Source organism: Leifsonia sp. 10L418, from assembly GCF_056395445.1.
Map to the genome: position 1 here is coordinate 1 of NZ_JBFTJN010000009.1, position 57,671 is coordinate 57,671.

The window sequence follows — 57,671 nt, forward strand, 5'->3', positions numbered from 1 at the left end:
ACGCGTTCGGCGGGGTGGACAAGTCGACAGCAAGACACGTTCCAAAGAACGGTCAGAGATCCGGCGAGTCACACCCCACCGTGCGCATGAGAACCAACCTGCCAGCTGATAGCCAGACCAGCTAGTGACCATTACAGAGATCCGGTGAGACGACCTACAGAGGCGACCCGGCTTCACGAATTGCTCGCGCGGTCTCGACAAGCTCGACCACCGGTCACGCACGGCGCACATCCCTCCCGGTGATCGAGCCTGTCGAGATCCGGTGAGATGACCTACAGACGCGACCCGGCTTCACGACTTGCTCGCGCGGTCTCGACAAGCTCGACCAACGGTTACGTGCGCCGCGGACCCATCTCATCGACGATGAGCAGATCGGTGCGCAAGTGCTGCGTGTCGTAGGCCGCGCGGGCGACCAGATGGGCCGACATCGGCGCGGTCAACGCCTGGAATCCGACAATGGCGACCACGAGAGTGACGGTGCCGACCGAGAAATTGTTGATCGCGACATCCGCCGTGATTGCCATCAAACCGAAGATCTGCGGCTTGGTGGCCGCGTGCAACCGGCTGAGCACGTCGGGAAACCGGAGCAGGCCGATCCCGGCGGCGAAGCACATCAGGGCGCCGACCAGCACCAGGATGGCGGTCGCCACGTCGCGGATCGTTTCGGCGTTCATGCGCTGTCCTGCCGCGGGAGGAACCGGGCGACCGAGATCGACCCGAGCACGCCGAAGAGGGCGAGAACGAGCAGCACCGGGAGTGTGTCGGTGTGGTTGTTGAACGCCATGTCGGCACCGAGCGCGCACATCACCGTCGCCATCAGCACGTCGGCGGCGATCACGCGGTCGAGCACCGACGGCCCGCGCACAATCCGGTAGAGAGAGCAGAGCCCGGAAGCACCGAGCAATACCCCGACGATGATGGCAACGATGGTCATGAGGATCCTCCTCGTGGTTCTCCGGGATTCCAGGTCGCGCCGTGCTGCGGCGCTTGGCGCAACCGTTTCACGTCTTCGCGCGAACCGATGGCCAGCACGATACGCCGCTCGGTCGCGAGCACGGAACGGCGAAACTTCTCGGTCTCGTCGGCGTCGTGCATGTTCAGAACATGCAGATAGAGCGTGGAGCTGACCCGGTCGATGTCGATCACGATGGAGCCGGGAACGATGGATGTCGACACCGCGGTCCAGGTCAGGATGAGGTCACTGCGGGTGCTCAGTTCGATCGCGAGAATCGCGTTGCTGGCCCGGTAGCGCGGCGACAGCGCGAGCGCGGCGACCTCGATCGAGGCCAGCACGATGTCGAACAGCAATCGACCGAAGTAGATCAGCAGCCGCCAGGGATTCAATCGCCCGCTCTGCTGCACGGCCGGCAGGTAGAACGCGGCGGAGACAACCGCGGCGAAAATCGCGCCGGTAAGCAGGTTGAGCCAGGAGAAGTTGCCCCAGAGCAGCATCCAGAGCAGCACCAGTCCGGCGAAAAGCGGCAGTTGGTTCAGCGCGCCGGCGAGGCGATCTTTGCGAGTCGTCATGGCGCACCATCCGGGAACACAGCGTCGATGTAGGTGGCCGGATGCTCGATGTCGACGGCCGCGCGGGAGGCCAGGTCGAACAGGGGGCCCGCGAAGATCGTCAGCGCGATGGTCAGCGCGAGCATCGCGGTCGTCGCGCCGGTCATCAGCGGCGACACCGTCTTGGTCAGCACGGTGCCCTCATCGTGTGGGTCTTCCCGCATCGAGTCGGGTGAGGAGCGCACCTCGGCTTCGGCGCTCGACCGCCAGAACGCCATATTCCAGGCCCGGGCCAGGGCGTAGAGGGTGAGCAGGCTGGTTGCCGCGCCGGCGGCGATGAGCAGGTAGTTGAGCCAGCCGCCGGCCTCGACGCCCGCTTGGAACAGGGCGAACTTGCCGAGAAAGCCGGAGAACGGCGGGATTCCGCCGAGGTTCATCGCTCCGATGAAGAAAAGGATGGCCACGAAGGGTGCGGCTTTCAGCATCCCGCCCAGGCGTGACAGCGACGTCGTGCCGCCGACCCGTTCGACCAAGCCGGCCACCAAGAACAGGCTGGTCTGCACCGTGATGTGGTGCACCACGTAGTAGATCGTGGCGGCCATGCCGAGCTGCGTGCCGAGGGCGATACCGAAGATCATGTAACCGATATGGCTGACCAGGGTGAACGAGAGCAGCCGCTTGATATCGGCTTGGGCGAGCGCGCCGAGAATGCCGACGAGCATCGTCAGGAAGGCGGCGACCATCAGCGGAACGGTCAGTGCGCTGTCGGGGAAGAGCAGCGTCTGGGTGCGGATGATCGCGTAGATGCCGACCTTGGTCAGCAAACCGGCGAACACCGCGGTGACCGGGGCCGGCGCCGTCGGATAGGAGTCAGGCAGCCAGAACGAGAGCGGGAACACCGCGGCCTTGACGCAGAACGCGAGCAGGAGCATCACGTTGAGGATGAGTTGCACATCGGCGGGGAGGGCGGGGATCCGCTCGGCCAGCAGCGCGATCGTGACGGTTCCGGTCGCGCCGTAGAGCAGGGCGATCGCGGCGAGGAACAGCAGCGACGAGACCAGGCTCACCACGATGTAGGTGATGCCCACCCGGATGCGCGCACCCGTGCCGCCGAGTGTCAGCAGCACGTAGCTGGCCGAGAGCAGCATCTCGAACCCGACATACATGTTGAACAGGTCGCCGGCCACGAACGCGTCGAACAGTCCGGCCGCCAGCACCAAGTAGGTGGGGTGGAAGATCGAGACCGGGGTCTCCCGGTCTCCGTCGATGATGCCCTGGCCGACGGCGAAGATCAGCACGCCGAGCAGCATCAGTGCCGAGATCAGCAGCATGATCGCCGAGAGCCGGTCGACGACGAGCACGATCCCCCACGGCGGCGCCCACCCGCCGACCTGCACGACGGCAGTGCCGTCCCGGTCGACGAGCACGAGCAGGATGGCGCTGATCACCGCGACACTGGTCAGCGCGATCATGCTGACCGCGATCTGCTGGCGGCGTTGACGGCCGAGCGCGAGCGTGATGCCGGCGCCGATCAGCGGGATCGCGACGACCAGGGGAACGAGCACGTTCACGTTCATCGGGACTCCCCTGCCTCATGCGCGTTCGCCGCGGACTCGGGGGTTTCGATCTCGCTCTCACTCGCGTCGAGCACCGCCTGGATGGCGGCCTCATCGTCGGCCGAGGAGCGCAGTGCTTCTTCGGTCGTTTCGGTCGTCTCATCGGCGTGCTCGTCGGTGACGTTGTCCCCCTCGTCGCCGAGGCGGGCCAGCCACCACGAGCGGTAGATCAAGGCGAGCAGCAACGCGGTGATCCCGAAGTTGATCACGATCGCCGTGAGGATCAGCACCTGCGGCATCGGGTCGGCCATGGCGTCGTCGAGTGCGGTGCCCGTGACGATCGGTGAGCTGCCCGGGCGCCCGCTCATGATGAAGATGAGGAGGTTGGTGGCGTTGCCGACGAGCAGGAATCCGATCAGCACCCGGGTCAGGCTGCGCTCGAGCATCACGTAGACGCCTGCCGCGTACATAACTGCCATGACGATGACCAGGGTCAGCGATGCGCTCATCGGGTCACCTCCCCGGTCTCGCGCCCGAAGACGCCAGCGGCGCGGCACATGAACACCAGAACTGCCATGACGATGACCAGGGTCAACGATGCACTCATCGGGTCACCTCCCAGGTCTCGCGCCCGGCACCGGATGCCGTGTGCTCGCCAGGCGTGGCCGTCACGTTTTCGACGCCAGCGGCGTCCGCTCGCGCCTCTGACGCTGCGGCGCTGCCGGCGTCTGTGCCTCCGTCGTCGTCGTTGTCCTGAGCGACCTCGCTCTGTCGGTCGATTTCGCTGCCGAGACTGCGCAGGATGTCGAGCACCAGGCCGATGACCACGAGGTAGACGCCGATATCGAAAATGGTCGAGGTGCCGAACGAGAGGTGTCCGAGCACCGGAACGTCGGCGGTGAAGTAGGCGGATTCGAGTGGCACGCCACCGAAGAACAGCGAGGCGATCGCCATGCCGACGGCGAGGAAGATGCCGAGGCCGAGGATCTTGCCTGGATCGATCGGGGCGGCCTCACCGAGCTCGTACCGGCCGCCGGCGAGGTATCGCGCCACGAGGGCGAGTCCGGCGAGCAGACCGCCGGCGAACCCGCCGCCGGGGGCGTTGTGACCGGCGAAGAGCAGGTAGATCGACACGATGATCGCGGGGTGGAACAGCAACCGCACGAGCACCTCGATCAAGATCGAGCGGTTGCCCGGCGCGAGGGTGCCGCCGGCCACGAGCCAGGACTGACGGGTCACATCTTTGCCCGCGTTCGACGCCGTCGGGTCGGGCACCACGCGACGGCGGTTCACCCGCGAGCGCAGGGTACGGGAGCCCTGCACCCTGGGCACGTCGGCGGTGCGTCCCGAGACGAAGAGCAGGCTGGCGACACCGGTCGCCACCACGATGAGCACCGAGATCTCCCCCATGGTGTCCCAGGCACGGATGTCGACGAGCATCACGTTGACGATGTTGTTGCCGTGCCCCTGCTCAACCGAGAGTCGGGGCAGCTCGGCCGAGATGCTCGGGGCCTGACGGGCGCCGAGCGCGATCATGCCGATGGTGCCCATCACGACGCCGACCAGGGTGCCGATCAACGCCCGGCGCTTGCGGTGCATCGGCCGGTTGTGTTCGGCGATTTTCGGCGGCAGCCGGCGCAGCACGAGCACGAACACGACGAGGGTCATAGTCTCGACGAGCGCCTGGGTGAGGGCGAGGTCGGGGGCTCCGTGCAGGGCGAAGAGGGCCACGAGGCCGTAACCGGTCACGCCGGCGAGCAGCACCGCGGTCATCCGCTGTCCGACGCGTGCCGCCATCACCGCGGCGATCCCCATGATCAGGGCGATGACCACTTGGCCGGGGTAATCCCAGAGCACGATCGCATCAGGCCAGGTGCGGTTGACCAGCGAGGCGAATCCTTGGCCGAGCACGAAGACCACGAGGATCGTCGAGAGGTACTGCGGCAGGCCGCCGCGCTGCACGAAATGGGTGACCCGGGCCGCGGTCCGGTCGATGGCGCGCATCAGCACGCCGTAGCCGTGGCCGGCGTCGACGTAGGGCGGCACCGCATCCTGCAGCACCGACACCCGCTTTCTGAACCAGAACAGCACGGCTCCGGCCAGCAGCACGAGTGCGCTGACCCCGAGGGCCGGTTCGAGACCGTGCCAGAGCGCGAGGTGATAGTCGCCGCCGCCCGGCATCGTGTCGGCGTATGGCGCAAGAAACTGGTCGAGCCAGCCCGAGGCCGGGCCGAGAATGAGGGTCGCCGCGGCGAGCAGGCCAGGGGCGAGTTGGATGTCCCAGCGGCTGGCGTGCAGCGCGGTGTCCTTCTGCCCGGCACGGGTGGCGAACGCACCCCAGAAGAATCGGGCGCTGTAGGCGACGGTGAGTGCCGAGCCGATGCCGGTGCCGATGAGGGCGATCCAGCCCCAGCCGTCGCCGCTCTGACCGGCTTCGATGACGGCGGTGAACACTGCTTCTTTCGCGACGAAGCCGAAGAGCGGCGGAATGCCGGCCATCGACGCCACGACGATCAGGGTGATGATCGCCAGCACGGGTTCGCGGCGGCCGATGCCGGAGAGGTGCCGCCAGTCCCGAGTGCCGGCCCGGTGGTCGATGATTCCGACGATCAAGAAGAGCGCTGCCTTGTAGAGCGCATGGGCGAGCAAGAGGGCGAGGCCGGCCAGGGCCGCGTCGCGCGTGCCGAACCCGACGACGATCATCATGAAGCCGAGCTGACTGACGGTTCCGTAGGCGAGAACGAGCTTGAGATCGTATTGCCGCAGTGACCGCCAGGCTCCGACGAGCATGGTCCAGATGCCGAGGGTGACCAGCACGGGCATCCAGCCCGGTGTGTCGGCGAAACCTGGAGCGAACCGGGCGACCAGATAGATGCCGGCCTTGACCATGGCGGCGGCGTGCAGGTAGGCGCTCACCGGGGTCGGGGCGGCCATCGCGGCGGGAAGCCAGAAGTGGAAGGGGATCAGCGCCGACTTCGACAGAGCGCCGACCAGAATGAGCAGAATCGCCCAGTTCGCCACGGTGCCCTCGGCCGGATGGGCCACGATCGCCGCCAGCGAGGTGGTGTGCGATTCGAACGAGATCATCACAACACCGATCAGCATGACCAGGCCGCCGAAGGTGGTCACGAGCAGCGCCTGCAGCGCCGCACCGCGACTCTCCCGCTTGGTTGTGTAGTGCCCGATGAGCAGATAAGAGAGGATGCTCGTGACTTCCCAGAGCATGAACATCACGACGATGTCGTCGGCGGTGACGAGGCCGTACATGGTGCCGGCGAAGGCGAGGAGGCAGGCGGCGAAGCGGCCGAGCCCCGGCTCGCTCGACGAGAAGTAGCGCGCGCAATAGATCAGCACCAGCGCGCCGACGCCGGTGACGACGAGCGCGAGTAGCCAGGCGAGCGTGTCAACGCGGAACGACAGCGAAATGCCGAGCTGCGGGATCCATGGCGTGCTCTCAGTCACGGCCCCGCCGGCCGTGACGGTGGCCGTTTGGGTGAGCGTGTAGACGAACGCGGCCGCCGGAAGCAGCGCGATCAGGTAGAAGACGCGAGTGCCCATCCACCGCGTGAGAAGCGGCGTGAGAAGCGAAAGGAGCAGGAAAGCGAGGAGGAATGTCGCCATGCGGCCTCCCGGCTGTCTGCAGTCAGAGTGTCACGAGCAGTCTACCGGCAGGCCACGGGGCCGCAGTCCCCCGATCGCCGCCAACCCCTGCGTCAGGACGACGACGGGTCGAAGCTGACCTCCACCACCAGACCGCCGGCCGGGCGGGCGGTGAGCTCCAGAACCGCGCTGTGGCGTGCCACGATCGCAGCCACAATCGACAACCCGAGGCCGCGCCCGCGGTCGGCCGCCGCGCTCGTGCGCCCACGCCCGCGGAAGAACGGATCGACCAGCCGGGCAACGGCATCCGCCGCAATCAGGTCGCCATCGTTGGCCACCGTGATGCGCACGACCCCGTCGTCACTCGTGCTCGTGTCGAGGATGACCGTGCCGCCCCGGTCGTTGTGCCTGATCGCATTCTGCAGAAGGTTCGCGACGAGCTGTCGCAACAGCACCGGGTCCCCCTCGACCACGGCCGGCGCGAGTTGGGGCAGCAACAGCACCCCGGCGCGTTCGGCCTCGGCCTGCGTCTCGGCGATCACCGACGCGGCGAGGTGGGCGAGGTCGACGGTCTCGACGTGCGACGCCACCGATTCGATCTCGGTGAGGTCGAGCAGCGACTCGACGGTGTCGATGCTGCGCTCGTTCGTTTCGCGCAGACGTCCGAGGAGCGCCCGCTGCTCGGAGCTCAGCGGGTTGCTCGGACTCAGCGCGACGTCGAGCATCGCCCGCGTCGTCGCCAGCGGAGTGCGCAACTCGTGCGAGGCGTTGGCGGAGAACCGCCGATGCGAATCGACGGAACGCTCGATCTCGGTGAGCATCTCGTCGAAGTTGTCGGCAAGCTCCGAGATCTCGTCTCGTGGTCCGGCGAATGCGATCCGGTGGTCGAGTTGGCCGCGGCTCGCCTGACGAGCCGCCGCGTTCACGAATTGCAGCGGGCGCAGCATCCGTCCCGCGACGAACCAGCCGGCCCAGGCTCCCCCGGCGGCGAGGAGCACGAGGGCGCCGGCCGAGACCCACAACAAAAGATGCAGGATGTCACCGCGCGAGCTGACGGTGACGACCGCGCTGAGGGTGTCAGTGGTGCTCAACAGGCCGGGGTCGTAGAGCATTTCTGCGGGGCCGCCGACACTGGCCTCCGGCACCGCGATGCCGAGGGGAGAGGCCGGTGCGGCGATGCCGCCGGGCGCGATCGCGGTGGTGGCGAATTCATAGGAGGGAATCACGCCGATGAAGATCGACACGATCGTGAGCAGCACCACGCCGGCCACGGTGACCAGTCCGGCGTAGGTGAGCGCGAGTCGCGCACGCACCGTGAGGCGGTGCTTGACCGGGGCGACCGGTGCGCCGATCGCCGCTCCGGAGCTCCTAGCCGGCTGTGTTGTCGATGGCATAGCCGACCCCCGCCTCGGTACGGATCAGCCAGGGTTCCCCCAGCTTGCGGCGAAGCGTGCTCATGGTGGCCTTCACCGAGTTGGTGAAGGGGTTGGCGTTCTCGTCCCACGCTTTCTCCAGCAGGGTCTCGGCGCTGACCACTCCGCCGCGAGCGCGCAGCAGCACCTCGAGCACGGCGAATTCTTTGCGTCCGAGTCGCACAAAACGCCCGTCCCGAAACACTTCATGACGAAACGGGTCGAGGGTCACCCCTCCGGCCGTCAACTGCGGCGGATGCGCTGTGAAGATGCGCCTGCCCAGCGCACGGATGCGTGCCGTCAGCTCCGGAAAGTCGAACGGCTTGGTGAGGTAGTCATCGGCTCCGAGCTCCAACCCGCCGACCTTGTCGCGCATCCGTCCGGCAGCGGTCAGCATGAGGATCGCCGGCCGCTCGGGCCGGGCCGACAGGATGCGACAGACCTCGTCGCCGTGAGTACCGGGGATGTCCCGGTCGAGAACAATCACGTCGTAGGAGTTCACATCGATCGCGGCCAGCGCTGCATCGCCGTCGCCGACGACATCGGCCGCAATCGCCGCCAGAACAAGACCGGCGCGCACCGCCTCAGCCAGATACGGCTCGTCTTCGACCACCAATACACGCACGCCGATCACCATCCTTTCCTCCAGTAGAACAGAGCAGAGGTCAAAGAAAGGTCAAGGCTGCGCTTGACCCTCTCGCGACGACGCTCGCGGTGTGCTGGTTTCGCCCCTCAGCCGAGGAGGCGACAGAGAGGACACACCATGCCCATCATCGAAACCCGAGGTTCCCGCCTGCGCGGCGGCCGCAGCGGTCTCGCCCTGCTCGCGGCGATCGGTCTCGTCGCTGCGCTCTGCGCGTGCACGGCCGGCGCCGGCAGCGGCGGGCCGGCCGACGCCGGGAAGCTGAAGACCGGAAACGAACAAACCGCCTTCGACGACTGGCAGCGCGACTTCACGAGCTGCATGAAAGACGAGGGCGTCGAGATGGGGAGCTTCGCCGTCACGTCCGTCGACGGCGCTTCCGGCGGTCTCGAAAGCTCAGAGTCATCCGGCTCAGAGTCATCCGGCTCGACGATGACCACGCAGGAGGGGGACATCGATATGAAGCAATACGAGGCCGCCTCCAAGGTCTGCACGAAGAAGCTCGGAGAGATGCCGATTCCGCCGGGCATGCCGAGCCCGGAAGAGATGCAGGAGAGCATGCTCAAATTCGCGAAATGCATGCGCGAGGCCGGCTACGACTACCCGGACCCGCAGGTGAGCAAGGGCGGCGGAATCTCCATCCAGGCGATGCCGGCCGACGAGTACGACCCCGCCGTCATGGACTCGTGCAGCGAGGAATCCGGTTCCCCGATGATGACGATGAAGGCGGAGGTGGGCGGCGAATGACCATCACCATGCGACGCCGCCGCGCACCGTGGCTGATCGGCGGGGCCGCTGTCGCCGTCGCCGCTGTGGTCGCCGCGCTGATCCTGATTCCCCGACCCAGTGCATCCGCTGATGCCTCACACGAGGTCGTCGACGTGGAAACCGTCGATGTCTCGCGGGGTGACCTCATTGAGCGCGTGCGCGTCAAGGGCACGCTCGCCTTTGCCGGCACTCACGAACTGGGCACGACCCTCGGCGGCACGGTCACCGCGGTGACGGATGCCGGTGCGACAGTCGGTCAGGGCGGCGAACTGTTCCGGATCGACGACCAGCCCGTTCTGCTGTTTCTCGGCAGCTTGCCGATGTGGCGCGCGCTGTCGCTCGGCGTCGAAGACGGACGCGACGTGTTGCAGCTCGAGCAGAACCTCGCCGCCCTCGGATTCTTCGAGCGTGAACCTGACGAGGAGTTTGCCGAGAGCACGGCGACTGCCATCGAGAAATGGCAGAAGTCACTGGGCCTTGCGAAGACCGGCGCCGTGGAACCCGGCCGCATCGTCTTCGGCGCGGCACCGGTCAGGATCGCCGAACGCAAGGCGTCGATCGGCGATGCGGCGGGCCCCGCCATCGTCTCGGTGTCTGACACCGAGAAACGCGTGAGCGGCTTCATCGCGCCGAACCTCAAAGAGGTCGCGGCGGTCGGCAGCGCGGTCAGCGTCATGCTGCCCGATGGCACTGCGGTACCGGGAACCATCACGACAGTCGGCTCCCCGGTCGAGAAGGACGACGGCATGGGCGGCAAATCGCTCAAGCTGCCGATCACCATCAGCCTCGACGATCCGGCCCAGGCCGACGCGTTCAGCGATGTGAGTGTGAGCCTCACGCTCGCGCTCACCAAGAGCGCCGACGCGCTGCTCGTGCCGGTGCTGGCCCTCTTGGCCCAGCCGGGTGGCGGCTTCGCCGTGGAAACGCTCACGGGCACAAACAGCACAATCGTTCCGGTCGAACTGGGAGCTTTTGCCGACGGAATGGTGGAGATCGTGTCGGGCAAACTCATCGAGGGCGTGGCCGTGGTGGTCGGGCAATGAGCGCGACCGTGCTCGCTTCGCCGCCGATCGTGAGACTCGCCGGAGTGTCCCGCTCCTACGGTTCTCCACCCACCGTCGCGCTCTCCGAGGTCGACCTTCTGATCGAACGCGCGGAGATGGTCGCGGTCGTGGGGCCGAGCGGTTCAGGAAAATCAACCCTGCTCAACCTCGTCGGGACTCTTGATCTGGCCAGCACTGGCGAGGTGCACATTGCCGGTCACGACGTCGGCACGATGACCGATGCCGAGCTGTCAGCCCTCCGCGCCCACACCATCGGCTTTGTCTTTCAGCAATACCATCTCGCCGACGGAGTACCGGCGCTCGACAATGTGGCAGAAGGGTTGCTTTATACCGGCATGCCGCCGAAGGAACGCCGGGCCCGTGCCGAACATGCGCTCGAACGCGTGGGACTCAGCGCCCGGATGCGACACCGCCCCCGTGAGCTGTCGGGCGGCGAGCGCCAGCGCGTGGCAATTGCGCGCGCGGTGGTCGGCGAGCCGGCACTCATCCTGGCCGACGAGCCGACGGGCGCCCTCGATACCAAATCCGGGGAGGGAGTGATCGAGATCTTGCAGGAGTTGAACGCCGCCGGCACGACCGTCGTCGTGATCACCCACGACCTTGGTGTCGCCGATCTGATGCCGCGCCGGGTGTCACTGCGCGACGGCAGGGTCGTCGACGATGCGCGAGACGCGGGCATGCGCCGTGCTCGCAGCGTGGATGCGCCGACAACGTTGAAGCTCGCCGGGGTGCCCTCATGAACGCGCCGCTGCGTTCCCGGCTGCGCCCGCAGGATCTCGTCGGGCTGGGCTTCCACGGCCTGCGCGCGCATCCGCTGCGTGCCATGCTCTCGGCTCTCGGGATTGCGATCGGGATCGCGGCGATGATCGCGGTGATCGGGATCTCAACCTCCAGCGAGGCGCTCGTGCGCGAGAAACTCTCGGCGCTCGGCACCAACCTGCTCACCGCATCCGCGGGCGAGGATTTCTTCGGCAAGGGATCGACGCTTCCGGTCGATGCGGTTGAGCGAGTGCGCCGCATCGATGGGGTCGAGCAGGCCAGCTGGACGGCCGCTCTGAGCGAGATGCACGTCTACCGCAACACCTATATCGACACCGGATCGACCGCGGGTCTGACGGTGCATGCCGCCGATGCGCACCTACTCGAAGCCACCGGCAGCGAACTACTCGCGGGCTCCTGGTTGAATGCCGCCACCGAGCGCTACCCCGCGGTCGTGCTCGGTTCGACCGCGGCCGAGCGGCTCGGCATCCGCAGTGTGGGCACGCAGGTCTGGCTCGGCCAAACACAGTTCTCGGTCGTCGGCATCCTGAAGCCCTCACCGCTTGCCCCGGAACTCGACAGCGCGGCTCTGGTCGGGGCGGCGTTCGCCGCAGAAGCGTTCGGATTCGACGGCTCGCCGACGGTGATCTACGAGCGTTCCGCCGAAGAGTCGGTCGAGGCCGTTCGTGCCCTGCTGCCCGCGACCATCAACCCAGAATCACCCAACGAAGTGGGGGTGAGCCGGCCGTCCGACGCCCTCGCCGCCAAGAACACCATCGACCAGGCGTTCACCGGGCTGCTCGTCGGCGTCGGCTCGATCGCGCTGCTCGTCGGCGGCATCGGGGTGGCGAACACCATGGTCATCTCGGTGTTGGAGCGACGTCGCGAGATCGGGTTGCGCCGCTCCTTGGGAGCCACCCGGGGGCACATCCGTTCGCAGTTTCTCGTCGAGGCGATGCTCCTGGCCGCGTACGGCGGAGTGGTGGGAACACTCCTCGGCTGGGGAATCACCGCGCTCGTCGCGCACGGCAACGGATGGTTGGTGTCGATCCCTCCGGCGGTGCTGGTCGCCGGCGTCGGCGTGACCGTGCTGGTGGGAGCGGTCGCCGGTGTCTTGCCGGCGATGCGGGCGGCGCGCACCTCCCCGACGGCGGCGCTCGGCGCGTAGGCCCGGCCTTCGCGGGGTACCAAAATCAGGAGTGGAGTGCGTGTCGCGGTGGGGGTGCCCCGGAATCCCACGGGCACACCCTCGCCGACACACCTCCGCTCCTGAATTCGGTACCCCTGCGTGGGGCCCGGATGCTGCGGCGCGGGCTACTTGACGCTGCCGGCCGTCAAGCCGCCGACCAAGCGCTTCTCAATCAGCAGGAACAAGAGCACCACCGGCAGGATGGCCACGATCGAGACGCCGAACACGTAGTGCCAGCTCGTCTCGTACTGCCCGACGAACTTCGTCAGCGCGACCGACAACGGCTGGTTTCCGTCGGTGGACAGGATGACCAGGCTGGCCGCGAACTCGTTCCAGCAGGAGACGAAGGTGAAGACGATCGCCGTGACGATGCCCGGCCAGACCAGTGGCAGGTTGATCTTGAACAGCACGGCCAGGCGTCCGGCGCCATCGATCTGTGCCGCCTCGTCGACCTCTTTGGGCACGCCGGCGAAGAAGCTGTGCATGATCCAGGTCGCGAACGCCAGGTTGAAGGCGGCGTTGATGATGATCATCGCGACCCAGGTGTCGGTGAGCCCGAAGAAGCTGAACTGGCGGAAGAGGCCCGAGGTCAGCACGGCCGGCTGCAGCATCTGCGTGACGATGACGAGGAAGAGGAACGCCAACCGGCCGGGAAATTTGAACCGGGCGGTGTAGTACGCGGCGGGAAGTGAGACGGCCAGCACCAGAATCGTCGCAAAGACGGCGATGACGATGGTGGAGATGAGGTTCTGCACGAGGGGCGTCTCTGGCGCCGACCACATGGTGATGTAGTTGTCGAAGTTCCAGGTCGTCGGCAGATAGGTCGGGTTGACCGAGCGAATCTCACTCTTCGTCTTGACCGAACCGAAGAACATGATCAGGTACGGCAACACGAAGATGATCAGCACGATGGCGCCGACGATCATCCGCAACACCACGGAACCGAGCGAAACCTGATCCGTCGTGAACCGGCGCTTGCGCGGCTTGCTCGGAATGCGCGGGGCGGATGCCGTCTGGGCGGGTGCCGCGTCGAGGCTCTGGTCGATCGGGGCGTTGATCGCCGTGTCGAGTTCGGTCATGATCAGACCTCCTTCATGGGCTTGACGATCTTCACGTAAGCCGCGACGATCACGATCACGATCAGGAACGCGACCACGCTGAGGGCGCTGGCGACGTCGATCTTGTGCTCGTTCTGGATGTATTTGAAGATCATCGTGATGATCGTGTCGGCGTCGTAGCCCGGGATCGACCCGGTCATCACCTTCAGGATCGGCAGCGAGTTGAAGACGTTGATGATGTTGATCAGTACGGCGACAGCGAGAGCGCCGCGCAGCTGCGGGAGAATCACGCGGAAGTAGGTGCGCACCGGGCCGGCGCCATCCATCTTCGCCGCCTCGAGCACGTCGCCGGGCACGCTCTGCAGCCCGGCGAGAATCGTGTACGTCGTGAACGGCAGCGACACGAACACGGCGATGCCGATCGACCAGTTGAACGCACTGACGGCGTTCTTCGTCCAGCCGTAGGGCTCGTCGATCAGGTGAATGTCCACCAAGAATTTGTTGATGATGCCGATGTACCCCTCGAGGCCGTAGTAGATGACGAGGGTGGTCATCACCACGCTCGCGGCCCAGGGAACGATCACGGCCATGCGCACCAGGCGCCGACCGGGGAATGCCTTGTTCAGCAGTTGGGCGAGGGCGAGGGAGAGCACGACGGTGATGCCGACTACCGCGACGACCCAGATCAGGGTGCGCAGCATGATGCCGCCGAGCGGCTCGAAGGCGAGGAGGGTCGCATAGTTCGCGAAGCCGACCGGTCCCTTATCGATCCCGCTGATGCTGATGTCGCGCGTCGAGTTGTAGAACATGACGATCGCCGGAAACAGCACGACGCCGAAGATCAGGATGAGCGCCGGGCCGATCCAGGGCAGCGCGGCGAGAAGATCGGACCAGCGGGAGCCGACCGCGGCCGGGCGGCGACTCTTCGTCGCTCGCGCCTCGGGCGGGGCGTCATTCAAAGTTCGTGTCATGAGGGTCAATCACCGATGCGTGTCGAGAACTGCGGGTCAAAATATGTCATTAAGCAGGGAGCGGTGGTCGTGTTCTCGCCGGAACACCGGCCGGAAACACGACCACCGCAACTGGGGTGAACGCCTAGCCGGCGTCGACCTTTGCCTGGATCTCAGTCAGAACTGCCTGCGGGTCCTTGCCCTGGGCGACCTGGCCGATGAGCGCCTTGAAGGCGGCGTCGGTGGCCGACCACTTCGGGTTGGTGCTCGGGTAGAACTTGGCGTTCGGCAGAGCGGCGAGGAACGGAGCGAGGTCCTTGTCGCCGTTCATCTGCTCGGCGCCCGACTTGGTGGTCGGCAGGAACTTCTCGGTGGTGACCCAGTTCACGTACTGGTCAGCCGAGAACGTGAAGTCGAGGAACTTGGTGATGGCTTCCTTCTTCTTGGCGTCTTCGTCGTTCTTGAACGCCATCAGGTGGTCAGCCACACCGAGCGTGAACGGCGCGCCGTCAACGGTCGGGATCGGGTTGATCGAGTACTTGAGCGCCGCGTTGTTCTCGGCGATCTGGCCGACGGTCGGCGGGAGGCCGATGATCATGCCGATCTTGCCCTGCACGAAGACGTCCATCAGCGGGCTGCGGTCGGTGGCACCGGCGTCGGGCTGGGTGGCGCCTTCGTCGACCATCTTCGCCATGAACTGCGCAGCGGTGAGGTTCGTCGGGGTGTCGACGGTGATCTCCTTGGCGTCGCCGAAAGTTCCGCCGCCTCCGTAGAACCAGATCGCGCTTTCAGCCTGCGCCTCTTCGGAACCGAGCGGCATGCCGTAGCCGGCCACTCCGCCGCCGATCGCAGCGATCTTCTTCGACGCGGCGAGCAGTTCGTCCCAGGTCTTCGGCACCTCGGCGACACCGGCCTGCGCGAGCAGGTCAGTGTTGACGAACAGTGCACGAGCGGATGCGATCAGCGGGGCGCCGTACTGCACGCCGTCAACCGAGGCGCCTTCGACGAACGACGGCTGGAAGTCGGCGAGGGTGTCAGCGGAGACGACATCCTTGATCGGGTAGAGCAGGTCGTCGGCGGCGAAGCCGGCGAACGGGCCGCCGTTCATGATGTCGGGAGCCTTGTTGCTGGAGACCTTGGTCGTGATCACGCTGTCGAGGTTGTCCCACGACTGCACCTCAAGCTTGACCTTGATGTCGGAGTTTTCCGCTTCAAAGTCCTTGATGACGCCTTCCCAGAGGCCCTTGGTGGCGTCGGAGTAGCTGGGAACGAGCAAGCTGATGGTCGTTGCCGATCCGTCGGATCCGGAGTCGGCAGCATCGCCGCTGCTGAAGCCACAGGATGCGAGCGACATGGTGGCCAGCGCCGCAGTCGCGACGATGCCTCCGATTCGCAAAGACTTTTTCATAGTGGTGCATTCCTCACTGTTGGGTGCAGAGCCGCCGCAAAAAGAGCCTCTCGCGACGTTGCGTGTGGTTCAGGTCGCCCTCGGATCTCACAATCACGATGACTACTGATGACTACTTGAGCGCCCAACCAATCAAAATTGTTCAGCCGCCGGACACATCCTGTAAGCATTTTTCGCCCAAGTCAAGGGTTTGGACCGAAATTGTTATGATCCTTTACAATCAAGAAACATTCATGAAATGATTGCGGAACTACTGTTACGATCATCTTCGATCACTTTGGCGGGTGTAAACCCGCTCGAACACCCCACACCTACTCACAGAACCTCGAGGAGCACCGCCATGACCCCCACCCCCGAACACATGGCCGTCGAGCTCGCTTCGCAGCCTGAGACCTGGGCTCGTGCTGCCGGGATGCATGCGGAGCACGCGATCCTTCCCGTCTCCGGCGCGAAGGTGGCCATTGTCGGCTGTGGCACGTCCTGGTTCATGGCGCAGGCCTACGCGGCGCTGCGGGAGAGCGGCGGTCACGGCGTCACCGACGCGTTCGCGGCATCCGAGGCCTTCGTCGACCGCGACTACGACGCGATCATCGCCCTCACCCGGTCGGGAACGACGAGCGAGGTGCGCGAACTCGTCGGCGCCCAGCGCGGCCGCACTCGCATCATCGGCATCGTCGGCGACACCGCCTCCCCCTTCGTCGACGAGGTCGACGACCTGATCGCCCTGCCGTTCGCCGACGAGCAGTCGGTCGTGCAGACCCGGTTCGCCACCACTGCTCTCGCCTTCTTGCGCGCCTCGCTCGGCGAAGACCTGACTGCGGCGATTGACGACGCCCGGATCGCCGTTGCCGACGAGCTCGATGACGACCTCGTCGCGGCGGAACAGGTCACCTTCTTGGGTCGCGGCTGGACCGTCGGCCTGGCGCACGAGGCCGCGCTGAAGATGCGTGAGGCGTCGCAGTCCTGGACCGAGTCCTACCCCGCGATGGAGTACCGCCACGGCCCGATCAGCATTGCCGCACCTGGCCGTGTCACCTGGATGTTCGGCGCCGCTCCCGAGGGCATCGACCAGGATGTCGCAGCCACCGGCGCCCGGTTCATCTCGAGCGAGCTCGATCCGCTGGCCGACCTCATCCGGGCGCAGAAGCTGTCGCTGCTGCGCGCCAGGGCGAAGGGGCTGAACCCCGACGAACCGCGCAACCTCACCCGTTCTGTCATTCTGGCTTCGTGAGACCCAGCAGAGCGGCCCCGACCGCAGTGACGACAGAAGCACTCCCCCTCGGCGACGGCGATGCCGTCATCGCGATCGATGTGGGCGGCACCGACACCAAAGCCGCCCTCTTCGACGGCTCCGGGCGCATGCTCGGGCTCAGCCGTACTCCGACTCCGCTCGATGGCGCGCGCACGGCGCCCGCGGTGATCACGCGCGTGCACGAGCTCACACTGCAGTTCGCTGCCGACTTCCCGGGTGTCAGCCCGCGCGCCGTGGGACTGCTTGCGCCGGGCCTCGTCGACGATGACGCGGGAATCGGCATCCTGTCGACGAACCTTCACTGGTCGAATGTGGAGTTCAAGCAGCTGACCGAGCAGCTCGTGCACCTGCCGACCACGTTCTCGCATGATGTGCGGGCCGCCGGTGAGGCAGAGTTTCGGCTGGGCGCCGGGCGGCCGTATCGTGACCTCGTCGTGATGGTCATCGGCACCGGCATCGCGGCCTCCCTGTTCGTCGATGGCCACGCGCACACCGGCGGAGGATACGCGGGCGAGATCGGTCATTGCATCGTCGATCCGAACGGCCCGGTCTGTGCCTGCGGTTCGCGCGGCTGCCTCGAGACGATCGCCTCGGCCGGAGCCATCGCACGTCGGTACGAGGAGCGCACCGGAGTGCGCCCGACCGGCGCCCGCGACGTGTTGGCTCGGGCCGCGGCCGGCGACGAGACGGCAGACCAGATCTGGGGCGAGGCTCTCGACGCACTCGCGCTCAGCATCGCCCAGCTCGCTGCCGTGTTCGCCCCCGAAGCCGTGGTCATCGGCGGCGGTTTGGCCCAGGCCGGCGACACTTTGTTCATTCCTCTGCGTCAGCGCGTCGACGCGCTGCTCAGCTTCCACCGTCGCCCGGCGCTCGTGCCGGCCCTGATCGGCGAGAACGCCGGCCTGCTCGGGGCGGCGCTGCGCGCACGCGACCTGGTGCGCGATTCGGCTCACGATCCGGCCCTGACCACCGTCGGCACGTCTGCATGATCGTCACCGTCACGCCGAACCCGGCACTCGATCTGACCTACCCGGTGGATGTCGTGCGCCTCGGCGACACGAACCGCGTCGCGGCCGCCTTCGTGCGCGCCGGCGGCAAGGGTCTCAACGTCGCCCGCGTGGTGCACCAGCAGGGCCACCGGGTGCTGGCCATCGCCCCGGTCGGCGGAGCGTCGGGCGACGAGTTCGCCGCGGAACTCGCCGCCAGCACGGTGACTCACCAGCTGGTTCGGGTGCAGGCGCCCACGCGACGCACGATCGCGTTCGTCGAACACGACACCGACCAGACGACGATGTTCACCGAGAACGGTGAGAACCACACGCCCGCCGAGTGGCAGTCAGTGACGGATGCCGTCGCATCCGCTCTGCCGGCGGCCCGCTGCCTCGTCGGCTCGGGAAGCCTGCCGGCCGGTGCACCCGTCGATTTCTATCCGCGCCTCGTCGCACTCGCCGCGGCCCGCGGGGTGCCGAGCATCATCGACACCTCGGGCGCCGGGCTCCTCGCCGCTGCCGCGGCCGGCGCGACGGTACTGAAACCCAACCGCCAGGAACTCGCCGATGCGACGGGGCTCGGCGATCCGCTCGCCGGCGCCCGGCATCTGCTCGGCCTCGGTGCGGGCCTGGTGCTGCTCTCGCTCGGTGAAGCGGGAATGGTCGCTCTCTCCGCCACCGATCCAGAGCACCCCCGCTCCGCCCGCCTCCCCCGGGTTCTGCGCGGCAATCCCACCGGTGCCGGCGACGCGGCCGTCGCCGCAGCCGCCGTCGCCTACGCGACGGGGCAACACCAGATCGACCAGGTGCTGAGGGCCGCCACCGCGTGGTCGGCCGCGGCGGTGCTGATGCCGCTCGCCGGCGACATCTCGCCCGAACACCAGGCTCTCGCCGGCGAGTTGCTCTTCGACACGCTGGCCGACGACGAGCTGAGTTTCGATGAGCCGGCCGCCAACACCCAGACCTCTGGCCCCCAGAGCCGAGGCTCCCAGATTTATGTCCCGACCGATCGAGAGAACCAATGACGCTCACTCCCACTCGCGCGCTCATGCAGGGCGCCGCCACGGCCGGCACCGGCATCGGCGCGTTCAACGTGATCCACCTCGAGACGGCCGAGGCGCTCGTCACCGGCGCCGAACGCGCCGGCCTGCCCGTGATTCTTCAGATCTCCCAGAACTGCGCCACGTACCACGGAGGCCTCTCGCCCATCGCGCTGGCCAGCCTCGCGATCGCGGGGGCGGCATCCGTGCCGGTGGCCGTGCATCTCGACCACGCCGAAGACGAGCGCCTGGCGCTCGAGGCGGTCGATCTCGGCTTCGGCTCGGTGATGTACGACGGCGCGCACCTGCCCTACGCCGAGAACGTGGCGGCCACCGCCCGGGTGCGGGCGTACGCGCACACGGCCGGAGTCTTCGTCGAGGCCGAGCTCGGCAAAGTCGGCGGCAAAGACGGCGCGCATGCTCCCGGTGTGCGCACCGATCCCGCCGAGGCCGTTTCTTTTGTGAGCGCAACCGGCGTCGATGCACTGGCCGTGGCCGTCGGCTCCTCCCACGCGATGACGGCACGCAACGCTGCGCTCGATCTCGAGCTGATCGCCCAGCTGCGTGCCGCCCTGACTGTTCCGCTGGTGCTGCACGGTTCGTCGGGTGTCGCCGACGACCAGATCGTCGCCGCGATTCGGGCCGGAATGACCAAGATCAACGTTTCGACGCACCTCAACGGGTTCTTCACCGCCGCGATTCGCGGCTATCTGGCCGAGCATGAAACCGTCGTCGATTCCCGCAAATACGTGGCGGCAGGGCGCGAGGCCGTCGCCGGGGAGGCCGCGAGACTGCTCACTCTGTTCGCGAGTGGCGCCGCCGTTGCCACCGGCACGGATGCGACACTTGCAGTGGACATAAAGGGGTAACCATGAACCGCGCAGAGCGCCTCACCGCTGTGCTTGACCTGCTCGCCGAGACGGGTCATCTCGATGTCGAAGACATCATCACCAAGCTGCACGTGTCGGCTGCCACCGCGCGCCGTGACCTCGACACGCTCGCCGAGCAGCAGTTGCTCACGCGCACGCGCGGCGGAGCGACCGGTCAGACCGTCGCCTACGACCTTCCGATCCGGTACAAGAAGGAGCAGCACGCTCCCGAGAAGCTGCAGATCGCTCACGCGGCGAGCGCCCTGGTTCAGCGCGGCGCGGTGATCGGGCTCTGCGGCGGCACGACCAGCACCTCGATCGCGGCGGTGCTCTGCGCTCGCGCCGACATCATGGAGGCATCCCCGCACTCCAGCCTGACCGTGGTGACCAATGCCATCAATATCGCGGCCCAGCTGGCCATGCGCCCCCAGATCAAAACCGTCGTCACCGGCGGCGTCGTTCACCCGCGCTCCTACGAGCTGGTCGGCCCGTACAGCGATGTGATGCTGCGCAAGATCACCCTTGACCTCGCCTTCATCGGCGTGAACGGCATCGACCCGGTGATGGGCGCCACCGTGCACGATGAGCAAGAAGCCGCGGTGAACGCGCTGATGGCCAGCCGCGCCTCCCGAGCCGTGGTCGTCGCGGATTCGAGCAAGATCGGGGTCATCGCGTTTGCGACGATCGGCGGATCCAAGCTGTTCAGCACGCTGATCACCGACGCGGGAATCACCGACGAACAGGTCGCCGCATTCAACGACAACGGCATCGCCGTGATCGTCGCCTGATGAATCCCACCGACGTGATCATCCATTCCGCCCGCCTCGTCTCCAACGGTCAGAGCATCTCCGATTCCTGGGTTGCGTTCAGCGGCGACACCATTTCCGGCGTCGGCACCGGCCCCGGCTGGCAGGCGTTCGCCAGCCCGCACACGACGGTGACGGATGCGGCCGGCCGCCTGCTCACTCCCGGCTTCGTCGACATCCACTGCCACGGTGGCGGCGGCGCGGCGTTCGACCTCGGCGCAGCAGACATCGCCACCGCCCTGGCCGTGCACCACCGGCATGGCACCACCCGGGCTGTGCTCTCCCTGGTCACCGCCGGGCAGTCCGACCTGGAAGCGCGCGTCGCGGTCATCGCCGACGCGGCCGAGCAGAACCCACTCATTCTCGGTGCGCACCTCGAAGGACCGTTCCTCGACACCGAGTTCCGCGGTGCTCACGATCCCGACTTGTTGCGTGCCGCCGACCCCGATTCGATCAGCCGGCTGCTCGCCGCCGGCCGCGGCACGATCCGCCAGGTGACCCTGGCCCCCGAGCTTCCCGGCGCCTTCGAGGCGATCCGTCAGCTCACCGCCGCCGGTGTCGCGGTGGCGGTCGGACACAGTTCTGCCGACTTCGACACCGCACGTGCCGCCTTCGACGCCGGCGCCTCGATTCTGACGCATGCCTTCAACGGCATGCGTGGCATCCATCACCGGGCGCCGGGTCCGGTCGCCGCGGCCACCCGCTCCCTCCACGTCACCCTTGAGGTCATCAACGACGGGGTACACGTGCACCCGGAGGTGGTTCGGCTCGCCTTCGCCGGGGCACCCGATCGGATCGCACTGATCACCGACGCGATGGCGGCCACGGGAGCGGCCGACGGTGCGTACATTCTCGGGACCCTGCCGGTCACGGTGACGGATGGCGTGGCCCGGCTGACCGAGGGCGGCTCGATCGCCGGCTCGACCCTGACCATGGATGTTGCCCTGCGCCGCGCCGTCACCGAGGTCGGAGTGTCGGTCGAAGAAGCCGTCGCCGCCCTCACCTCGACGCCGGCCCGCGCCATCGGGCGCTCCCACGATCTCGGTGCTCTCGCGGTGGGCTTCGCGGCCGACGCGGTGCTCCTGAACGACGGGTTCGAGGTCGAGGCGGTGTTCGCCGTCGGGCGGCGTCTGATCTGATCCGATCTGAAAGTTTGACCCACTTCCGGGGTACAGCCGGGGGTCTGCCGGAGTAAAGTTGGGCCGCACACCCGATTGATTCGGAGCATGCACAATGACGAGCAGACCTGGCGAACCGAACGACAGCACCCTACCTCCCGCTCCGGCCGGGAGCGGGGCCGAGCAGACACGGCAGCAACTTCCCGATCCGCCGCATGTGCATCCGCCACACGGCCATCCGCACGTCGAGCACCTGCCCGACCACCTCGAGACCCCCGTCGAGCACATCGTCGATGCGGTCACGGTTCACGAGGATGCCGGGCTGCACAAAGGCCTGAAGGCTCGCCAGGTGCAGATGATCGCGATCGGTGGTGCGATCGGCACCGGGTTGTTCCTCGGCTCGGGCGGACGCCTGGCCACAGCCGGACCCTCGCTCGTTTTCGTCTACGCGATCTGCGGGTTTTTCGCGTTCCTGATTCTGCGTGCCCTCGGCGAGCTGGTGCTTCACCGCCCCTCGTCCGGCTCGTTCATCTCCTACGCCCGCGAGTTCTTCGGAGAGAAAACGGCTTTCGTGACGGGATGGCTCTACTGGCTGAACTGGGCCATGACCGCCATCGTCGATGTGACCGCCGTCGCGCTGTACATGGGATTCTTCGCCAAGTATTGGGCGCCGTTCGGGACCGTTCCGCAGTGGTTGTATGCGCTGCTCGCGCTCGGCATCGTGCTCTCGCTCAACCTGCTCTCGGTGAAGGTGTTCGGTGAGATGGAGTTTTGGTTCGCGCTGATCAAGGTGGTCGCCATCATCGCTTTCCTCGTGGTCGGCACCTGGATGGTCATCTTCGGCACGCCGATCCCCGGCCAGCAAGTGGGCTTCTCGCTCATTGCCGACAACGGCGGTTGGTTTCCGAACGGTTTGATCGCCACGGTTCTGGTGGTGCAGGGCGTCGTCTTCGCCTACGCGGCGATCGAGCTTGTCGGCACAACGGCCGGCGAGACGAAGAACCCCGAAAAGGTGATGCCGAAGGCCATCAACACGGTCATCATCCGGATCGCCGTCTTCTACGTCGGATCCATCCTGCTGCTCTCCCTGCTGCTGCCGTACTCCGACTACAAGGCCGGGGAAAGCCCGTTCGTGACCTTCTTCGGCAGCATCGGCCTGGAGGGTGTCGACGTGATCATGAACCTCGTCGTGCTCACAGCCGCGCTCTCGTCGCTGAACGCCGGGCTCTACTCAACCGGTCGCATCCTGCGCTCGATGTCGTTGGCCGGATCGGCCCCGCGCTTCGCCAGCCACCTCAGCCGTCACGGGGTGCCGTTCGGCGGCATCCTGCTCACCGGCGTCGTCACATTGCTCGGCGTCGGCCTGAACGCGTTTGTTCCGCAGGAGGCATTCGAAATCGTGCTGAACGCGGCGGCGATCGGCATCGTCAGTTCGTGGGGAATGATCGTGCTCTGCCAGCTGCGATTGCTGGCCTGGTCGAAGAAGGGACTCATCGCGAGACCGGCGTTCCGGATGATGTGGGCCCCGTACTCGGGCTATCTCACGCTGCTGTTTCTCGTCGGTGTGCTGGTGCTGATGGCGTTCGACTGGCCCGTCGGCACGCTCACGATCAGCTCGCTCATCATCATCATCCCGGCGCTGATCGGAGGGTGGTTCCTCTGCCGCGACCGGATCTTCGCCATCGCCGTCGAACGGGAGGGCTTCACCGGGCATGTGCCGGTGGTGGCCAACCGTCCGCTCGCCGACCAAGCCGGAGACGATCAGTCCACGTAGCCGGGTCTTCCGGGCGTCGACCCGTGTCGAATCACCATTCGTGAGCACTCGAAATGGTCATTCGGCACGGCTCGGCGACGGGCTAACGGCGACGGGCGAGGCCAACGCTGATGGCTAGGCCGACGCGGATGGCTAGGCCGACGCGGTTGGCTAGGCCAGCGCCTTCCGGCGAATCACGATGTCGCTGACAACGAGCAGCGCGCAGGCCGCCACCAGGAGTCCGACGTAGACGAACGGCAGCATGTTGAGTCCGACAACGTTCAGCACGATGGCGCCGAGAAGCGCGCCACCACCGATTCCGGCGTTGAACGCCGTCGTGTAGAAGGCGCTCGCGGTGTCCCGGAATCGCACCGACGCGGTGTGCAGCATCCGGGTCTGCAGGAGAGGCGGGAAGGTGCCGAACGCGATGCCCCAGAGCACAAAGGCGGCGATCGCGACGGGGAGGTTGCTGGCGAACAGGGCGAATGCGCTCACGCTGAGCGCCGACACGATCACGGCCAGCATGATGCCGAGCTGCGGGCGGGGTCCGAAGACGGTGCCCGAGAGCAGCAGCCCGACGGCGCCGGCAATTCCGAAGACGAAGAGCAGCGGAGCCAGCCCGCCTGTGCCGACTCCCAGTACGTCGATCAGGTACGGCGCGATGTAGGTGTAGAAGGTGTAGTGGCCGACCATGATCAGCGCGGTGATGCAGCAGATCAGAATGACGGCGGCAACGGTCGGGTCCTTCTCTTTTTTGAGCTTCTTCGCGCCCGGTGCCACGGTCGGCGTGACGTTGGTGTCCGTGTTCCGAATCGCGTGGTGGGTGACCTTCGGCAGGAAGCGCCAGACGAGCACCGCACCGATGAGCATGAGCACGGCGAGCGCCACAAATGACATCCGCCAGCCGATCAGATGCCCGGCCGCCGTGGCGAGTGGAACGCCGAAGACGAAGGCGAGAGTGCCGCCGGCGACGGTGATCGAGACGGCGCGGCCGATCTGTTCCTTCGGAACCAGATGCGCCGCGTAGGCGCCGACGACCGACCAGAACAGACCGTGTGCGAGTCCACCGAGCACCCGCGAGGCGACGACGAGTTCATAGGTCGGGGCGAAGGCGGTCATCACATTGCTGACGGCGAAGACGACGAGCACGGCGATGACGAGACCGTGGCGGGGCAGCCGCCGGGTCACATGCGCCATGGTCGTGCTGGTGGCGACGACGGTGAAGGCGAACCAGGTCACCAGCAGGCCGACGCTCGACTCGCTCACGCCGAGCGATTCGCTCATCTCGGGCAGCAGGCCGGTCGGCAGCATCTCTGACGTGATCGACAGAAAGACGGCGGCGGCCAGGGTGATCAGGCCGACCCAGGGGAAAGAAGAAGAAGAGGCGACAGGCGCCTTCGGAACAGCGGTTCTTGACATAGAAGGACTAACTCACGGACGGCAGATCCGTTGAATGCTCACCTGGAGCCGGATCGACTGCGCGCGACGGGCGCGCCCGGGGCCGCGCGAATCCGGCGCGACCAACGATGAGTCTAACCGATGCCGCATCTCCTTGTCTGGATGGCCGGTAGCCTAGGCGGATGAACAGTTTCACCCCGGCAACCCCTCACCACCACTGGGTGATCACCCTGGTCTGCGCCGACCAGCCCGGAATCGTGCACGCGGTCAGCGGCGCCATCGTCGCTGCGCGCGGCAACATCACCGAGAGCCAGCAGTTCTCGAGCGCCGACACCGGTCGATTCTTCATCCGTCTGCAGGTCGAGTCGCCCGCCGACCGTGCCGAGTTGCACGCCTCCCTCGACCCCGTGATCGCGCGCTACGACATGCACGCCGTCATCGATGTCGTCGGCCGCCCCTTGCGCACCCTGGTGCTCGCGTCGACCGCCGGGCATTGCGTCAATGACCTGCTCTTCCGTCAGCGCGCCGGGCAGCTTGCCGTCGAGATCCCGCTCGTGCTCAGCAACCACGGGAGCCTGCGCGACCTGGTCGGCTTCTACAGTGTTCCGTTCGAGTCGATGCCGATCACGGATGCCGCGAGCAAGGCGGCGTTCGAGGACCGCGTGATCGAGGCGATCGAGGAGCACGACATCGAGCTCGTGGTGCTCGCTCGGTACATGCAGATTCTCTCCCCCGAACTCTGCGCGCGCCTCGAGGGTCGCGCCATCAACATCCACCACTCGTTCCTGCCCGGGTTCAAGGGGGCCAACCCCTACCGTCAGGCTCACGCCCGCGGCGTGAAGCTGATCGGGGCGACGGCGCACTTCGTCACCAGCGACCTCGACGAGGGGCCGATCATCGAGCAGAACGTGGTGCGCGTGGACCACTCGCGCACGCCAAGCGAGCTCGTTGCAATTGGTCAGGACGAAGAGAGCCGCACGCTCAGCCAGGCCGTCAAATGGTTCGCCGAGAACCGGGTGCTGCAAGACGGGGCGCGCACCATCATCTTCAAGTAGGGGTTGCCTGCTGCTCTTCTTCACCGAGGACGGCGCGAATGATAGAGCCGGCCGGCCGCCACAGCGTGCCGCTCCGGCATGCCGCTCCGGCATGCCGCACTCGCCTGCCGCGTTCGCCTGCCGGCCGACTCTCAATGTCGACGCCCAGGGCCGACCGCTACGCATCCGTCACCGTCTCGGCGCGGTGTATCCCCGCTGGCGCGCGCTCTACCCCTCGCCCACCGGGATAGACCGCGCCGGGCCCGTGTATTCCGTGAGGCGCCGTTGCCATGACGCTTCTGGACGGCAGGAGCCGGGGCGGGGCAGGGGCCGGGCACCCGCGTAGCTTCGGTAGAATAGCCGGGTGACAGAGACACATCCTGAGATCAAGCTCGGCCCCAACGACGTTCTGCGGTTCGTGCTCGAACTTTTCGCATTCGTCAGTCTCGGCATCTGGGGCTTCGCCGCCTGGCCGCTCCCCTGGCCCGGTGTGCTGATCGGCATCGCCGCCCCCGCGTTCGCCATCTTGATCTGGGCGCTGTTCCGCTCCCCCAAGGCCGTCTTCCGTCTTGACCCTTTCGGCAAGGCAATCGTCGAGATCGCCGTGATGGGTGCCGCGGCGCTCGCCCTCTGGGACCTCGGCTGGCCGATCGTCGCCGGAATCTTCGCCGTGCTCGCCACGGTCAGCGGCATCATCTCGGGGCGCAAAGAGCTCAGCTAGCTCTCGCAGCCATACGTGCCCACTGCGCCGGTGGCTAACTCCTGCAATCCTCCTCGCGGGCACCAACTAGCCCGCGCCATCCTGCGGAAGTCGGCGCGCGCATCCGCCGATTGCAGGAGTTAGCCACACAGCAGATCCAGAATCAGGCGCCGTCGCGGGCCTGGCAGCTGAGGTCGGTGGCGAACTCAGGAAATCCCTGCCGCGAGCAACAACCGGCCCGCCTAATTCTGCGGATGTTTATGCCGGCATCCGCAGATCTCCTGAGTTAGCCACGCCCCCGCCCCGGATCACCTCCGGATCAGCCCCGGATAAGACGGCTCCAGCAGGCAGAATGCGCCCTCAGCCGAGCGCCCTCGGTGGCTAACTCCGGCAATCCCGGCGGACGCCGACGAAGACCCGCGCCATTCCGCGGATGTCGGCGCACGCATCCGCCGATTGCAGGAGTTAGCCACACCCCCCAGCGCTGGCATGAGGCCAGGGTGACCCCACCGTGCGACCTAGACAGCCAGACGCGCTCCCGGGATCGCATCCAGCAGCTCACGGGTGTAGTCGGCCTGCGCGTTCTCGAAGATCTCTGCCGGCGTGCCGCTCTCGACGATGCGCCCGCGCTGCATCACATGCACCTCGTGCGAGATCATCCGCACGACGGCGAGGTCGTGGCTGATGAAGAGGTAGCTGAGTCCCAGCTCCCGCTGCAGCCCCGCGAGCAGGTCGAGGATCTGCGCCTGCACGAGCACATCGAGCGCCGACACCGCCTCATCGAGCACGACAAGTTCCGGCGAGAGCGCGAGCGCCCGGGCAATTGCCACACGCTGACGCTGGCCACCGGACAACTCGTGCGGCAGCCGTTCGGCCATCGCTGCGGGGAGCGCCACCTGGTCGAGCAGCTGCGCGACCATCGCCCGGCGGGTGTGCTTGGTTCCCACCTTGTGCACGCGCAGCGGCTCGGCGATCGACTCCTCAACCGTGTAGCGCGGGTCGAGCGAGGCGTAGGGGTTCTGGAACACCGGCTGCACCCGACGGCGGAAGGCGAAGAGCTCCCGCTTGCCGAGGCTCGCCATGTCGGCGCCGTCGAAGAGGATGTTGCCTGACGTGATCGGCTCCAGACCGAGAATCAGGTTCGCGGTCGTCGACTTGCCCGACCCCGACTCCCCAACGATCGAGACGGTACGTCCGCGCGGGATGCCGAAACTCACCTGGTCGACAGCGGTGAACTGGGAGGCGACCCCGGTTCCGGCCGCCCGGATCGTGAAGACCTTCGTCAGATCGCGCACCTCGACGAGGCTGCCTGCCTCGGGCAGCTCGTCGACATCCGTTGCCCCGTCGATCACCGATACGGCCGCAACCGATACAGCTCCGACCGACGTTGCGCCCACCGGCCCGGCGCCCACCGAAACAGGAATCTGACGGGCGTTGACCGCACTCACCATGCTGATCGAGCTCAGGCTCGGCGCGGCCTGCAGCAGCTGCTTCGTGTATGCGTGCTGAGGGTTGGCCAGGATCTCGTCGGCCTGCCCGAACTCGACGATCTCACCGCGCAGCATCACGACGATCTTGTCGGCGCGCTCGGCAGCCAGTCCGAGGTCGTGGGTGATCAGGAAGACCGACGTGCCCATCTCGGCGGTCAGCTGGTCGAGCTGATCGAGGATGCGTCGCTGCACGGTCACATCGAGGGCGGAGGTGGGCTCGTCGGCGATCAGCAGCTTGGGTCGGCAGGCGAGACCCATCGCGATCAGCACACGCTGACGCATCCCGCCGGAGAACTCGTGCGGGTACTGGTTCACGCGGTGCTCGGGGTCTGGAATGCCGACCATGGTGAGCAGCTCGATGACCTGCGCCCTGGCCGCCGCGCCCGATGCGACGCCGTGCACCTCGAGCGCCTCCGCCACCTGCGCGCCGATGCGCATCAATGGGTTGAGGTTCGACATCGGGTCCTGCGGCACCAGGCCGATGCCGGCGCCCCGAATCGCCTGCATCTCACGTTCGCTGAGCGTGGCCAGGTCGACGCCGTCGAACCAGACCTCACCGCTGGTGAGCTTGCCGGTGCCGGGAAGAAGCCGGTTGATCGCGGCGGCCGTGGTGGACTTGCCCGACCCCGACTCGCCCACGACGGCGACCGTCTGTCCGGGCAGCACGTCGATCGAGACGTGCTTGACCGCCTGCACCTCGCGGGTGCCGGTGTTGAACGACACCGAAAGATCACGGATCGACAGAACGGGAGTGGGAGTGTTCATGGTTACCTCTTCGGTGCTGGACGAACTGGGGTGTGGTCGAAAACTGTGGGGGCGAACGGATGCCGCGCGCTGGTCGCTCATGCGCGTGCCCCGCGGTGAACCGTGGGGTGCGCCGCGGGGTGCTCCTCGAGTTGCTCCTCGAGTTGCTCCTCGAGGTTCTCCCCGGCCAGCGCCGCGCGTGCTGCGTTCCGTAACTCCTGCCAGAGGTGGTCGTTCGGAACGGGGACGCCCGGGGTGACCAGTCGGTTGCTCGCCAGAGCGAGCGACACTTCGTGGCCGGGAACGAACCCGACCATGCAGCCGACGAAGCCAGGATGCCAGAGCAGATCGAGCATCCGCCCGTCGACCTCGAGGTGCGAGCGACGAAAGCCCAACGCCTGCTCGGCGTCGGGCCCGGCGGCGAAGAATTCCTCGGCCACCTCGGGACGCCACAGTTCTGCGTGCTCGCGATAGTTCGCGAACGTGTTGGCGAAGGTCATCAGGTCGGGCAGCGTGGAGAACAGTCCGGCATGCCCCGACACCCCGTCGAAGAGATGGAACGCGTTGCCGTCGTTGACCTCACCGCGCACGGGGGTGCGTCGCCAGCCGGTGAAGTCGCCGTTGGTGTGCGGCACCGGGTAGGGCATCCCGGTGTCAACCATGGTGAATTCCGCTTGGTCGCCGAGCGAACTCGTCGCGACATCGTCGCTCAGCGGGTGGGCGTATCGGGTGGAGCCGAGGCCGAGCGGACCGGTCACCAACGTGGCAATCGCGTCCGGCAGCGCCAGCCCGGTCACCGAGGTGATGATGCGGCCGAGCTGGATGAAACCGAAGTCGGAGTAGTGACGAGCGGTTCCGGGCCGGTAGCGCAACGGATGCCGGTCGACGAGTTCGAAACCCGCCGGGGCGGTGTCGGCGGCGAGGTAGAGCGGCTGCCACTCCCAGAGGCCGGCCCGGTGCTGCAGCAACTGGCGCACGGTGATCGTGTCTTTCTGACCGTCGCAGAACTGCGGCAGATACCGGCGCACCGGGTCGTCGAGGTCGAGCAGCCGGTCGGACACGAGCCGAAGGATGGCTGTCGTCGTCGCGACGACCTTGGTGACCGACGCAAGATCGTGCTGGGTCCGGATGCCGAGGGGCGCCGCATCCGTCTGGCTGGTGGGCAGTGCGCGGAACCCGGCGACGCCGGACTGGTCGAAACCGGGCGCGCGCACGGCCAGGGCGACGCCGGCCGGCGGGGTGCTGCCGTCCGGCAGCCCGACGGGAATGGTGTCGATCAGCTGCCGGGCGGTACGGTCAAGAATTGTGGAGTGAGTCATCGGGTGTCCTCCGCTCGCGCGGGATCGGCCAGACCGCGGATTCCGAGCCCCGACCCAAGACCTGAACCGGCCCCGGCCCCGGCCCCGGCCCCGACACCCGGAATCACGGCGTCGCCGTGGTAGCTCACTCCGCCGCGCACCGGCGAGGCGCGCAGCCAGAGCCCGGCGTCGAGGTCGTGTGCACGCTGGCGGTCGGCGGTCGAGAGTGTGCCGACGAAGGCCGTCGCAGCGGCAATGCCGACATGACTTTCCATCATGCAGCCGACGAGCACGCCGACGCCGTTCTCAGCGGCGAGCGCGGCGAGCCGTCCGGCTTCGCTCAGGCCGCCGGTCTTGGCCAGTTTGATGTTGATCAGATCGGAGGCACGACGGGAGAGGATCTCCTCGAGATCCCGCGTCGTCCAGACCGACTCGTCGGCGAGCACCGGGGTGTCGACGCGGCTCGTCACGAAGGCGAGGTCGGTGAGTGCCCGCGCGGCGACGGGCTGTTCGACGAATTCCAGTCCGAGGCCGGCGTCTTCCCACCCCCGGATGATGTCGACGGCCTGCTCGGCGCTCCAGCCCTGGTTGGCGTCGACGCGGAGGGCGATCGCCGGCCCGACGGCCGCTCGCACCGCAAGCAGCGCGTCCCGGTCGTTGTGCCCGGCACCGACCTTGATCTTGAGCGTGCTGAACCCGGCAGCGACCTGCGCGCCGACCTGTGCCACGAGCGCCTCGATTGCGTCAGCGGAGAGAGTCATGTCGGTCACGACGGGCACAGTCACTCCACCGAGAAACACGCTGAGCGGGAGGCCGGCCTGCTGGGCGGCCAGGTCATGCAGCGCACTGTCGACCCCGGCACGGGCGGCCGAATTGTGCAGGATGCTGCGGGCCAGCGCGGCACTCAACGCGCCGGGCTCCTCCAGGGTGCGGCCGAGCACCGCGGCTGAGAGCGGACCGTCGACGGCCGCGGCAATACTCGCCGGGCTCTCCCCGGTGACACGCCAACTGGCCGCCGCCTCGCCCCACCCGCTGCGTCCGTCACTGTCGATAGCCTCGACGAGCACGGCGCGGATCGCGTCGGTGCGGCGAATCGCCGTGACGAAGGGACGCACCAGCGGAAGGTCGACGGTGTGCACGACGAGCCGTTCGACGCTGGCGCTCATCGTGAGCCCTCGGCGGAAACCTCGGCGGAAACCAAGGCGGGGGCAGACGTGGCCGCGTCCGGAGTGCTCAGGGGAGCACGCCACGCCCGCGAGGCAATAAAGAGTGCGAGCAGCACCACCGCTGAGATCGCTGCGGTGGTGGTTGCCGCGCCGTGGCCCGACGACAGCGTGACGGATGCCGCGATGAAGGGGATCGCCGCTCCGCCCGCCGCGCCGAGCGCGACGAAGGCGGCGGAGGCACGCACGGAGTGCCGCGTTGGCGTGAGCTCGACGGCAATTCCGATCAGGAGCCCATAGCAGGATCCCGAGGCGAACACTGCGACTCCCAGGCAGAGCAGGGCGCCGACCGGAGAGAGCGCCTGCACCGCTGCCGCCCCGCAGAGCGCCGCGGCGATCAGCACCGTGCAGCCGAGAGCGACGCGTCCGGGCAGCACGCGACCGGTCAGCGCGACCCCCGACATCCGTCCCAGGCTCATTAACAGCCAGAACGCGCTGGTGCCGACGGCCGCGACGGCAACGGACGCGCCGAGCTCCTGCTCGAAGGTCGACGCCGACCAGCCGGAGATCACCGATTCGGTGCCGACATAGCAAAACAGGGCGGCGGCGAGAAAGGCGAGTTGGATGCGCCGTGAGTCGCCTGGCCTCTCTCCGCCGAGCGGGGCCGTTGAGTCGCCAGTGACGTTCTCATCGACCGCGGCGCGGCGCGGCACCGCCGGTATTCCGCGCAGGCTCACGGCGACCGCGAGCTGCACGAGGGCGATCAGCAACGGAACCAGCCGCGCCTGGCCGGCCATCGCCGTGGCGAGGACCGCGAGCGGCGTGAGGGTGGCGACGATGCTGATCATCAGGGTCAGTTTGGTCAGGGCGCGCGGCATCCCGCCGGCACCGATCACGCGCACGGCGGCGGTGCCGGCTGCCTCGACGATGCCGAAACCGAACCCGGCCAGCGCGGCACCGACGACGAACCAGAGTGGTGCGGGAGCGCAGGCGGCCAGGGCCAGGCCGACGGCCTGAACGCAGGCGCCGGCTCGCAGCAGGGTCGTCAGCGAAAACGATGACGACGCGAACGAAGTAGACAGCACCCCGACGAGCAGCCCGGTGAAGAGGGCGGGAATCGCCGGGAGCAGGGCGGCAGAATTCACGCCGAGGTCGGCGGCGAGCGCCGGGATGACCGCCGGAATCACGGCCGCGGTTCCGCCGAGCGCCGCGAACGCGAAGGCGAGGGAGCGCACCGAGTGGCCGCCGGTCACAACGAGCTCCCGGATGTCGGGGCTGCGTCGAGCACCCGGGTCAGGCTCAGCTCCGGCTCGCCGAATTCGGCCTGCACCCGGGTCTCGCCGGTCGGCGTCCACCCCTGCCGCAGATAGAAGGTCAGCGACGGAGCGTTGTCGGCAAAGACCCACAATCCGGCGGTTGCCATGCCGGACGCGGCGAGGGCGTCACCGGCGGCGCCCAGCAGGCGCGAGCCGACGCCCATGCCTTGCGTCTGCGGCGAGACGTAGAGCGAATGCACGGCGCCGTGGGCGTCGGCTCCCCCGGCGAAGCGGGTGACACCGAGGATCTGAGTGTCCGACCCATCTGACTCGCCACCCCGCTCGGCCACGAGCACCTCGCCCGGCATCGCTTCGGCGAGCACCCGCGTCCAGAGCGCGTGCGCCTGCGCATCCGTCATGGCGTCAATCAGCCGCTCGGGCAGCACGTCCCGATAGCTTCCGCGCCAGCAGTCGAGAAACACTGTCACGATGCCGTCAATGTCCCCCTTCGTTGCGGGGCGGTAGACGATGGACATACCCGGCTCAGCGCTTCGTCTGCAGGGTGAGCGAGCGCAGCGGTTCGGTCAGCGGGGCCGGCAGCACCAACGGTCCGTTGCCCGGCGTGATCGTGCCGAGCACCCGAGCCTCCCGAGCACCCGTACCGGCCGGGTTCGTGCCGGGCAGGCCGTGCGCGGTGCACCAGCCGATCAGCGCGAACGCAATGGCTTCCTTTTCGTCGGCCGGGGCGCCGAACTCGTCGGAGAGCACGACGTTCACCGCGGGCAGCGCGGCACGCAGGCCGCCCAGAATCAGCGGGTTGCGGCAGCCGCCGCCCGACACGACGAGCAGGTCGATTCCGGCGGAGCGCACGTCCCTGGCCACGGTCTGCACCGTCAGCTCGGTGAGCGTGGCGACCAGGTCGATGTCGCTCACCGTGCGGCCGGAGCGCAAAATCGCATCGCTGACGTAACTGCCGTGGAAGTGCTCCTTGCCGGTGCTCTTCGGCGCGGGCAGTGCGTAGTAGGCGTCGTCGAGCAGGAGCTCAAGCAGCACGGCATCAACAGAACCGGATGCCGCGATGCGGCCGTCTCGGTCGTAGCCGAGCGTGTTCAGGGCGCGTTCGGTGATCGTTGCGTCGATGAGCGCGTTCGCCGGCCCGATGTCGTAGGCGTAGAGATCGCGGTCAGGGGGAACCACGGTCATGTTCGAGATGCCGCCGAGGTTGAGTGCGGCCGGCGTGCCGGGCGAGCCGGCCAGCAACAGTGCGTCCAGAAAGGAGACGAGCGGGGCGCCATGTCCACCGGCAGTGATATCCCGGATGCGCACATCGGAGACAACCGGCGTGCCGGTCTTCTCGGCGATCCAGGCGGGCTGGCCGATCTGCAGGGTGCCGAGGGCGTGCCCGGCGTCCACCCAGTGGAAGACGGTCTGACCGTGCGAGACGATCAGGTCGACGGCGCCATCGGCGACGATCGCCGCATCCGCCGCATCGGCGAACGCCTGCCCGATCAGGGTGTCGAGTTCGCAGACCTCCGCGAGGGTCGTCTCGGCGGGCGGGAGTGCGGCGATCAGCCGGGCGCGCAGCTCGGGCGCGTACGGCGTGCCGCTGCGGTGGAGCACCTCGCCGGTCAGCACCCCGTCGACGAAGTCGAAGTCGACGACTGCTGCGTCGATTCCGTCGTGCGACGTGCCAGAGATCATGCCGAGAATCTTCATTTTTCCTCCAGTGCGGCGCGCAGGTTTCCGTTGACCGCGCTCAGGCGAGCGCCGGCTTCGTCGATGCTGAGTCCGGTGCGCAGCGCCACAATCGTCTGCTTGACGTTGTAGTTGTTCGCAACGAGGGCGACGACGGCAGTTTCACGATCGACGTTCGCGATGGTGCGCACGATGCCGAGGGCCCGCTCCCGCAATTTGACGTTTGTCGGCTTCACATCGACCATCAGGTTGCCGTAGGTCTTGCCGAGCTGCACCATCACGATCGTCGAGAACATGTTGAGCACCAGCTTTTGAGCAGTTCCGGCCTTCAGCCGGGTGGATCCGCTGATGATCTCGGGGCCGACCAGAACTTCGATGCCGTGTTCGGCGGCTGCGCTGAGCACGGTGTCGTGGTTGCACGACAGCCCGATGCTCAGGGCGCCGAGTTCCCTGGCCCGCGCGATGGCGGCGACGACATAGGGGGTCCGTCCGCTCGAGGCGATTCCGATCACGGTGTCGAGCGAGGTCACCCCGGCCGCGTCGATGGCGGCGATGCCGGCCGCGGGGTCGTCTTCGGCACCCTCACACGGCGACACGATCGCCTTCGACCCGCCGGCGATGATCGCGAAGACCTGCTCGGGCGGGGTGCTGAAGGTGGGCGGGCATTCCGATGCGTCGAGCACACCGATCCGTCCGGGCGTTCCGGCTCCGACGTAGATCAGTCGCCCGCCGGCCTTCATCCGCAGGGCGGCGGCCTCGATGGCCGGCACAATCGTCGGCAGCGCCAGCGCCACCGCGCCGGGAACCGTGGCGTCGGCGTCGTTCATCAGCGCGGCCAAGGCGCCCACCGGCATCCGGTCGATTTCCGCGAAGCGCGGGTCCGCCGCTTCGGTGGCCAGCCCGGCGAGCGAGATTGTCACGGCCTCTGCGGCTGTAGTGACGGTCGGGTAGGGGTCGTGCCGGGTCATCGTTTGCCTTTGTTTCGTGGATCAAGTGTGTCGCGCAGGCCATCGCCGAGCAGGTTGAGGCCGACGACAAGAAGAACGACGATCGCGCCGGGCGCAATCATGGTCCAGGGGGCGATGTAGACCAGGGTGCGCGCCTCGAAGATCATCGAGCCGAGCGACGGTGTGGGCGGCGGTGCGCCCAGGCCGAGGAAGCTCAGCGATGCTTCGGTGAGCACCGCCCACGACAGGGAGAGGGTGACCTGGATGATGATGATCGAGGTGATGTTCGGCAGTACGTGACGCATCATCACCGCCATGCGGCTGGCGCCGGTGCTGGTCGCCGCCTTCACATACTCGATCTCCCGCAGCGAGAGCACGGGGCCGCGAGTGACGCGGATGAAGATCGGCACATAGACGATCGCGATCGCGATCGCGATGGTGAACCAGTTGCGGTCGAACACGGATGCGAGGGAGAGCGCGAGCAGAAGCGGCGGGAACGCGAAGAGCACGTTGGTGACCCCGCCGATGGCGGCATCGGGAGCACCACGGAAGAAGCCGGCGATCAGGCCGCCCATCGTTCCGATCACCGTGGCGAAGGTCACGGCGACGACGGCGATGAGCGCGGAGTTCGCCACACCGGCCGCCACGCGGGAGAAGACATCGCGCCCGAACTGGTCGGTGCCGAACCAGTGTTCCGGCGACGGCGGGAGCAGGCGCGACGGCGGATCCTGGGCAATCGGGTCGTACGGAAGAAGATTGAGGAACGACGCGAACGTCAGAAGCACGAGCACGCTGACGATGATCAGGCCGCTCAGGCCGCTCGGGCTGCGAAGCAGCGCGCGGAATCGTCCGGCGGCGACACTGCGGGTGCGCGGCGCCGGGCCACCCGGCACCGGGCTTCCGGTCGTCAGGCTCTCCGTCGTCGGGCTGTCGGTCGTCGAGCTCTGCGTTGTCGGGCTCTGGGCATGGGCGAGGTCGGTCATTTTGCACGCACCCGGGGGTCGATGAGGCGGTAGGTCAGGTCGGTGAGCAGGTTCACGATCACGAAGGCGAGGGCGATCACCAGCACGGTGCTTTGCACCAGCGCGTACTCCTTCTGCTGGATTCCGAGCAGAACCTGTCGGCCGATGCCCGGCAACGAGAAAATCTGCTCGACGACGACGGCGCCGCCGAGAAGGTAACCGAACTGCAGGCCGGTCATCGTGACGATCGGTACCAGCGCGTTGCCGAGCACGTGCTTCAGTTGCAACCGGCGGGGAGGAACGCCCTTGGCGCGCGCCGTGCGGATGAAGTCGTTGGAGCGCACCTCGAGCACCGCGGTGCGCGTGGTGCGCATGATCGGCGCTGCGATTCCGAAGCCGAGAACGAGGGAGGGCAGCAGCATCTGCTGCAGGTTCAGCAGGGGGTCGCTGAACAGCGTGGCAAAGGTTTGCCCGTTGGGGTTGAAGCCGAACGACGACGCCAGCACCGAGAGCAGGGCGGTGGCGAGCAGGAAGGCGGGGATCGAGAGGCCGGCGAGTCCGACGATCTGACCGAACGCGTCACGCGGGGAGTCGGGCTTGGAGGCCGACAGCATGCCGAGCGGAATGCCGATCAGCAGCGCGAGGACAATCGAGAACAGCGCAAGCTCGAAGGTGACCGGCAACGACGCAGCGGTGAGATCGAGAACGCTTTCTTGGGCGCGAGACGAGAAACCGAGGTTTCCGGTGAACAGGTTGCCCAGCCAGGAGAAGAACTGAACGACGAGCGGCTGATCGAGGCCGTAATACTGCTCGAGGGCCAGCTTCTGGGCCGGAGTGAGCGCAGCGGCCTCGGTACCGAGCCCCGCGGTGATCTGGTTGCCGGGGATGGCCCGCAACATGATGAAGACGAAGATCGCGACGCCGAGGAGGGTGAGCGCCGCGGCGCCGATCCGGCGCACGATGCTGTTGTGGAAGAGAGTTTTGAGCATGTCCTTCGGGCATTCCCAATTGCATGGCGGGTGCCGACCTTGTGGGTCGGCACCCGCCCCGGCAATCGTTAGTTAACGGTTGTGGTGCGCAGGTACTGGAGCGAACCGTTGGCCATGGGAACGAAGCCCTTGACCTTCGAGTCGGTCGCGGTGTAGCTGTAGCTGGTGAAGAGCCACACCCAGGCAGCGTTGTCCTCGAGCTCGTTCGAGACCTTGGTGTAGATCGCGGCACGGTCCTTCGGGTCGCTGGTTGCACGGCCTTCGGCGAACAGCGCGTCGAGTTCGGGCGAGCTGTAACCGGCGACCTTGTTCAGGTTTCCGGTGCTGGTGAAGTAGCGGCCGTACATGCCGTCGGGGTCCGGACGTCCACCGTTCAGGGCGACAGCGGCGTCGAAGTCGCCGGCGATCCAGCGGTCGACGTAGGCGCCGGACTCCAGGGTCTCGACGTCGAGGGTGATCTTCGCCTCGGCCAGCTGTGCCTTGAGGTTCTGGGCTTCGTTCACCGAGGTGGCGTATTCGCCCTGCGACACGATCGTCTTGATGGTGACGCCGTCGGCCTTGCCCGCCTTGGCCAGGTAGGAAGCAGCCTTCTTGAGGTCGCGCTCCGGGCACGGACGCGATTCGGGGTCTGACTTGTAGGCCGGCGACGTGATCGGGCCGGTGACTTCGCCTTCGCCGAGTGCCGCGGTGTCGAGAACTTCCTGGCGGTCGATCGCACAGGAGACGGCGAGGCGCACGTTGACGTCGGCGAGATCGCCGCGCGTCGCGTTCAGCTGCAGTGCGTGGTAGCTCAGCTGCGGGGTCTTGGCGACGGTAATCGTTCCGCTCTCAGCGGTCTGGGCGACCAGCGGGTCGTCGAAGACGGCCATCTGAACGTTGCCAGACTGCATGGCCGACACGATCGAGGACTCGTCGGGAATGACGCGGAACTCAACGTTGTCGAGCGTCGGCTCGTCACCCCAGTACGCCGTGTTCTTCTTGAGCGTGATCGACTGGTTCGCCACGCGGGTGTCGAACGAGTAGGCGCCGGTACCGTTCGGCGTCGTGTTCAACGCCTCTTCGGTGTCGTCGGAGGAGAGCATCGCCATGTTGATCACGGCGAGGCTGGCCGGCAGCGCGGCATCCGCGGCCGACAGGGTCAGCACGACAGTGTTCTCGTCGCTGGCCTCGATCGTGGCAACGGATGCGAGGGCGCTGCGAGAGACGGCAGCGGTCGCCTCGTCCTTGATCTTGGTCAGTGAGCTGACGACGTCTTCGGAGCCGAACGTGCTGCCGTCGGCGAAGGTGACGCCTTCACGCAGCTTGAGAGTGACGGTCAGGCCGTCCTCGGATGCTTCCCACGACTCGGCGAGGCCCGGAACGACATTCAGGTCTGCGTCGAACTCGGTCAGGGTGCCGTAAACGTTCTGCAGAACGTTGACCGCCTGGAACTGCGTGGCCTTCCAGGGGAAGAGGGTGTCGGGGTCTGACGTGACTCCGACGACCAACGAACCGCCGGCCTTGGCCGATTCAGCCGGTGCTGGTGTTGCGGGGCTCGAACAGCCCGATACTGCGAGTGAGACGATCGCGGCGATACCAAGTGCCGAGACTGCCCCACGAGAAAAACGAGAACCGTGTGACAAGGGTTACTCCTCAGGTGTGTTTGTGATGCTCCATTGCATGGGCCACGAGTGGGGCTCGCGGTTACACTGAAAGCGTCTGTGATCCAGGTTGGAATAAAAGTACACCATCTTTACAACATGTGTACTTTCTTTTCTCGTATTGTTATCCCTAGGCAGTGAAAGTCCGGCGGCAGTGTTGCCACGGATCACCTCTTTCGCTGCGCGAAGGGGACAAGAACGTGACTGACGACATCCTGGAACGACCGGATTCCCGGACCGTTTTGGTGCGCATGCGGGCGGCCATGCCGTCGCTGCGCCCGACCGAACGGCTGATCGCCGAACTTTTTCTCGCCAACCCGACGGATGCAGCCAACCTGTCGATCGCGGAGCTCGCCGCCCGCTGCGGCACCTCGACGACCTCGGTCGTCCGGTTCTACAAGCGCATCGGCTACGAGCACTACAAAGACCTGCGCATCGATCTCACCCGGGAGACGACGCGCGAGAACATGCAGAACACCAACTTCTCGTCGGTGTCCGGTGACATCAATCGGGAGGACTCCCTCGATGACATCGTCGCGAAGGTGGCGCTGAACGAAACCCTGTCGATTGCCGACACGGCCAAGGTGCTCGACACGGTGGCGCTCGGCCGCGCCGTCGACCTTCTGCAATCCGCCCGGCGCATCGACAGTTTCGGTGTCGGCGCGAGTTCGTTTGTGGGCCTCGACCTGCAGCAGAAACTCACCCGAATCGGTCGCACCGCCCTCAATTGGCCGGATACCCACTCGGCCTGGACCTCGGCGGCGACCCTCGACGCATCCTGTGTCGCCATCGCCGTGTCGCACACCGGCTCGACGATCGACACCGTGGAGTTCCTGAAGCTTGCGCGGGCCGCGGGCGCCGCCACGATCGCCATCACCAACTTCGGGGAATCCCCCCTGGCCAACGCGGCCGACATCGTGTTGACCACTGCAGCGCGGGAGACCCGGTTCCGTTCCGGGGCGCTCGGCAGCAGAATCGCCCAGCTCATGGTCGTCGACTGCCTGTTCACCGCGGTGGCCCAGGCCTCGTTCGACGAATCGATGACGGCAGTTCGCACTACATATGAGGCAGTGCATAGCCGCAGCCTGAAAGGATCTTGAATGAGCGCCGCTTCGGCACTGAGCACCCCGCCGAACGCGAGCACCCGCTCGATTGATCGGCTGAAGTACGCCCACGACGCCTCGCACTACTTGCTGGTCCCGACCAGCGTGGCCACCCCGTCCACCGCCGCCGAGGTGGCCGAGCTCTATCGGGAAAGCCAACGCCGCGGCATCCCGCTCACCTTCCGCTCCGGCGGAACCAGCCTGAGCGGGCAGGGCGTGACCGACGGCATCCTCGTCGACACGCGCGCCAACTTCCGCAGCATCGAGGTGTTGGATGCCGGCGCCCGCGTGCGCGTGCAGCCCGGCGTCACCGTGCGCCAGGTCAACGCCCGGCTGACTCGATTTGGCCGCAAGCTCGGGCCGGACCCGGCGAGCGAGATTGCGTGCACGATCGGCGGGGTCGTCGCCAACAACTCCAGCGGCATGGCCTGCGGCACGGCGCAGAACAGCTATCAGACGGTCGAGTCGATGGTCGTCGTGCTGCCGAGCGGCACGATCGTCGACACCGGCGCGGCCGACGCCGATGAGCGTCTGCGCCAGCTCGAACCCGCCCTCTACCGGGGACTCGCCCGGCTGCGCGACCGGGTGCGCGGGAACGCGGCATCCGTCGCCCTGATCGAAGCGCAGTTCTCGATGAAGAACACCATGGGCTACGGGGTCAACTCGTTTCTCGACCATGAGCGGCCGGTCGACATCCTCGCCCACCTGATGATCGGCAGCGAGGGCACCCTCGGCTTCGTCGCCGAGGTCACCTTCCGCACGGTTCCCGCGCTCCCCCAGGCGCTCACCGGCCTGGCCCTTTTCCCCACCCTGAGCGCGGCCACCTCTGCGCTTCCGTCGCTCGTCGCCGCCGGGCTCGGCACGATCGAGCTGATGGATGCGACCTCGCTCCGGGTCGCCCAGACCCAGCCGGACAGCACGCCGGAACTGCAGGCACTCGCCGTCGACGGTCACGCCGCCTTGCTGCTCGAGTTCCTGGCCGAAAGTCCAGAGCAGCTGGCCGCACAGCGCGATGCCGGCGCATCCGCTCTCGCCGCACTCGACCTGGTCGCTCCCCTCTCGCTGACCGGGAACGCACGCGAGCGGGCGAATCTCTGGCACATTCGGAAGGGCCTCTACACGACGGTTGCCGGCGCCCGCCCCTCGGGCACGACGGCGCTGCTCGAAGACATCGTGGTTCCGGTTCCGGCACTCCTCGGCACCTGCGAAAGCCTGATCGGCCTCTTCGACGAGTACGACTACGAAGAAAGCGTGATCTTCGGGCATGCCAAAGACGGCAACATCCACTTCATGCTCAACGAGCATTTCGACGACCCGGCGTCGCTCACGCGCTACGAACGGTTCACCGAGGAGATGGTCGACCTCGTTCTCGGCAATGGCGGCTCGCTGAAGGCCGAGCACGGCACCGGGCGCATCATGGCGCCGTTCGTGCGGCGCCAGTACGGCGACGAACTGTACGAGGTGATGCTGGAACTCAAGGCGCTGTTCGACCCGACCGGCTTGCTGAACCCCGGGGTGATCCTCTCCGACGACCCGCAGTCGTATCTCGCGAACCTCAAGCTTGCCCCGACGGTGGAGGCCGAGGTGGATCGCTGTGTCGAGTGCGGCTACTGCGAGCCGGCCTGCCCGTCGAAAGACCTGACTATGACGCCGCGGCAGCGCATTGTGATTCGCCGGGAGATGAAGTCGGCGGAGGCCGCCGGTGACACCGCGCTTCTCGCTGAACTCCGCCGCGACTACGCCTATGACGGCGTCGAGACCTGCGCCGTCGACGGGATGTGCCAGGTCGCCTGCCCGGTGAACATCAACACCGGCGATCTGGTGCGGCGGCTGCGCGCTGAGAACACCAGCGCGCTCGAACAGTCGGCCTGGCTCGGTGCCGCCAAGAACTGGGGCACCGTCACCGCGCTCGGCGGTGTCGCCCTGAGTGTGGCCGACCGGGTGCCGGCGCCGATCGTCACCGCGGCCACCCGGGTCGGCCGGGCGCTGCTCGGCGCCGACACGGTGCCGCTCTACGACAAGGACCTGCCGCGTGGCGGGTCGCGCCGCCGAGATCTCTCGGCCGGCGCACCGACCGCCGCACCGACCGCGGTCTACTTCGCCGCCTGCATCGGCACGATGTTCGGTCCGGCCGCCGATGGGATCGGCGTGACCGATGCCTTTCTCGAACTCTGCACGCGGGCGGGAGTGAGCGTCGCGATTCCCGAGGGCCTCGATTCGCTCTGCTGCGGCACCCCGTGGAAGTCGAAGGGCAACACGCGCGGCTACGACCGGATGACCGACACCGTGCTGCCGGCGCTGCTGGCCGCCAGTCGCGGTGGTGAGTTGCCGATCGTCTGCGACGCGGCATCCTGCACCGAAGGTTTGGAGACGATGCAGAAGAACGCTCTCTCCGCCGGCGGCGACTACGCGGCGTTGCGCTTCGTCGATGCGGTCGAGTTCATCCATGAGAACGTGATCGAGCAGGTTCCGGTGACGACGCCGGTGGCATCAATCGCGCTGCACCACAGCTGTTCGTCGACGCAGCTCGGCATCAACGCGATGATGACCGCCCTGGCCGAGCGGATCAGCCCCGACGTGCATGTGCCGGTGGAATGGAGTTGCTGCGCCTTCGCCGGCGACCGCGGGCTGCTGCATCCGGAGCTCACCGCCTCGGCGACGGCACGCGAGGCGGCCGAGGTCGCCGAGCGCAGCTACGCCTCGTATGCGTCGGCGAATCGCACCTGTGAGCTCGGGATGAGTCGGGCGACCGGGCAGGAGTACCGGCACCTGCTGGAGCTCGTCGAGGAGGCGACCCGGCCGCAGTCCAGCTGACCGAGCCTTGTAGCCGAGCCTCGTTCGCTATATTGCCGACCCGAGCCCAAACCGGTGGCTAATTCTTGCAATTTGCGTGCAATTTGCGCTCGGCAGGCTTGCGTCCGTCGTGGTGGCTAATTCAGGAAATCCGGGCCGCCGGCTGCGAACACTCGCGTGATTGCGGGGGCGGCACCGTCGGCATCCGCAGTTTTCCTGAGTTCCCGTCTCCCCCGGATGTGGTCGATGCCGCCCGCGGTGAGCCCAGCTTCGAGCCGGTGTTGGTTGCTAACTCCGGGAATCCCTGCGCGCGGCAGCAACAACCCGCATGATTCCGCGGGAGGCGCGTCAGACATCTGCCGATTCCCGGAGTTAGCAACCGCTGCTTGGGTGTTAGTAGGCGGCGACTGACATGGCGGGCTTCAGCGCCAGCATGGTCTGCGTCCGGTTGCTAACTCCGGTATTCCGAGTTCCTGTGGGCGGACGCCCGCGTGATTTCAGGGCTGTGCCGTCGGACATCCGGCGATTTCCGGAGTTAGCCACCGCGGCTTGGAGTGACCGAGACGCAACCGATGGCTCATCAGTCTGTAGCGGCGGTCGGGCGCGCTGTCGGCGGGGTCGGCACGGCAGGAGTCACGGCGGGAGTCGAGGCCGTATCGGTCGCCGGCACCCCGCCCGGCATCCGCACCGCGTAGACGGATGCGACGACGAACAACACCGCGCCGACCCCGAACGCTGCGGGGTAGGAGAGCGTGTCGGCGAGAAGTCCGGCGGCCAACGGGCCGATGATCGCGCCGACATCCCCAAACATGGAGAAGACGGCGACCGGACGCCCGCCGCGGGAACCCGCCGCGTCGCCGACGGCCGCGGCCGGCGCAGTCCCCATGAATGCGGAGGCCACCCCGTACAGGCAGAGCAACACCGTCAGCACCCAGATGTTCGGAGCGAACGGCACTGCGAAGATGATGACCGCCGCCGCGGCGAAGGAGCCGATGATGGCGGGCTTGCGTCCCACGGTGTCGATGAATCGCGCGGCGGGAGCCAACGCGATCGTCTGGGCGACGGCGGCCACGGCGAAGGCGATCCCGGTCCAGGTGCTCGGGCCGTTCAGCACCTCGACGATCAACACCGGGATCAGCGCGCCGCGCACCCCGAACGAGGTCCAGCCCTGCGCGAAGTTCGCGAGGCAGGCGGCCCGGTAGCGCTTGTCGGTGAGCACCGTGCGGAACGGGATCGCGGCCGCGGCCTCGGCCGCCGCACCCGCGGCATCCTTCGCAGTGCGCGGACGCAGCAGGATGAGGCCGACGACCCCGGCGATCGCGAGGGTCGCCGCATAGAAGAAGAAGGGCGCCGTGAGCGAGATCGCGGCGAGCAGACCGCCGATTGCCGGCCCGGCCATGCCGCCGAGCAAGAAGCCGCCCTGGTAGAAACCGATGGCCCTGGCCCGCAACGCCGGTGAGGTGGAGCCGAGCAGAAGCGTCATCGCCGACACGGTGAACATGGCCGATCCGATTCCGCCGACTCCACGCAGCAGCAATAACTGCGGGTAGTTCGCGGCGATGCCGACCAGACCGCTCGACACGGCCACGATGCCGATCCCGGTCGCCAGGACCAGGCGTTCGCCCATCCAGTCGATCAGCCGCCCGCAGAACGGGCTTGCAACCAGGCGCATCAGCGCGAAGGCCGACACGACGGCGCCGACTTCGAGGTTGCCCACATTGAAGCTGCGCACGTAGACCGGCAGCACCGGAATGACGACGCCGAAGCCCACCATCACGAAAAAGGAAATAACGCCCAAGACGTAGACGTCACGGGAGAGTCGAGGTTTCGCGGCGGCTCGGCGGGTGTCAGTGCCGAACGGCCGGGAGAACATCATCCCTCCAGGGTACGCGCTGGGCCCGGCGTCGCCGAGCTTGCCACGTGCGGTCGAGTTTGCCCGGCAGAACAGGAAGTCTCGACCGGAACGCGCAAACTCGGCGCAGCAGTTCGGGCGACTCTCGACGAGAGGGCGCAGGCCGACGGATGCGCCGGGCTAGATCCCTTGCCAGGCCGGCTTGTGCGCCCAGGCGTGCTGGTAGTAGTCGCGGTTGACGAGTTTGCTCGCCGCTGCCGCATCCACGACCACCGTCACATGCGGGTGCAGCTGAATGGCCGAGCCGGGCTGGCTGGCCGTCATCGATCCCTCGACGGCCGCGGCGATCGCGTCGGCCTTGCCCGCCCCGAACGCGAGCAGCACCAGGTGGCGCGCACGCAGAATCGTGCCGAGCCCCTGCGTGATGCAGTGCATCGGAACCTGATCGGGCGTGTCGAAGAACCGCGCATTGTCGACGCGCGTCTTCTCGGTCAATGTCTTCACGCGAGTCAGCGAGCCGAACGAGGAGCCCGGCTCGTTGAAACCGAGGTGTCCGGTGCGACCAATGCCGAGAATCTGAACGTCGACCCCGCCTGCGTCAAGAATCGCCTGCTCGTAGTCGGCCCCAGCGTGCTCGATGGTCGCGAGGCTGCCGTCGGGCACATGGATGTTCGCGGCGGTCAGCCCGAGCGGCTCGACGACCTCGCGGGTGATGACCTGGCGGTAGCTCTCCGGGTGTCCGGCCGGCAGACCGACGTACTCGTCGAGGGCAAAACCCCGCACCCGGCTGACATCGAGCGGGCTCGCCGCGAACGAGGCAGCGAGCGCCTGATAGACCGGAATCGGCGTCGAACCGGTAGCCAAACCGAGCACGGCGTCGGGCCGGGATTCGATCAATCCACGGATCGACTGCGCGATGAGAACGCCGGCGGCGGCCTCATTCTCAACGATTACAACTTCAGCCACTGCATACTCCCACTCCGGCGGCACCGATCACCACTGATTGAATTCTATCTCAAACGATCAGGTTCAATCAGAATGTCAGGGAGTCAGCAGCTCCAGCAGCGCTCGCCCGGCGAGCCGCGACGCACCGAATGTCGCGATGTCGGCGTACGCGAGGTCGTCGGACGGCCACCCCATGTCGACGACGAGAACTTCACGTCGCTCGGCCCGCAGCGCGTCGATCAGCTCACGCACGAACGGATGCCGGTGGTTATCTTTTCCGATCACCAGCACCGGGGCATGGGCGGCGAGCACGATCTCGTGTGTGTCTTCCGCCGTGCGGGAGACCACCGGTCGGGCTCTCCAGGCATCCGCGAGTTCAGAGTCAGGACTCGCTTCGAGCTCGGCGAATGGACCCCACGGCGCTTGACCGACGGCGATGTTCGTCACCGTCTCGAGGCGCAGCACTGAGAACGTCTCCGGCGCTGACGCGACCCACTTCGTCGCCCGATCGTTCAGGTCGAACGAGGAGGCGATCCGCTTCGTGTCGAAGCTCGGCTCCTCCATCGCCCTGGCGTATTCCGTAATCGGAATACGCTCGAAGTCGGCCCGGGTTTCCTCGGCCAAACGAATCACCCGTTCCGCCGCATCGATCACGCGCGAACGCGAGAGCACGCCGGCTTCCACCGCGGCAAGCACCGCGGCCTCGATCTCATCCATCTGCTCGTCGGTGTTCTCGGTGCCGATGCAGAGCAGATCGCAGCCGGCCGCCAACGCGGCGGCGGCGGCGCCCGGAATCCCCAGGATTCCGCTGGCTCCGGTCATGTCGAGAGCATCGCTGACGATGACTCCCTCGAACCCGAGCTCGGTGCGCAGCACCTCACCGAGAATGATGCTGGACAACGTGGTCGGGTAGGCCGGGTCCACCTGTGGCAACAGAATGTGCGAGGTCATGATCGTCTTCGCCCCCGCGGCGATCGCCGCACGGAACGGAACGAGTTCACGCTCCCGCAACGTCTCCAGCGACACGTCGACGATCGGCATGGCCAGGTGGGAGTCGAGCGCAGTGTCGCCATGCCCCGGAAAATGCTTCGGGCTCGCCGCGACACCGGTCGCCTGCAGGCCGCGCACCCAGGCGGCGGAGTGAACGCCGACGGCGGTCGGGTCGGTACCGAAGCTGCGCACCCCGATCACCGGATTGTCCGAGTTCGAGTTGATGTCGACATCCGGCGCGAAGGTGAGCGTACAGCCCGCCTTGCGCAGCTCCCAGCCGACCAGGCGGCCCACTTCTTCGGTGTAGCTCACGTCGCCCAGGCGACCGAGGATGGCGTTGCCCGGGTAGGGCGATCCCGAGCCGTAGTAGAGCCGGGTGACGTCGCCGCCCTCCTCGTCGATCGCGATGACGGCGAGTGGGTTCGCCGCGAGAATGGCATCGGTCAGCCGAATCAGCTGCTCGCGCGACACGATGTTCTGGCCGAAGATGCAGACCGCGCCGAGCCCGTTCTGCAGCCGGCGTTCCAGCCACTCGGGGAGCGTGGTGCCCACGAACCCGGGCATCAGGGTCGTGCTGACGCTGCGGCGAAGCAGATCGGTGTCGATGCTGTCGCTGGTTACATGCTGAGTCAGGCTCATCCCTTGACCGCCCCACTGACCAGCCCGCTGGTCATACGCCCCTGAACGAAGAGGAAGAAGATAATCACCGGAACGGCGACCATTGTCGATGCGGCCATCACCTGGCCCCAGTCAGTGGCCCGACTGGCGCTGGCTTGAATGAATCCGCGCAACCAGAGCGGAAGCGTCTGGTCTGAGTTGTTTTGAAGCAGCACGAGGGCGACGGTGAACTCGTTCCAGGCCTGCAAGAAGGCGTAGACGCCGGATGCGATCAGCCCCGGTGCGAGCAGCGGGAACGTGATGCGCATGAACGCCTGGGTGCGGCTGAGGCCGTCGATCATGGCCGCCTCTTCGAGGTCGGCCGGCACGCCGGCAACGAAGCCGCGTAGCATCCAGATCGTGAACGGCACCACCGCGGCGATGTAGATGATGCTCACGCCGACGATCGAGTTGAGCAGGTTGAGACTGCCCATCATCTTGTACTGGGCGATGAAGAGGCCTTCGGCGGGCAGCATCTGGATCAGCAGCACCGCCAGAACGAACGTCTTGCGTCCGCGGAACCGGAACCGGCTGATCGCCAACGCGCCGAAGAACGCGAAAAGCAGACAGAACGTCACGGTGATGAACGCGATCGCGGTCGACATCCCGAGTGCCGGGAGGAAGGTTCCGCCTTCGAACACGGCAACGAAGTTGTCGAACGAGCCGCCGAACGGCAGCCAGCTGGGCGTGGTCTTCTGCAACACGACGTTCGGAAGCAGCGACGAATTGAGCATCCAGTAGACCGGGAAGACCCAGATCACGGAGACGACGACGCCGATGACGCCGAGCGCGACCTTGCCGGGCTTGAACCGGCGGGTGCCGCTGCGGGTCGTGCCGGTGCGGGTGGTCGAAGTTGTCAGATCTGTCACCGTCGGACGCCCGGAGACGGCGCCGGGCGAACCGGGAATGGTGGGCGTCGGGTTCACTGTCGAGGTCATGACTCGTCCTCCTTGAGCATGCTGCGCACGTAGAACCAGCTGAGTGCGACGGTCAGAATGAGCACGAAGATCGACACGGCGCTGGCCATCGCGAAGTCGCTCGATCCGACGCCGAGCTGGTAGATGTAGGTGCCGAGCAGGTTGGTCTCTGAAGCGATGGAGCCGGCATCCTGCAGCAGCCGGATCTGGGTGAACACCCGCAGATCCCAAATGATCTGCAGCAGCATGATGATGGCGAGCACGGGCTTGATGATCGGCACGATGATGTACCAGAGCCGCTGGGAGGGCGTGGCGCCGTCCATCTGGGCGGCCTCCAGCACTTCGGTCGAGACTTGGGTGAGTCCGGCGAAAATTGAGAAGGCGACGAACGGCACGCTCATCCAGACCACGATGATCATCGCGATGAAGAAGAAGGAGAGCGGGTCGGCCAGCCAGTTGTGGTTTCGGAATTGCTCGAATCCCATCGACACGAGCACGTTGTTGAGTACGCCTCGACGCCAGTCGATGAGCCAGTTCCAGACCGTCATCGCCGCGACGACGGGCATCGCCCAGGCGAGCAGCATCGAGATCTGAATCGTGATGCGAACGCCGGTGTTCACGGCGTTCATCAGCAGGGCCATCAGCGTGCCGACGACCATGGTGACCCCGGCGGTGACCAGGCAGAAGGCGATCGAACGCGCGACGACCGTCCACATGTACGGGTCGGTGAAGAGCGTGACGTAGTTGGCGAACCAGACGAACTCCGGCGGTTGACCGAACTGCTGGGCAAGCCCGAACTTCTGCATCGACGTCACGAACTGCCAGACCAGCGGGTAACCCAGCGCCAGAATCAGGATGCCGACGGCGGGGACGATCAGCAGGTACGGGGCGATCTGCCGCTTTCTGCGTTTGTCGGCGCGGGGCGGGTCAGCCCGGTCCAACACGAGGTTCTGCGTTGTCACGCTGAGCCTCCTTTCAGTTCGTTCTGGCTGTGGTCACTGCCGTGACCACTTCGGTGGTTGAGGAGGCCCGCCAGGGCCGTCTCGAAACCTCGCGAGCCGATCTCCAGACCCAGTCAGGGTTCAGAGATTGACTCACGTGGTTTCGAGACGCGCGCTCCTACGTCGCGTGCTCCTCAACCACCGAGATGGTTGATGCAGTGTGCTTGTTACTTGCCGTTCAGCATCGGCGTGAGCTTCTCGTCGTACTCGGTGGCGAGTGCCTTGAGGTCGGTCGAGTCCTTGATCTTGCTGAAGAACTCCTCCATCACGAGCGAGCCCTCAACCGTGGCCCAGCCGGGAGCGGCCGGGGTCAGCTTCGAGTTCGAGGCGGACTCGATGAGTGCCTTCGCGAACTGGTCATCGCCGAGTGAGGCGGTGTAGTCGCTGTTTGCCGGGCCGAGACCGTTCTTGCCGAGCATGTTCTGGTAGTCCTCGGAGAAGATGATCTTCATGAGGGTCTTGGCCAGTTCGGGGTTCTTGCTCGTGGCCGAGATGCCGATGTTCGAGCCGCCGGCGAAGACCGGGGCCGGCTTGCCGTCGTTGCCCGGCAGGGCGAAGATGGCGTTCTTGGTGTCGTCCCAGGTGCGGGTCGCCTTGCCGTCAGCGTCGGTGCCGAGGGTTCCGATCGACCAGTGGGCCCAGGTCGGAGCCATGATCGTTGCCGCGGAGAGCGAGGTGCTCGACGTGACGTTGCCGTCGGCATCCTTGATCTCATCGCTGTCGTTGAGATAGATGTACTGGTTGCTGTCCTTGGCGTCGTTCGGCGCGTTGGATGCGGTCTTGTACAGCTCCTGCAACTGCTTGAGGCCCTTCTGGGTGTTCTCCGACGCGAGCGTCGAGGTCCAGGTGCCGTCCTTCACCGTGGCGAGCTCTCCACCGTTGGCGAAGATCCAGGAGATGCCGTTGCGCCAGTCCTGGCCGCCGAGGTAGAAACCGGAGAAGCCCGGGATGTTCAGCGGGTTGGCTGCGGTGACCGCTGCGACACCGGCGTTGAACTCATCGAGCGTGGTGGGCTGAGCGACTCCGGCCGCTGCCCAGACGTCCGAACGGGTGAATACGGCGCGGGAGCCGAAGTAGTACGGCAGCGTGTAGTTCTTGTCGCCGACCTTGCCGGCGTCGACGAACGACTGCAGCAGCTTGTCGCCACCGAGCTCGTCGTACATGTCCGAGATGTCGAGGAAGGCACCGACGTTGGTGAAGGTCGGCGACTGGGTGTTGCCCATCTCCGTCACATCCGGCGTGTTGTTGGCGTCGGGAAGCGACGTCGTCAGCTTGGTGACGAGGTCCCCCCAGTCCTGCTGCTGAATGTTCAGTGTCGCGCCGGTTTCCTTGTTGAACTCGGTCTTCAAGTAGTCGCGCAGTTCGTCGGGGGTGTCCCCGCCGGCGAGCCACAGGGTGATGGTCTTTCCCGCGCCGTCGGTGCTGGCGCCATCGCCGGCTCCGGCGTTGGAGGAGCAGCCTGCAAGTACGAGAGCGGATACAGTCGCCAGGGCGGCGAGAGATGCGAGCTTTCTCTTCATGAGAAGTTCCTTTCTTGGATTGCCGATGTGCGCGGGTGCCACATCGCTTGGTGCTGGGGTGAACGCTGTGCTTACGAAACCCCGAGTTGGCCGGACAAGACCATGGCGGCCGCGCCGCGCAGAACGATGTCCTGCCCTTGCGAGGTCATCCGGAGCGTGAGATCGCCAGTGATATCAGCCATCGTGCGATTCCGGAGCGTCTCGACGGTGGCCGCGGACAGCGGCCCGTCAAGAAGATCGGCCGGTCCGCTCAACACAATCTCCAAGAGATTGAGCGCACCGACGACGGGAGCGAGAACGATGCCGAGGCGTCGCCCCGCTTCCGCAAGAATGTGGTGGGTTGCCAGTTCGGCGGCGGCCGGTGTGGCGGCGGCGGCCCGGGCCGCTGCGACAGCGGCGGTCAGGCGCGGGGCGGAGAGCCAGGCTTCCAGGCACCCGGTCCTGCCGCAGGCGCAGAGCGGGCCCTCGTCGGTGCCGACCACGACATGGCCGATCTCACCGGCGGCAAAGCCTTCGCCGAAGACCGCGCGACCGCCGATCAGCAGTCCGGCACCGACCCCGTGGTCGACCTTGATCAGAAGCAGGTCTCGCTCGGCGCCGCCGAAGCTGTGCTCGGCCAGAACCGCGGCGTTCGCATCGTTCGACACGAGCACGGTCAGGCCGGTTGATTCCTGCAGGCGCTGCTGCAGCGGCAGGTCGCGCCAGCCGAGATTGGGGGCGTTGCGCACGACGCCGGCCCGGTCGACGATGCCGGGCGAGCCGATGCCGACGCCGAGGATGGGCGCGGTCGCCTGAGCGATGACCCGGGCAAGCAATTCGGCGACTTTGGCGAAGGCATCCTCGCCCCGCGCTCCGACGAGTTCGAGTTCGGAGCTCGCCAGCACGTCGCCGTCCAGGCTGAGCACCCCGCCGCGCAGGAGCGTGTGGCCGGACAGATCGAGGGAGACGATCTGAAAGGCGGCGCGGTCTATGTCAACGATCGTCGCGGGTTTGCCCGGACGCGCTTCTTCACGCTGACCGAGTTCGATGACGAGGCTCTCCCCCATCAGTTCGCTGATCAGATCGGAGATCGTCACGCGGGTGAGGCCGGTCTCGCGGGCGAGGTCGGCGCGGCTCTGTGAGCCCGAGCGATAGAGCGTCTGCAAGACGAGCGAACGGTTGTGTCCGCGGGCATGCTCTGGCAGCACCTTCGCGGTCGTGCGAAGGGCGCGGTCGTCGCTGATCCGCTGAGCACCCATTGCTGTCATGTTTGTTAGTAAATCTTACGAACTAATTATCCGCAAGGTTTTGCGACGACTTTTTTAGGTTTCTTTACCAATTCGTGATCCTGGCGGTCCCGAATCGCTACGCGGGCCGGATGCCGCGGCGCGCGTTGGGCACGACCCGCGCGACGCGGAGTTCAGTCAATCACGACATGGGCGGGAATCGACTGGGTGCCGGTGTGCGCCGCGGCGACCTTCGCGTCCTGGCGGCCTCCGATGGTGCGCAGGGCGTTCAGGATGGTGGCCAGATCGACAATCTCTTGCAAAAGAGCGCCCACCGTTGCCGGGATCACCCCGAATGCGGCAACGAGCATGAGTCCGACGCTGAGCGCGATGCCGAGCCAGATGCTCTGCAGTGCGATCCGCACCGTGTTCTGACCAATCGCCACGGCACGCGCTGCGCGCGAGATGTCGTCGACGAGAATGACGACGTCCGCCGACTCGCTCGCCGCTGTCGCCCCTTTCGCGCCCATCGCGATGCCCACATCGGCCGTCGCGAGCACGGGGGCATCATTCACGCCATCGCCGACCATGATGACGGGTCGCTCGCGAAGAGCGCGCACGAGAGCGACCTTGTCCCCGGGCAGACAATCGGCATGCACCCGGGTGATGCCGACCTCTTCTGCAATGTGATCTGCCGTCGCCTGGGCGTCGCCGGTCAGCATCAGTGTTTCTCGCGCTCCGAGCTCGCTCAACTCTGCAATTGTCTGTTTGGCGTTGGCCCGAACGGGGTCGCTGGCGATGATGCTGCCGGCGAATCGACCGTCAATCGAGACATAGATGGCCAGTTCACCGCCGACGAGTCTGGCCGCCCGTGCTTCCGGGGCGCGAGTCTCGATGAACGACAATTTGCCCACGGCGACTTCGCGGTCGCCGAAGTGCGCGACAACCCCGAACGTGGCCACTTCATTGGCGGTGTCGGCCACGGTGAGCTCGATCTCTGCCGCGTCGGCGGCTGCGATCACTGAGGCCGCGAGCACATGCGACGAGTACTGCTCGGCGGACGCGGCAAGACCGAGCACCTCGGATTCGGTGAATGGCGCCTCGGCACGCACCCGGGAGATCGTCGGCCGCCCGGTGGTCAGGGTTCCCGTCTTGTCGAAGACGACGGTGCGCGCCCGCGCGAGCGTCTCGAGCACTCCGCCGCCCTTGACGATGATGCCGTTGCGAGCCGCTCTGCTCATTCCGCCGAGGAATGCAACCGGGGCGGCGATCAGCAGCGGGCACGGCGTGGCCAGCACGAGAACTTCGGCGAATCGCACCGGGTCGCCGCTGACCAGCCAGGCGCTTCCCGCGATCAGCAGCGACACAATGGTGAAGGGCACGGCATAGCGATCGGCGAGCCGCACGACGGGGGCTTTGCTGCGCGAGGCTTCCTCGACCAGGGCGACGATGCGCTGGTATTGGCTGTTCGCTGCGGTGGCCGACGCGCGGATGGTTGCCGCCCCTGAACCGTTGATGGAACCGCTCAGCACCGTGTCGCCCTGGTGACGCTCCACCGGGATGCTCTCCCCGGTCAGCGACGACTCGTCGAATGAGGCGTTGAGGGAGACGAGCACTCCGTCGACGGGCACGATCTCCGCGGGACGCACGAGCAGCAGGTCGCCGATTGCAACCGCCGTCGCCGGGATGTCCGCTCCCGCGGCGCCGTTGTCGGAGAGTCGGTGCGCGATCTGCGGCGCACGCGTCAAAAGCGCGTTCAGCTCGCGCTGCGCGCGGTTCGCCGCGAAATCCTCCAGCGCTTCGCCGCCGGTGAGCATGAGCACGATCAGGATGCTGGCCACGTACTCCCCGACGAGCGCCGTCGCAACGATGGCCATGATCGCCAGGATGTCGATTCCCCAGCTCCCCCGTCGGAGGTTCTTGAGCATCCCGACGAACTGGATGAGTGCGATCACCAGGGCGTAGCCGCTGAACAGCCACTGCACCCCGGAGGTCGCCCCGAGCATCCAGAGCAGCACACCGACCAGCCCGACCACGAGCGTTGCCGTGACGAATGGATATCGGCGCAGGAGAACGATGACGGATCCCATTCCGTCATTCTTCTCTCACGCGGGTCGGCTCGCCAGCAAGGGCAGGCTCGCCTTCCGCCCGGAAACACACAGGGCCCCGATCGATTCGATCGGGGCCCTTCGTGTGCGTTCCGGTGGTGCGTTACAGCGAGCGGAGAGCCTCGGCGAACGTGGCCGACGGGCGCATGATCGCGTCGGTCTTGGCCTCATCGACCTTGTAGTAGCCGCCGATGTCCACGGGCGAACCCTGCACCGCGATCAGCTCGTCGACGATCTTCTGCTCATTCTCGCGCAGCGTCGCGGCCAGCGGCGCGAACGCGGCGGCGAGATCGGCGTCTTCCGTCTGCTTCGCGAGTTCCTCGGCCCAGTACCGGGTGAGGAAGTAGTGCGAACCGCGGTTGTCGATCGTGCCGAGCGCCCGGCCCGGCGACTTGTTCTCAAGCAGGAACGTGCCGGTCGCGCGGTCGAGGGTCACACCGAGCACGCGGGCCTTGGCGTTGTCGTTCACGTCGGCGAAGTGCTCAAAGCTCGCAGCTAGTGCGAGGAACTCGCCGAGGCTGTCCCAGCGGAGGTAGTTCTCCTCCACCAGCTGTTGCACGTGCTTCGGGGCCGAACCGCCGGCGCCCGTTTCGAACAGACCGCCGCCGTTCAGCAGCGGAACGACCGACAGCATCTTGGCGCTCGTGCCGAGTTCGAGGATCGGGAACAGGTCGGTGTTGTAGTCGCGCAGCACGTTGCCGGTCACCGAGATGGTGTCCTCGCCACGGCGAATCCGCTCGACCGACAGCGTGGTCGCCTCGGCGGGTGCAAGCACCCGGATGTCGAGGCCATCGGTGTCGTACTCGGGCAGGTACTGGTTGACCTTCGCAATGAGGTTCGCGTCGTGCGCGCGGTGCTCGTCGAGCCAGAACACGGTCAGGGTGCCGGTCGCGCGGGCGCGGTTGACCGCGAGCTTCACCCAGTCGCGAATCGCGACATCCTTGGTCTGGCAGGCGCGCCAGATGTCGCCGGCCTGCACCTGGTGCTCGATCAGGGCCTCGCCCGCCGAGTTGACGACGCGCACGGTGCCCGCCTCGGCAATCTCGAACGTCTTGTCGTGCGAGCCGTATTCCTCGGCCTTCTGGGCCATCAGGCCGACGTTCGGGACGGTGCCCATCGTGGTCGGGTCGTAGGCGCCATGGGCACGGCAATCGTCGATCACGGCCTGGTAGATGCCGGCGTAGCTGGAGTCGGGGATGACCGCGATGGTGTCGTGCTCGCTGCCGTCGGCGCCCCACATGTGGCCGGAGCTTCGGATCATGGCCGGCATCGAGGCATCGACGATCACGTCGCTCGGCACATGCAGGTTGGTGATGCCCTTGTCGGAGTTGACCATCGCCAGGCGCGGGCCGTCTTTCAGGCCCTGGTCGAACGCGGCGCGAATTTCAGCGCCGTTCTCCAGTGCGCCGAGACCGTCGAGGATGCCGCCCAGACCGTTGTTGGGGCTGAGCCCGGCGGCCTCGAGCGTTGCGCCGTACTTCGCGAACACGGCGGGGAAGAATGCTCGCACCACGTGGCCGAAGATGATCGGGTCGGAGATCTTCATCATCGTGGCCTTGAGGTGAACCGAGAACAGCACGTCCTCGTCCTTCGCACGTGCGATCGCCTGGGCGAGGAACTCGTGCAGCTTCGCAACGTTGAGGAAGGTCCCGTCGATGACCTCGCCCGGCAGAACCTTCACGCCGGGGTGCAGTGTGGTGACCTCGCCGGCTGCGTTCACAAGCTCGATGCGCAGCACGTCGTCGGCGTCGATGATGACCGACTTCTCGTTCGAGAAGAAGTCGTCGTGACCCATGGTGGCGACGTTGGTCTTCGAGTCGGCGGTCCAGGCACCCATGCGGTGCGGGTACTTGCGTGCGTACTCCTTGACCGAGTGGGGCGCGCGGCGGTCGGAGTTGCCTTCGCGGAGAACCGGGTTGACCGCGGAGCCCTTGAGCTTGTCATAGCGAGCGCGGACATCCTTCTCGGCGTCTGTCTGCGGGTCGTCGGGGTGGTCCGGCAGGTCGTAGCCTTTCGCCTGCAGCTCCGCGATGGCGGCCTTCAGCTGCGGCAGCGACGCCGAGACGTTCGGCAGCTTGATGATGTTCGCCTCGGGGGTGGTGGCGAGGGTCCCCAGCTCGGCGAGCGCGTCACCGAGGCGCTGCTCGTCGTTCAGGTTCTCCGGGAATGCAGCGATGATGCGGCCGGCGAGTGAGATGTCTCGCGTTTCGATCTCGACACCCGCACTGCCCGCGAACGCGCTGATGACGGGAAAGAACGAGTGAGTCGCCAGCATCGGCGCCTCGTCGGTGTAGGTGTAGATGATCTTGGGCATCGTATGGCTGCTCCTTGGCGTTGCGGACGGCGAACTTGTCTTGATATCAAGATACAGGGAGAGTCTGGGAGGGATGACGGTCGAGCGCTGGCCGTGGGTTTACGTTCCCAGGTCCTTGCCAGGGTCGGCACCGATTCTGACTACCCACTCAAGCGGGCGCGCGTTAGCCTATTCTCATGACTGAGCTGAGACTGGAAGAACTTTCCGCACGTAACATCGTTGCGGCGAACAGCCTGAGCCTGAAGCCCGGCCAGGAACAATTCATTGCGCCGGTTTCGTATTCGGTCGCCGCATCCACCATTAATCCGGCGACGGCCTGGCAGCGCGTGGTGCTGCAAGGCGACAAAGTCGTCGGTTTCATTCACGGCAACTTCGATCCCGACGGCGAGCAAGAAGAGTTCCGCGCGTGCATCTGGCGCATCAACGTCGACGCTGACGCCCAGGGCAAGGGTGTCGGCAAGTTCGCCGCGCACGCCCTCGCCGAAGAAGCGCGCAAGCGGGGCTTCGACCGCATCACCGCGATCTGGGAAGCCGGCGATGACGGGCCCGAAGCATTCTTCCACCGCATCGGCTTCACCGATGTCGGCCAGACCCAGTACGGCGAGACGATCGGTGCCCTCGAACTCTGATTCGGTCGTCGACGTGACGATGCCGCCACCCGACACCTCCTTCGTGGCACGGGTGCTTGAACTCGTCGAAGACATCCCGCCCGGTCGGGTGATGACCTATGGCGGCGTCGCCGCCGTGCTCGGTTCGCGTGGCGCCCGACTGGTCGGCCAGATCATGGCCCGCTACGGGGCGGATGTCCCCTGGTGGCGGGTGATCAGGTCGGGTGGACATCCGCCGACCGGCCATGAGGAGCGCGCGCTTGCCCATTACCGTGATGAGGGAACCCCGCTGACGCCCTCGGCGGGTGTCGCCGGTTACCGCATCACAATGGCAGCGGCGGAGTGGGCGCCCGGCCGGGACCGCTAGAGACTCAGCAACCCGAGCACGATCAGCGCACTGCCGATCAGGACGAGCGTCACGGCGGTGATCCACGCGAGGTTCGCGAGCAACCACACGCGCGTGTGCACCAGCATCGCCTTCACCCGAGCGCCGCCGAGGGCGTAGGCCGCGGGCGGCGCTGCGATCGTCACCGACGCGAGAACGGTGAAGAGGACGAGCGCGATCGCCGTTTCGGCGACGCCGGGTTGGACACGACCGATCA

The 57,671-nt window shown here is 66.8% G+C and carries 49 protein-coding genes (1 of these 49 running past the window's edge); 17 read left to right on the plus strand and 32 right to left on the minus strand.

Annotated elements, in window-relative coordinates; translation table 11 throughout:
• Positions 1 to 332: 332 nt before the first annotated feature.
• The 8 genes from mnhG to AC1DCF_RS16485 all read right to left on the minus strand — a co-directional run bounded on the left by mnhG (position 333) and on the right by AC1DCF_RS16485 (position 8,699).
• Entirely contained in the window at positions 333 to 674 is a 342-nt protein-coding gene (gene mnhG, locus AC1DCF_RS16450; protein ID WP_477211944.1) for a monovalent cation/H(+) antiporter subunit G, read from the minus strand.
• Entirely contained in the window at positions 671 to 934 is a 264-nt protein-coding gene (locus AC1DCF_RS16455) for an MrpF/PhaF family protein (RefSeq protein WP_477211945.1), read from the minus strand. The genes mnhG and AC1DCF_RS16455 overlap by 4 nt, the downstream gene beginning before the upstream one ends.
• Positions 931 to 1,527, minus strand: a complete 597-nt coding sequence (locus AC1DCF_RS16460) for a Na+/H+ antiporter subunit E (RefSeq protein ID WP_477211946.1) — start codon at positions 1,525 to 1,527, stop codon at positions 931 to 933. The genes AC1DCF_RS16455 and AC1DCF_RS16460 overlap by 4 nt, the downstream gene beginning before the upstream one ends.
• Positions 1,524 to 3,083, minus strand: a complete 1,560-nt coding sequence (locus tag AC1DCF_RS16465) for a Na+/H+ antiporter subunit D (protein WP_441790858.1) — start codon at positions 3,081 to 3,083, stop codon at positions 1,524 to 1,526. Before AC1DCF_RS16465 ends, AC1DCF_RS16460 begins: the two co-directional genes overlap by 4 nt.
• Positions 3,080 to 3,571: a sodium:proton antiporter gene (locus AC1DCF_RS16470; protein ID WP_441790859.1), complete on the minus strand. Its 492-nt coding sequence runs from the start codon at positions 3,569 to 3,571 to the stop codon at positions 3,080 to 3,082. Before AC1DCF_RS16470 ends, AC1DCF_RS16465 begins: the two co-directional genes overlap by 4 nt.
• 94 nt (positions 3,572 to 3,665) lie before the next feature.
• Positions 3,666 to 6,683, minus strand: a complete 3,018-nt coding sequence (locus AC1DCF_RS16475; RefSeq protein ID WP_477211947.1) for a Na+/H+ antiporter subunit A — start codon at positions 6,681 to 6,683, stop codon at positions 3,666 to 3,668.
• A 92-nt stretch (positions 6,684 to 6,775) separates the two neighbouring features.
• Positions 6,776 to 8,056, minus strand: coding sequence for a sensor histidine kinase (locus AC1DCF_RS16480; protein ID WP_477211948.1), 1,281 nt, complete (start codon positions 8,054 to 8,056; stop codon positions 6,776 to 6,778).
• The gene (locus AC1DCF_RS16485) at positions 8,031 to 8,699 is read right to left on the minus strand and encodes a response regulator transcription factor (RefSeq protein WP_477211949.1); all 669 of its coding nucleotides are present in this window, start codon (positions 8,697 to 8,699) and stop codon (positions 8,031 to 8,033) included. The genes AC1DCF_RS16480 and AC1DCF_RS16485 overlap by 26 nt, the downstream gene beginning before the upstream one ends.
• Positions 8,700 to 8,837: 138 nt before the next feature.
• Here AC1DCF_RS16485 and AC1DCF_RS16490 point away from each other — a divergent pair, with 138 nt between their 5' ends.
• Genes AC1DCF_RS16490 through AC1DCF_RS16505 form a run of 4 tightly spaced genes read left to right on the plus strand, consistent with a single transcriptional unit; the run spans position 8,838 to position 12,476 of the window.
• Positions 8,838 to 9,464 carry a hypothetical protein gene (locus AC1DCF_RS16490; RefSeq protein WP_477211950.1) on the plus strand — a complete coding sequence of 209 codons (627 nt, stop codon included), beginning with the start codon at positions 8,838 to 8,840 and terminating at the stop codon, positions 9,462 to 9,464.
• The gene (locus AC1DCF_RS16495; protein ID WP_477211951.1) at positions 9,461 to 10,528 is read left to right on the plus strand and encodes a peptidoglycan-binding protein; all 1,068 of its coding nucleotides are present in this window, start codon (positions 9,461 to 9,463) and stop codon (positions 10,526 to 10,528) included. Before AC1DCF_RS16490 ends, AC1DCF_RS16495 begins: the two co-directional genes overlap by 4 nt.
• Complete coding sequence (locus AC1DCF_RS16500; protein WP_477211952.1) at positions 10,525 to 11,289, plus strand: ABC transporter ATP-binding protein; 765 nt, start codon at positions 10,525 to 10,527, stop codon at positions 11,287 to 11,289. Before AC1DCF_RS16495 ends, AC1DCF_RS16500 begins: the two co-directional genes overlap by 4 nt.
• A complete protein-coding gene (locus AC1DCF_RS16505; protein WP_477211953.1) occupies positions 11,286 to 12,476 on the plus strand; it encodes an ABC transporter permease in 1,191 nt (396 codons plus the stop codon). Before AC1DCF_RS16500 ends, AC1DCF_RS16505 begins: the two co-directional genes overlap by 4 nt.
• A gap of 146 nt (positions 12,477 to 12,622) precedes the next feature.
• On the opposite strand, the gene AC1DCF_RS16510 is transcribed toward AC1DCF_RS16505, so the two are convergent.
• The 3 genes from AC1DCF_RS16510 to AC1DCF_RS16520 all read right to left on the minus strand — a co-directional run bounded on the left by AC1DCF_RS16510 (position 12,623) and on the right by AC1DCF_RS16520 (position 15,913).
• A complete protein-coding gene (locus AC1DCF_RS16510) occupies positions 12,623 to 13,576 on the minus strand; it encodes a carbohydrate ABC transporter permease (RefSeq protein WP_477211954.1) in 954 nt (317 codons plus the stop codon).
• A 2-nt stretch (positions 13,577 to 13,578) separates the two neighbouring features.
• Positions 13,579 to 14,526 carry a carbohydrate ABC transporter permease gene (locus AC1DCF_RS16515; protein ID WP_477211955.1) on the minus strand — a complete coding sequence of 316 codons (948 nt, stop codon included), beginning with the start codon at positions 14,524 to 14,526 and terminating at the stop codon, positions 13,579 to 13,581.
• Between the two features lie 124 nt (positions 14,527 to 14,650).
• On the minus strand, positions 14,651 to 15,913 hold the full coding sequence (locus tag AC1DCF_RS16520) for an extracellular solute-binding protein (RefSeq protein ID WP_477211956.1): 1,263 nt from the start codon (positions 15,911 to 15,913) through the stop codon (positions 14,651 to 14,653).
• 340 nt (positions 15,914 to 16,253) lie between these two features.
• Between AC1DCF_RS16520 and AC1DCF_RS16525 the strand changes: the two genes are divergently transcribed.
• From AC1DCF_RS16525 to AC1DCF_RS16555, 7 genes are all read left to right on the plus strand, one after another.
• The gene (locus AC1DCF_RS16525) at positions 16,254 to 17,144 is read left to right on the plus strand and encodes an SIS domain-containing protein (RefSeq protein ID WP_441790870.1); all 891 of its coding nucleotides are present in this window, start codon (positions 16,254 to 16,256) and stop codon (positions 17,142 to 17,144) included.
• On the plus strand, positions 17,141 to 18,154 hold the full coding sequence (locus AC1DCF_RS16530) for an ROK family protein (protein WP_477211957.1): 1,014 nt from the start codon (positions 17,141 to 17,143) through the stop codon (positions 18,152 to 18,154). Before AC1DCF_RS16525 ends, AC1DCF_RS16530 begins: the two co-directional genes overlap by 4 nt.
• Positions 18,151 to 19,179, plus strand: coding sequence for a 1-phosphofructokinase family hexose kinase (locus tag AC1DCF_RS16535; RefSeq protein WP_477211958.1), 1,029 nt, complete (start codon positions 18,151 to 18,153; stop codon positions 19,177 to 19,179). Before AC1DCF_RS16530 ends, AC1DCF_RS16535 begins: the two co-directional genes overlap by 4 nt.
• A complete protein-coding gene (locus tag AC1DCF_RS16540) occupies positions 19,176 to 20,063 on the plus strand; it encodes a class II fructose-bisphosphate aldolase (RefSeq protein WP_477211959.1) in 888 nt (295 codons plus the stop codon). Before AC1DCF_RS16535 ends, AC1DCF_RS16540 begins: the two co-directional genes overlap by 4 nt.
• A gap of 2 nt (positions 20,064 to 20,065) precedes the next feature.
• A complete protein-coding gene (locus tag AC1DCF_RS16545; RefSeq protein WP_441790874.1) occupies positions 20,066 to 20,851 on the plus strand; it encodes a DeoR/GlpR family DNA-binding transcription regulator in 786 nt (261 codons plus the stop codon).
• Positions 20,851 to 22,008, plus strand: a complete 1,158-nt coding sequence (nagA, locus tag AC1DCF_RS16550; RefSeq protein ID WP_477211960.1) for an N-acetylglucosamine-6-phosphate deacetylase — start codon at positions 20,851 to 20,853, stop codon at positions 22,006 to 22,008. The genes AC1DCF_RS16545 and nagA overlap by 1 nt, the downstream gene beginning before the upstream one ends.
• Before the next feature lie 94 nt (positions 22,009 to 22,102).
• Positions 22,103 to 23,761 carry an amino acid permease gene (locus tag AC1DCF_RS16555; RefSeq protein ID WP_477211961.1) on the plus strand — a complete coding sequence of 553 codons (1,659 nt, stop codon included), beginning with the start codon at positions 22,103 to 22,105 and terminating at the stop codon, positions 23,759 to 23,761.
• Between the two features lie 150 nt (positions 23,762 to 23,911).
• On the opposite strand, the gene AC1DCF_RS16560 is transcribed toward AC1DCF_RS16555, so the two are convergent.
• Complete coding sequence (locus AC1DCF_RS16560; RefSeq protein ID WP_477211962.1) at positions 23,912 to 25,159, minus strand: MFS transporter; 1,248 nt, start codon at positions 25,157 to 25,159, stop codon at positions 23,912 to 23,914.
• Positions 25,160 to 25,320: 161 nt separating this feature from the next.
• Between AC1DCF_RS16560 and purU the strand changes: the two genes are divergently transcribed.
• Positions 25,321 to 26,193 carry a formyltetrahydrofolate deformylase gene (purU, locus tag AC1DCF_RS16565; protein WP_441790878.1) on the plus strand — a complete coding sequence of 291 codons (873 nt, stop codon included), beginning with the start codon at positions 25,321 to 25,323 and terminating at the stop codon, positions 26,191 to 26,193.
• 343 nt (positions 26,194 to 26,536) lie between these two features.
• Complete coding sequence (locus tag AC1DCF_RS16570) at positions 26,537 to 26,893, plus strand: YrdB family protein (protein ID WP_477211963.1); 357 nt, start codon at positions 26,537 to 26,539, stop codon at positions 26,891 to 26,893.
• Between the two features lie 497 nt (positions 26,894 to 27,390).
• Here AC1DCF_RS16570 and AC1DCF_RS16575 read toward each other — a convergent pair whose 3' ends face one another.
• From AC1DCF_RS16575 to AC1DCF_RS16620, 10 genes are all read right to left on the minus strand, one after another.
• Positions 27,391 to 29,127 carry an ABC transporter ATP-binding protein gene (locus tag AC1DCF_RS16575; RefSeq protein WP_477211964.1) on the minus strand — a complete coding sequence of 579 codons (1,737 nt, stop codon included), beginning with the start codon at positions 29,125 to 29,127 and terminating at the stop codon, positions 27,391 to 27,393.
• A gap of 77 nt (positions 29,128 to 29,204) precedes the next feature.
• On the minus strand, positions 29,205 to 30,425 hold the full coding sequence (locus AC1DCF_RS16580; RefSeq protein ID WP_477211965.1) for a serine hydrolase domain-containing protein: 1,221 nt from the start codon (positions 30,423 to 30,425) through the stop codon (positions 29,205 to 29,207).
• Positions 30,422 to 31,570, minus strand: a complete 1,149-nt coding sequence (locus tag AC1DCF_RS16585; protein ID WP_477211966.1) for a dipeptide epimerase — start codon at positions 31,568 to 31,570, stop codon at positions 30,422 to 30,424. The genes AC1DCF_RS16580 and AC1DCF_RS16585 overlap by 4 nt, the downstream gene beginning before the upstream one ends.
• Complete coding sequence (locus AC1DCF_RS16590; RefSeq protein WP_477211967.1) at positions 31,567 to 32,820, minus strand: MFS transporter; 1,254 nt, start codon at positions 32,818 to 32,820, stop codon at positions 31,567 to 31,569. Before AC1DCF_RS16590 ends, AC1DCF_RS16585 begins: the two co-directional genes overlap by 4 nt.
• A complete protein-coding gene (locus AC1DCF_RS16595; RefSeq protein ID WP_477211968.1) occupies positions 32,817 to 33,359 on the minus strand; it encodes an N-acetyltransferase family protein in 543 nt (180 codons plus the stop codon). The genes AC1DCF_RS16590 and AC1DCF_RS16595 overlap by 4 nt, the downstream gene beginning before the upstream one ends.
• Before the next feature lie 7 nt (positions 33,360 to 33,366).
• Entirely contained in the window at positions 33,367 to 34,539 is a 1,173-nt protein-coding gene (locus tag AC1DCF_RS16600; RefSeq protein WP_477211969.1) for an anhydro-N-acetylmuramic acid kinase, read from the minus strand.
• Positions 34,536 to 35,486, minus strand: coding sequence for an N-acetylmuramic acid 6-phosphate etherase (gene murQ / locus AC1DCF_RS16605; RefSeq protein WP_477211970.1), 951 nt, complete (start codon positions 35,484 to 35,486; stop codon positions 34,536 to 34,538). Before murQ ends, AC1DCF_RS16600 begins: the two co-directional genes overlap by 4 nt.
• Positions 35,483 to 36,448, minus strand: a complete 966-nt coding sequence (locus tag AC1DCF_RS16610; RefSeq protein ID WP_441790889.1) for an ABC transporter permease — start codon at positions 36,446 to 36,448, stop codon at positions 35,483 to 35,485. Before AC1DCF_RS16610 ends, murQ begins: the two co-directional genes overlap by 4 nt.
• Complete coding sequence (locus AC1DCF_RS16615; protein WP_441790890.1) at positions 36,445 to 37,416, minus strand: ABC transporter permease; 972 nt, start codon at positions 37,414 to 37,416, stop codon at positions 36,445 to 36,447. Before AC1DCF_RS16615 ends, AC1DCF_RS16610 begins: the two co-directional genes overlap by 4 nt.
• 68 nt (positions 37,417 to 37,484) lie before the next feature.
• Positions 37,485 to 39,038, minus strand: coding sequence for an ABC transporter substrate-binding protein (locus AC1DCF_RS16620; protein WP_477211971.1), 1,554 nt, complete (start codon positions 39,036 to 39,038; stop codon positions 37,485 to 37,487).
• Positions 39,039 to 39,256: 218 nt separating this feature from the next.
• On the opposite strand from AC1DCF_RS16620, the gene AC1DCF_RS16625 reads away from it, so the two are divergent.
• Entirely contained in the window at positions 39,257 to 40,156 is a 900-nt protein-coding gene (locus AC1DCF_RS16625) for a MurR/RpiR family transcriptional regulator (protein WP_477211972.1), read from the plus strand.
• Positions 40,157 to 42,973 carry an FAD-binding and (Fe-S)-binding domain-containing protein gene (locus tag AC1DCF_RS16630; RefSeq protein WP_477211973.1) on the plus strand — a complete coding sequence of 939 codons (2,817 nt, stop codon included), beginning with the start codon at positions 40,157 to 40,159 and terminating at the stop codon, positions 42,971 to 42,973.
• Positions 42,974 to 43,532: 559 nt separating this feature from the next.
• Here the strand turns inward: AC1DCF_RS16630 and AC1DCF_RS16635 are convergent.
• From AC1DCF_RS16635 to AC1DCF_RS16675, 9 genes are all read right to left on the minus strand, one after another.
• Entirely contained in the window at positions 43,533 to 44,828 is a 1,296-nt protein-coding gene (locus AC1DCF_RS16635; RefSeq protein WP_477211974.1) for an MFS transporter, read from the minus strand.
• 156 nt (positions 44,829 to 44,984) lie between these two features.
• Positions 44,985 to 45,770 carry a glucosamine-6-phosphate deaminase gene (locus AC1DCF_RS16640; RefSeq protein WP_477211975.1) on the minus strand — a complete coding sequence of 262 codons (786 nt, stop codon included), beginning with the start codon at positions 45,768 to 45,770 and terminating at the stop codon, positions 44,985 to 44,987.
• Between the two features lie 75 nt (positions 45,771 to 45,845).
• Positions 45,846 to 47,378: a glycoside hydrolase family 3 protein gene (locus AC1DCF_RS16645; protein ID WP_477211976.1), complete on the minus strand. Its 1,533-nt coding sequence runs from the start codon at positions 47,376 to 47,378 to the stop codon at positions 45,846 to 45,848.
• On the minus strand, positions 47,375 to 48,334 hold the full coding sequence (locus AC1DCF_RS16650; RefSeq protein ID WP_477211977.1) for a carbohydrate ABC transporter permease: 960 nt from the start codon (positions 48,332 to 48,334) through the stop codon (positions 47,375 to 47,377). Before AC1DCF_RS16650 ends, AC1DCF_RS16645 begins: the two co-directional genes overlap by 4 nt.
• A complete protein-coding gene (locus AC1DCF_RS16655) occupies positions 48,331 to 49,275 on the minus strand; it encodes a carbohydrate ABC transporter permease (RefSeq protein ID WP_477211978.1) in 945 nt (314 codons plus the stop codon). The genes AC1DCF_RS16650 and AC1DCF_RS16655 overlap by 4 nt, the downstream gene beginning before the upstream one ends.
• A gap of 206 nt (positions 49,276 to 49,481) precedes the next feature.
• The gene (locus AC1DCF_RS16660) at positions 49,482 to 50,834 is read right to left on the minus strand and encodes an extracellular solute-binding protein (protein WP_477211979.1); all 1,353 of its coding nucleotides are present in this window, start codon (positions 50,832 to 50,834) and stop codon (positions 49,482 to 49,484) included.
• A 71-nt stretch (positions 50,835 to 50,905) separates the two neighbouring features.
• Positions 50,906 to 52,081, minus strand: a complete 1,176-nt coding sequence (locus AC1DCF_RS16665; protein WP_477211980.1) for an ROK family transcriptional regulator — start codon at positions 52,079 to 52,081, stop codon at positions 50,906 to 50,908.
• Between the two features lie 152 nt (positions 52,082 to 52,233).
• The gene (locus AC1DCF_RS16670; protein WP_477211981.1) at positions 52,234 to 54,129 is read right to left on the minus strand and encodes a heavy metal translocating P-type ATPase; all 1,896 of its coding nucleotides are present in this window, start codon (positions 54,127 to 54,129) and stop codon (positions 52,234 to 52,236) included.
• 121 nt (positions 54,130 to 54,250) lie between these two features.
• Entirely contained in the window at positions 54,251 to 56,461 is a 2,211-nt protein-coding gene (locus tag AC1DCF_RS16675; RefSeq protein WP_477211982.1) for an NADP-dependent isocitrate dehydrogenase, read from the minus strand.
• Positions 56,462 to 56,637: 176 nt separating this feature from the next.
• On the opposite strand from AC1DCF_RS16675, the gene AC1DCF_RS16680 reads away from it, so the two are divergent.
• Together AC1DCF_RS16680 and AC1DCF_RS16685 are read left to right on the plus strand one after the other, a co-directional pair.
• The gene (locus tag AC1DCF_RS16680) at positions 56,638 to 57,090 is read left to right on the plus strand and encodes a GNAT family N-acetyltransferase (RefSeq protein ID WP_441790903.1); all 453 of its coding nucleotides are present in this window, start codon (positions 56,638 to 56,640) and stop codon (positions 57,088 to 57,090) included.
• Complete coding sequence (locus AC1DCF_RS16685; protein ID WP_477211983.1) at positions 57,074 to 57,436, plus strand: MGMT family protein; 363 nt, start codon at positions 57,074 to 57,076, stop codon at positions 57,434 to 57,436. The genes AC1DCF_RS16680 and AC1DCF_RS16685 overlap by 17 nt, the downstream gene beginning before the upstream one ends.
• Here AC1DCF_RS16685 and AC1DCF_RS16690 read toward each other — a convergent pair.
• On the minus strand, positions 57,433 to 57,671 hold the final stretch of the coding sequence (locus AC1DCF_RS16690; RefSeq protein WP_477212050.1) for a GAP family protein. It continues 442 nt past the right edge of the window; the window shows 239 of its 681 coding nt (coding positions 443–681); its start codon lies beyond the right edge, outside the window — the gene reads right to left on this strand; its stop codon occupies positions 57,433 to 57,435. The two genes, AC1DCF_RS16685 and AC1DCF_RS16690, sit on opposite strands and share 4 nt — an antisense overlap.

Bases quoted from the DNA above. Each gene is read 5' to 3' on its own strand.
- mnhG (WP_477211944.1), bottom strand. From the start codon at position 674: ATGAACGCCGAAACGATCCGCGACGTGGCGACCGCCATCCTGGTGCTG.
- AC1DCF_RS16455 (WP_477211945.1), bottom strand. From the start codon at position 934: ATGACCATCGTTGCCATCATCGTCGGGGTATTGCTCGGTGCTTCCGGG.
- AC1DCF_RS16460 (WP_477211946.1), bottom strand. From the start codon at position 1,527: ATGACGACTCGCAAAGATCGCCTCGCCGGCGCGCTGAACCAACTGCCG.
- AC1DCF_RS16465 (WP_441790858.1), bottom strand. From the start codon at position 3,083: ATGAACGTGAACGTGCTCGTTCCCCTGGTCGTCGCGATCCCGCTGATC.
- AC1DCF_RS16470 (WP_441790859.1), bottom strand. From the start codon at position 3,571: ATGAGCGCATCGCTGACCCTGGTCATCGTCATGGCAGTTATGTACGCG.
- AC1DCF_RS16475 (WP_477211947.1), bottom strand. From the start codon at position 6,683: ATGGCGACATTCCTCCTCGCTTTCCTGCTCCTTTCGCTTCTCACGCCG.
- AC1DCF_RS16480 (WP_477211948.1), bottom strand. From the start codon at position 8,056: ATGCCATCGACAACACAGCCGGCTAGGAGCTCCGGAGCGGCGATCGGC.
- AC1DCF_RS16490 (WP_477211950.1), top strand. From the start codon at position 8,838: ATGCCCATCATCGAAACCCGAGGTTCCCGCCTGCGCGGCGGCCGCAGC.
- AC1DCF_RS16495 (WP_477211951.1), top strand. From the start codon at position 9,461: ATGACCATCACCATGCGACGCCGCCGCGCACCGTGGCTGATCGGCGGG.
- AC1DCF_RS16500 (WP_477211952.1), top strand. From the start codon at position 10,525: ATGAGCGCGACCGTGCTCGCTTCGCCGCCGATCGTGAGACTCGCCGGA.
- AC1DCF_RS16505 (WP_477211953.1), top strand. From the start codon at position 11,286: ATGAACGCGCCGCTGCGTTCCCGGCTGCGCCCGCAGGATCTCGTCGGG.
- AC1DCF_RS16510 (WP_477211954.1), bottom strand. From the start codon at position 13,576: ATGACCGAACTCGACACGGCGATCAACGCCCCGATCGACCAGAGCCTC.
- AC1DCF_RS16515 (WP_477211955.1), bottom strand. From the start codon at position 14,526: ATGACACGAACTTTGAATGACGCCCCGCCCGAGGCGCGAGCGACGAAG.
- AC1DCF_RS16520 (WP_477211956.1), bottom strand. From the start codon at position 15,913: ATGAAAAAGTCTTTGCGAATCGGAGGCATCGTCGCGACTGCGGCGCTG.
- AC1DCF_RS16525 (WP_441790870.1), top strand. From the start codon at position 16,254: ATGACCCCCACCCCCGAACACATGGCCGTCGAGCTCGCTTCGCAGCCT.
- AC1DCF_RS16535 (WP_477211958.1), top strand. From the start codon at position 18,151: ATGATCGTCACCGTCACGCCGAACCCGGCACTCGATCTGACCTACCCG.
- AC1DCF_RS16540 (WP_477211959.1), top strand. From the start codon at position 19,176: ATGACGCTCACTCCCACTCGCGCGCTCATGCAGGGCGCCGCCACGGCC.
- AC1DCF_RS16545 (WP_441790874.1), top strand. From the start codon at position 20,066: ATGAACCGCGCAGAGCGCCTCACCGCTGTGCTTGACCTGCTCGCCGAG.
- nagA (WP_477211960.1), top strand. From the start codon at position 20,851: ATGAATCCCACCGACGTGATCATCCATTCCGCCCGCCTCGTCTCCAAC.
- AC1DCF_RS16555 (WP_477211961.1), top strand. From the start codon at position 22,103: ATGACGAGCAGACCTGGCGAACCGAACGACAGCACCCTACCTCCCGCT.
- AC1DCF_RS16560 (WP_477211962.1), bottom strand. From the start codon at position 25,159: ATGTCAAGAACCGCTGTTCCGAAGGCGCCTGTCGCCTCTTCTTCTTCT.
- purU (WP_441790878.1), top strand. From the start codon at position 25,321: ATGAACAGTTTCACCCCGGCAACCCCTCACCACCACTGGGTGATCACC.
- AC1DCF_RS16575 (WP_477211964.1), bottom strand. From the start codon at position 29,127: ATGAACACTCCCACTCCCGTTCTGTCGATCCGTGATCTTTCGGTGTCG.
- AC1DCF_RS16580 (WP_477211965.1), bottom strand. From the start codon at position 30,425: ATGACTCACTCCACAATTCTTGACCGTACCGCCCGGCAGCTGATCGAC.
- AC1DCF_RS16585 (WP_477211966.1), bottom strand. From the start codon at position 31,570: ATGAGCGCCAGCGTCGAACGGCTCGTCGTGCACACCGTCGACCTTCCG.
- AC1DCF_RS16595 (WP_477211968.1), bottom strand. From the start codon at position 33,359: ATGTCCATCGTCTACCGCCCCGCAACGAAGGGGGACATTGACGGCATC.
- AC1DCF_RS16600 (WP_477211969.1), bottom strand. From the start codon at position 34,539: ATGAAGATTCTCGGCATGATCTCTGGCACGTCGCACGACGGAATCGAC.
- murQ (WP_477211970.1), bottom strand. From the start codon at position 35,486: ATGACCCGGCACGACCCCTACCCGACCGTCACTACAGCCGCAGAGGCC.
- AC1DCF_RS16610 (WP_441790889.1), bottom strand. From the start codon at position 36,448: ATGACCGACCTCGCCCATGCCCAGAGCCCGACAACGCAGAGCTCGACG.
- AC1DCF_RS16615 (WP_441790890.1), bottom strand. From the start codon at position 37,416: ATGCTCAAAACTCTCTTCCACAACAGCATCGTGCGCCGGATCGGCGCC.
- AC1DCF_RS16630 (WP_477211973.1), top strand. From the start codon at position 40,157: ATGAGCGCCGCTTCGGCACTGAGCACCCCGCCGAACGCGAGCACCCGC.
- AC1DCF_RS16635 (WP_477211974.1), bottom strand. From the start codon at position 44,828: ATGATGTTCTCCCGGCCGTTCGGCACTGACACCCGCCGAGCCGCCGCG.
- AC1DCF_RS16645 (WP_477211976.1), bottom strand. From the start codon at position 47,378: ATGAGCCTGACTCAGCATGTAACCAGCGACAGCATCGACACCGATCTG.
- AC1DCF_RS16650 (WP_477211977.1), bottom strand. From the start codon at position 48,334: ATGACCTCGACAGTGAACCCGACGCCCACCATTCCCGGTTCGCCCGGC.
- AC1DCF_RS16660 (WP_477211979.1), bottom strand. From the start codon at position 50,834: ATGAAGAGAAAGCTCGCATCTCTCGCCGCCCTGGCGACTGTATCCGCT.
- AC1DCF_RS16665 (WP_477211980.1), bottom strand. From the start codon at position 52,081: ATGACAGCAATGGGTGCTCAGCGGATCAGCGACGACCGCGCCCTTCGC.
- AC1DCF_RS16670 (WP_477211981.1), bottom strand. From the start codon at position 54,129: ATGGGATCCGTCATCGTTCTCCTGCGCCGATATCCATTCGTCACGGCA.
- AC1DCF_RS16675 (WP_477211982.1), bottom strand. From the start codon at position 56,461: ATGCCCAAGATCATCTACACCTACACCGACGAGGCGCCGATGCTGGCG.
- AC1DCF_RS16680 (WP_441790903.1), top strand. From the start codon at position 56,638: ATGACTGAGCTGAGACTGGAAGAACTTTCCGCACGTAACATCGTTGCG.